At 67.2% G+C, this 47,304-nt stretch carries 46 protein-coding genes and 3 tRNA genes; 19 read left to right on the top strand and 30 right to left on the bottom strand.

All coding sequences use genetic code 11. The features are described from left to right. Together M7H45_RS07345 and M7H45_RS07340 are read right to left on the bottom strand one after the other, a co-directional pair. Window positions 1-711: AAA family ATPase (locus M7H45_RS07345; RefSeq protein WP_298215683.1), on the bottom strand; the 711-nt coding region annotated here is incomplete at its 3' end. A gap of 19 nt (window positions 712-730) precedes the next feature. Next, window positions 731-1,585, bottom strand: coding sequence for an outer membrane protein assembly factor BamD (locus M7H45_RS07340; protein ID WP_298215681.1), 855 nt, complete (start codon window positions 1,583-1,585; stop codon window positions 731-733). Window positions 1,586-1,820: 235 nt separating this feature from the next. Here M7H45_RS07340 and rpsA point away from each other — a divergent pair, with 235 nt between their 5' ends. Continuing rightward, window positions 1,821-3,554 (top strand): 30S ribosomal protein S1, encoded by a 1,734-nt coding sequence (gene rpsA / locus M7H45_RS07335; protein WP_298215680.1) that lies wholly within the window; start codon window positions 1,821-1,823, stop codon window positions 3,552-3,554. Between the two features lie 130 nt (window positions 3,555-3,684). Here rpsA and M7H45_RS07330 read toward each other — a convergent pair whose 3' ends face one another. The 3 genes from M7H45_RS07330 to M7H45_RS07320 all read right to left on the bottom strand — a co-directional run bounded on the left by M7H45_RS07330 (window position 3,685) and on the right by M7H45_RS07320 (window position 7,544). Beyond that, window positions 3,685-5,970 (bottom strand): adenosylcobalamin-dependent ribonucleoside-diphosphate reductase, encoded by a 2,286-nt coding sequence (locus M7H45_RS07330; protein ID WP_298215678.1) that lies wholly within the window; start codon window positions 5,968-5,970, stop codon window positions 3,685-3,687. Window positions 5,971-6,408: 438 nt separating this feature from the next. Continuing rightward, window positions 6,409-6,888: a hypothetical protein gene (locus M7H45_RS07325; protein WP_298215677.1), complete on the bottom strand. Its 480-nt coding sequence runs from the start codon at window positions 6,886-6,888 to the stop codon at window positions 6,409-6,411. A gap of 579 nt (window positions 6,889-7,467) precedes the next feature. After that, a tRNA-Pro gene (locus M7H45_RS07320) sits at window positions 7,468-7,544 on the bottom strand. A 112-nt stretch (window positions 7,545-7,656) separates the two neighbouring features. Here M7H45_RS07320 and dapB point away from each other — a divergent pair. The 3 genes from dapB (at window position 7,657) to M7H45_RS07305 (ending at window position 10,384) form a co-directional block, all read left to right on the top strand. After that, window positions 7,657-8,427, top strand: a complete 771-nt coding sequence (dapB, locus tag M7H45_RS07315; protein ID WP_298215685.1) for a 4-hydroxy-tetrahydrodipicolinate reductase — start codon at window positions 7,657-7,659, stop codon at window positions 8,425-8,427. Window positions 8,428-8,520: 93 nt separating this feature from the next. Next, window positions 8,521-9,708 carry a methionine adenosyltransferase gene (metK, locus tag M7H45_RS07310; protein ID WP_298215675.1) on the top strand — a complete coding sequence of 396 codons (1,188 nt, stop codon included), beginning with the start codon at window positions 8,521-8,523 and terminating at the stop codon, window positions 9,706-9,708. A 7-nt stretch (window positions 9,709-9,715) separates the two neighbouring features. Further along, window positions 9,716-10,384, top strand: coding sequence for a tRNA (guanosine(46)-N(7))-methyltransferase TrmB (locus tag M7H45_RS07305; RefSeq protein ID WP_298215673.1), 669 nt, complete (start codon window positions 9,716-9,718; stop codon window positions 10,382-10,384). Window positions 10,385-10,391: 7 nt separating this feature from the next. On the opposite strand, the gene dps is transcribed toward M7H45_RS07305, so the two are convergent. Further along, a complete protein-coding gene (dps, locus tag M7H45_RS07300; protein WP_298215671.1) occupies window positions 10,392-10,871 on the bottom strand; it encodes a DNA starvation/stationary phase protection protein Dps in 480 nt (159 codons plus the stop codon). A 251-nt stretch (window positions 10,872-11,122) separates the two neighbouring features. Between dps and M7H45_RS07295 the strand changes: the two genes are divergently transcribed. Then, a complete protein-coding gene (locus M7H45_RS07295) occupies window positions 11,123-12,328 on the top strand; it encodes an aromatic ring-hydroxylating dioxygenase subunit alpha (RefSeq protein ID WP_298215669.1) in 1,206 nt (401 codons plus the stop codon). Between the two features lies 1 nt (window position 12,329). Continuing rightward, on the top strand, window positions 12,330-12,818 hold the full coding sequence (locus M7H45_RS07290; protein ID WP_298215668.1) for an aromatic-ring-hydroxylating dioxygenase subunit beta: 489 nt from the start codon (window positions 12,330-12,332) through the stop codon (window positions 12,816-12,818). A 170-nt stretch (window positions 12,819-12,988) separates the two neighbouring features. On the opposite strand, the gene M7H45_RS07285 is transcribed toward M7H45_RS07290, so the two are convergent. Further along, window positions 12,989-13,064, bottom strand: a tRNA-Asn gene (locus tag M7H45_RS07285). Window positions 13,065-13,117: 53 nt separating this feature from the next. Beyond that, on the bottom strand, window positions 13,118-14,419 hold the full coding sequence (locus tag M7H45_RS07280; RefSeq protein ID WP_298215667.1) for an amidohydrolase family protein: 1,302 nt from the start codon (window positions 14,417-14,419) through the stop codon (window positions 13,118-13,120). Between M7H45_RS07280 and M7H45_RS07275 the strand changes: the two genes are divergently transcribed. The 5 genes from M7H45_RS07275 to M7H45_RS07255 all read left to right on the top strand — a co-directional run bounded on the left by M7H45_RS07275 (window position 14,418) and on the right by M7H45_RS07255 (window position 19,221). Then, a complete protein-coding gene (locus M7H45_RS07275; RefSeq protein WP_298215665.1) occupies window positions 14,418-14,897 on the top strand; it encodes a hypothetical protein in 480 nt (159 codons plus the stop codon). The genes M7H45_RS07280 and M7H45_RS07275 overlap by 2 nt on opposite strands. A gap of 10 nt (window positions 14,898-14,907) precedes the next feature. Continuing rightward, window positions 14,908-15,939 (top strand): quinone-dependent dihydroorotate dehydrogenase, encoded by a 1,032-nt coding sequence (locus tag M7H45_RS07270; protein WP_298215663.1) that lies wholly within the window; start codon window positions 14,908-14,910, stop codon window positions 15,937-15,939. Continuing rightward, on the top strand, window positions 15,936-16,763 hold the full coding sequence (locus M7H45_RS07265) for a TIGR01459 family HAD-type hydrolase (RefSeq protein WP_298215661.1): 828 nt from the start codon (window positions 15,936-15,938) through the stop codon (window positions 16,761-16,763). The genes M7H45_RS07270 and M7H45_RS07265 overlap by 4 nt, the downstream gene beginning before the upstream one ends. 31 nt (window positions 16,764-16,794) lie before the next feature. Continuing rightward, window positions 16,795-17,547, top strand: coding sequence for an SDR family NAD(P)-dependent oxidoreductase (locus M7H45_RS07260; RefSeq protein WP_298215659.1), 753 nt, complete (start codon window positions 16,795-16,797; stop codon window positions 17,545-17,547). Between the two features lie 66 nt (window positions 17,548-17,613). Next, window positions 17,614-19,221: a YifB family Mg chelatase-like AAA ATPase gene (locus M7H45_RS07255; protein WP_298215657.1), complete on the top strand. Its 1,608-nt coding sequence runs from the start codon at window positions 17,614-17,616 to the stop codon at window positions 19,219-19,221. Here the strand turns inward: M7H45_RS07255 and M7H45_RS07250 are convergent. Genes M7H45_RS07250 through M7H45_RS07240 form a run of 3 tightly spaced genes read right to left on the bottom strand, consistent with a single transcriptional unit; the run spans window position 19,154 to window position 22,451 of the window. After that, window positions 19,154-20,362, bottom strand: coding sequence for an acyltransferase (locus M7H45_RS07250; protein ID WP_298215655.1), 1,209 nt, complete (start codon window positions 20,360-20,362; stop codon window positions 19,154-19,156). The two genes, M7H45_RS07255 and M7H45_RS07250, sit on opposite strands and share 68 nt — an antisense overlap. A 57-nt stretch (window positions 20,363-20,419) precedes the next feature. Further along, complete coding sequence (gene murJ / locus M7H45_RS07245; protein ID WP_298215653.1) at window positions 20,420-21,973, bottom strand: murein biosynthesis integral membrane protein MurJ; 1,554 nt, start codon at window positions 21,971-21,973, stop codon at window positions 20,420-20,422. 13 nt (window positions 21,974-21,986) lie between these two features. Beyond that, entirely contained in the window at window positions 21,987-22,451 is a 465-nt protein-coding gene (locus tag M7H45_RS07240) for a CHAP domain-containing protein (protein WP_298215650.1), read from the bottom strand. A 93-nt stretch (window positions 22,452-22,544) separates the two neighbouring features. Between M7H45_RS07240 and M7H45_RS07235 the strand changes: the two genes are divergently transcribed. Genes M7H45_RS07235 through M7H45_RS07220 form a run of 4 tightly spaced genes read left to right on the top strand, consistent with a single transcriptional unit; the run spans window position 22,545 to window position 25,840 of the window. After that, a complete protein-coding gene (locus M7H45_RS07235; protein ID WP_298215648.1) occupies window positions 22,545-23,015 on the top strand; it encodes a methylated-DNA--[protein]-cysteine S-methyltransferase in 471 nt (156 codons plus the stop codon). Further along, complete coding sequence (locus tag M7H45_RS07230; RefSeq protein WP_298215646.1) at window positions 23,012-23,983, top strand: quinone oxidoreductase; 972 nt, start codon at window positions 23,012-23,014, stop codon at window positions 23,981-23,983. Before M7H45_RS07235 ends, M7H45_RS07230 begins: the two co-directional genes overlap by 4 nt. Window positions 23,984-23,985: 2 nt before the next feature. Beyond that, window positions 23,986-24,597: a phosphatase PAP2 family protein gene (locus M7H45_RS07225; protein WP_298215644.1), complete on the top strand. Its 612-nt coding sequence runs from the start codon at window positions 23,986-23,988 to the stop codon at window positions 24,595-24,597. Further along, a complete protein-coding gene (locus M7H45_RS07220; protein ID WP_298215642.1) occupies window positions 24,590-25,840 on the top strand; it encodes an MFS transporter in 1,251 nt (416 codons plus the stop codon). The genes M7H45_RS07225 and M7H45_RS07220 overlap by 8 nt, the downstream gene beginning before the upstream one ends. Here M7H45_RS07220 and M7H45_RS07215 read toward each other — a convergent pair. Both M7H45_RS07215 and M7H45_RS07210 read right to left on the bottom strand, forming a co-directional pair. Continuing rightward, on the bottom strand, window positions 25,837-27,009 hold the full coding sequence (locus M7H45_RS07215; protein ID WP_298215641.1) for an acetyl-CoA C-acetyltransferase: 1,173 nt from the start codon (window positions 27,007-27,009) through the stop codon (window positions 25,837-25,839). The genes M7H45_RS07220 and M7H45_RS07215 overlap by 4 nt on opposite strands. A 34-nt stretch (window positions 27,010-27,043) precedes the next feature. Continuing rightward, complete coding sequence (locus M7H45_RS07210; protein WP_298215639.1) at window positions 27,044-28,219, bottom strand: alpha/beta fold hydrolase; 1,176 nt, start codon at window positions 28,217-28,219, stop codon at window positions 27,044-27,046. Window positions 28,220-28,542: 323 nt separating this feature from the next. Between M7H45_RS07210 and phaR the strand changes: the two genes are divergently transcribed. From phaR to M7H45_RS07195, 3 genes are all read left to right on the top strand, one after another. Next, window positions 28,543-29,133, top strand: coding sequence for a polyhydroxyalkanoate synthesis repressor PhaR (gene phaR / locus M7H45_RS07205; protein ID WP_298215637.1), 591 nt, complete (start codon window positions 28,543-28,545; stop codon window positions 29,131-29,133). A 46-nt stretch (window positions 29,134-29,179) separates the two neighbouring features. Beyond that, window positions 29,180-29,788 (top strand): ankyrin repeat domain-containing protein, encoded by a 609-nt coding sequence (locus M7H45_RS07200; RefSeq protein ID WP_298215635.1) that lies wholly within the window; start codon window positions 29,180-29,182, stop codon window positions 29,786-29,788. 46 nt (window positions 29,789-29,834) lie between these two features. After that, window positions 29,835-29,921 (top strand) — tRNA-Leu (locus tag M7H45_RS07195). 3 nt (window positions 29,922-29,924) lie between these two features. On the opposite strand, the gene ureG is transcribed toward M7H45_RS07195, so the two are convergent. Next, complete coding sequence (gene ureG, locus M7H45_RS07190) at window positions 29,925-30,545, bottom strand: urease accessory protein UreG (protein WP_298215634.1); 621 nt, start codon at window positions 30,543-30,545, stop codon at window positions 29,925-29,927. A 67-nt stretch (window positions 30,546-30,612) separates the two neighbouring features. Further along, a complete protein-coding gene (locus M7H45_RS07185) occupies window positions 30,613-31,803 on the bottom strand; it encodes a glycosyltransferase (protein WP_298215633.1) in 1,191 nt (396 codons plus the stop codon). A 92-nt stretch (window positions 31,804-31,895) separates the two neighbouring features. Here M7H45_RS07185 and M7H45_RS07180 point away from each other — a divergent pair, with 92 nt between their 5' ends. Continuing rightward, the gene (locus M7H45_RS07180; RefSeq protein WP_298215631.1) at window positions 31,896-33,056 is read left to right on the top strand and encodes a glycosyltransferase; all 1,161 of its coding nucleotides are present in this window, start codon (window positions 31,896-31,898) and stop codon (window positions 33,054-33,056) included. Here the strand turns inward: M7H45_RS07180 and M7H45_RS07175 are convergent. The 15 genes from M7H45_RS07175 to tsf all read right to left on the bottom strand — a co-directional run bounded on the left by M7H45_RS07175 (window position 32,989) and on the right by tsf (window position 47,216). Beyond that, complete coding sequence (locus tag M7H45_RS07175; protein WP_298215629.1) at window positions 32,989-34,197, bottom strand: sulfotransferase; 1,209 nt, start codon at window positions 34,195-34,197, stop codon at window positions 32,989-32,991. The genes M7H45_RS07180 and M7H45_RS07175 overlap by 68 nt on opposite strands. Window position 34,198: 1 nt before the next feature. Beyond that, window positions 34,199-34,597, bottom strand: coding sequence for a lactoylglutathione lyase (gene gloA, locus M7H45_RS07170; RefSeq protein WP_298215627.1), 399 nt, complete (start codon window positions 34,595-34,597; stop codon window positions 34,199-34,201). Between the two features lie 28 nt (window positions 34,598-34,625). After that, window positions 34,626-35,441, bottom strand: a complete 816-nt coding sequence (locus tag M7H45_RS07165) for an LpxI family protein (protein WP_298215625.1) — start codon at window positions 35,439-35,441, stop codon at window positions 34,626-34,628. A 27-nt stretch (window positions 35,442-35,468) separates the two neighbouring features. Next, window positions 35,469-36,284, bottom strand: coding sequence for an acyl-ACP--UDP-N-acetylglucosamine O-acyltransferase (gene lpxA / locus M7H45_RS07160; protein WP_298215623.1), 816 nt, complete (start codon window positions 36,282-36,284; stop codon window positions 35,469-35,471). Window positions 36,285-36,374: 90 nt separating this feature from the next. Then, on the bottom strand, window positions 36,375-36,866 hold the full coding sequence (gene fabZ / locus M7H45_RS07155; protein ID WP_298215621.1) for a 3-hydroxyacyl-ACP dehydratase FabZ: 492 nt from the start codon (window positions 36,864-36,866) through the stop codon (window positions 36,375-36,377). Next, the gene (gene lpxD, locus M7H45_RS07150) at window positions 36,863-37,918 is read right to left on the bottom strand and encodes a UDP-3-O-(3-hydroxymyristoyl)glucosamine N-acyltransferase (RefSeq protein ID WP_298215619.1); all 1,056 of its coding nucleotides are present in this window, start codon (window positions 37,916-37,918) and stop codon (window positions 36,863-36,865) included. Before lpxD ends, fabZ begins: the two co-directional genes overlap by 4 nt. Window positions 37,919-37,921: 3 nt before the next feature. Then, window positions 37,922-38,710, bottom strand: coding sequence for an OmpH family outer membrane protein (locus M7H45_RS07145; protein ID WP_298215617.1), 789 nt, complete (start codon window positions 38,708-38,710; stop codon window positions 37,922-37,924). Beyond that, a complete protein-coding gene (gene bamA, locus M7H45_RS07140; protein ID WP_298215615.1) occupies window positions 38,711-41,092 on the bottom strand; it encodes an outer membrane protein assembly factor BamA in 2,382 nt (793 codons plus the stop codon). A 106-nt stretch (window positions 41,093-41,198) separates the two neighbouring features. Further along, window positions 41,199-42,278 carry an RIP metalloprotease RseP gene (rseP, locus tag M7H45_RS07135; RefSeq protein WP_298215614.1) on the bottom strand — a complete coding sequence of 360 codons (1,080 nt, stop codon included), beginning with the start codon at window positions 42,276-42,278 and terminating at the stop codon, window positions 41,199-41,201. Between the two features lie 2 nt (window positions 42,279-42,280). After that, entirely contained in the window at window positions 42,281-43,444 is a 1,164-nt protein-coding gene (locus M7H45_RS07130; protein WP_298215612.1) for a 1-deoxy-D-xylulose-5-phosphate reductoisomerase, read from the bottom strand. After that, a complete protein-coding gene (locus tag M7H45_RS07125) occupies window positions 43,444-44,244 on the bottom strand; it encodes a phosphatidate cytidylyltransferase (protein WP_298215610.1) in 801 nt (266 codons plus the stop codon). Before M7H45_RS07125 ends, M7H45_RS07130 begins: the two co-directional genes overlap by 1 nt. After that, the gene (gene uppS, locus M7H45_RS07120; protein WP_298215608.1) at window positions 44,228-44,938 is read right to left on the bottom strand and encodes a polyprenyl diphosphate synthase; all 711 of its coding nucleotides are present in this window, start codon (window positions 44,936-44,938) and stop codon (window positions 44,228-44,230) included. Before uppS ends, M7H45_RS07125 begins: the two co-directional genes overlap by 17 nt. Then, window positions 44,938-45,501 carry a ribosome recycling factor gene (gene frr, locus M7H45_RS07115; protein ID WP_298215607.1) on the bottom strand — a complete coding sequence of 188 codons (564 nt, stop codon included), beginning with the start codon at window positions 45,499-45,501 and terminating at the stop codon, window positions 44,938-44,940. Before frr ends, uppS begins: the two co-directional genes overlap by 1 nt. A 16-nt stretch (window positions 45,502-45,517) precedes the next feature. Then, window positions 45,518-46,240, bottom strand: coding sequence for a UMP kinase (gene pyrH / locus M7H45_RS07110; RefSeq protein ID WP_298215605.1), 723 nt, complete (start codon window positions 46,238-46,240; stop codon window positions 45,518-45,520). 73 nt (window positions 46,241-46,313) lie between these two features. After that, entirely contained in the window at window positions 46,314-47,216 is a 903-nt protein-coding gene (tsf, locus tag M7H45_RS07105) for a translation elongation factor Ts (RefSeq protein WP_298215604.1), read from the bottom strand. Window positions 47,217-47,304: the final 88 nt, after the last annotated feature.

Below are 47,304 nucleotides of genomic sequence, written 5' to 3'. Positions count from 1 at the left end.
GCGCGGGCGCAACTCGGCCATGGCGGCGGCCAGCGCCTCGGCCCGGCGCTCCCCGGCCTGCAGGCGCAGCCGCTCGGTGGCGAGCGTCTCCTCCTCCCCCGGCACGGGTTTCAGCGCGTCGAGCTCGGCGGCGGCGTGGCGGAGAAACTCCTCCTCGCGCGCGGCCTCGGCGATCCGGCGCTCCGCCTCCGCCAGCCGCTCCGCCGTCTCCCGCCAGGCGGCGTGGGCGGCGGCCACCCCGGCGCGCGCCGCCGCCGCCACGCCAAAGGCGTCAAGCAGCGCGAGATGCCGGGCGGAATCGGCCAGCCCGACCTGCTCATGCTGGCCCTGCACCTCGATAAGCTGGCCGGCGAGGCGGCGGAGAAACCCCACGCTCACCGGCTGGTCGTTGACCAGGGCGCGGGAGCGCCCGTCCCGGGCGAGGATGCGCCGCAGCAGCACGTCGCCGCCCGCCTCCAGCCCCTGCTCGGCCAGCACGGCGTGCACGCCATGGCCGGGGGGGACCGCGAAACTCGCCACCACCACCGCCTGCTCCGCCCCGGCGCGGATCAGCCCGGTATCGGCGCGCGCCCCCAAAGCGAGGCCGAGACTGTCCAGTAGAATGGATTTGCCCGCCCCGGTCTCGCCGGTCAGCGCCGTCAGCCCGGCGGAAAAATGAAGATCGAGCCGCTCGATCAGCACCACGTCGCGGATCGAGAGGCCGGTCAGCATCGCCGTGCCGGAGGGGCCATTATTGCGGCTTCGGCTGGGCCGGCGGGGCCACCGCGTCGCTATTGGCGGCGGCCTGGTCGGCCTGGGCCGTCAGCCCGTGCGATTTCAGCCGGCTGAAGGCGGCCTTGTACCAGGGGCTGCCGGGGTAATTATACCCCAGCACCGAGGCGGTGCGGATCGCCGCCTCCGGCAGGCCGAGATCGAGATACACCTCCACCATGCGCTCCAGGGCCTCCGGCGCCAGGGTGGTGGTCTGGTAGGTATTGGCCACGTCCTGATACCGGCCGATGGCGGCGGCATAGAGATGCTGCTTCTCGTAATAACGGCCGATCACCATGTCATGCCCGGCGAGGCGGTTATAGGCGAGGCGCAGCTTCATGCGGCAATCGCGGGCATAGGCGGTGTCGGGGAAGCGGGTGACCACATCCTGCAAGGCCTGGATCGCCTCGTAGGTGGAGGTCTGGTCGCGCTGCACATCCTCGATCTGCTCGTAATAACAGAGCGCCCGCAGATAATAGGCGTAGGCGACTTCCTCATTCTCGGGGTGGAGCTGGATGAAGCGGTTCAGCGTGCTGAGCGCGTCATCGTAATTCATCTGCTTATATTGGGAGTAGCCTTGCAGGATTTCCGCATGGGTGGACCAGGTGGAGTAGGGATAGGTCTCCTGGAGCGCCTCGAAATCCTTCACCGCCATGTCGTATTTGCCCTTCTGCATCTGGCTGACGGCGACGGCATAGGCCTGGTCCGGCGGCGGCACGGTGCCGTTGGCGAAGTCCCCCAGGGCGGTGTTTTTATGGGAGGATGAGCAGGCGCCCAGGGCGAGGCCGAGGGCGAGCGGCAGCAGGCGGGCGAGGCCGGGGCGCGAATGGATCATTGCGTCTGGCTTATAGCAGTTAATCCGCGAACATGAAGCCTGCGCGGCGGCGGAAGCAAGCGGCGGTTTTGCTTGACTTTGCCGCCGCCCGGCCTAAATGACCTCATCGCCAACCGGACATGCCCGGCCTCGCCCGGGCTGATCTAGCCGTTGCAGCCGCCGCGCCGTCGCGCCCGGCCTGCCGCGCCGACCCTCCGGGCCAGACGGCCCGTTTTTTAAGGACACACCCAGCCACATGGCTTCTCCCTCCCCTGCCCTGCGTCATTCCGACGCCCCCGCCTATACTGGCGGCGATGATTTCGCCGCCCTTCTTGATTCCTCCCTCGGCGGCGACGCCGGATTTGAAGGCTCCGTCGTCTCCGGCCGTGTGCTGCGCATCGACGATGATTACGTGATCGTCGATGTCGGCCTCAAATCAGAGGGCCGCGTGCCGCTGCGCGAATTCGCCCCCGTCGGCGCCAAGCCCGAGGTGCAGCCCGGCGATGTCTACGATCTGTTCATCGAGCGCTACGAGGACAAGGATGGCTCGATGGTCCTCTCCCGCGAGAAGGCGCGGCGCGAGGAAAGCTGGACCCAGCTGGAAAAGGCGTTCGAGGCCCAGGCCCGCGTCACCGGCGTCATCCATGGCCGCGTCAAGGGCGGCTTCACCGTGGATCTCGGCGGCGCCACCGCCTTCCTGCCCGGCTCGCAGGTGGATATCCGCCCGGTGCGCGACGTCGCCCCGTTGATGGGCGTGCCCCAGCCCTTCCAGATTCTCAAAATGGACCGCCAGCGCGGCAACATCGTCGTCTCCCGCCGCGCGGTGCTGGAGGAGACCCGCGCCGAGCAGCGCTCCGAGCTGATCACCGGGCTGAAGGAAGGCCAGATCCTCGACGGCGTGGTGAAGAACATCACCGATTACGGCGCCTTCGTGGATCTCGGCGGCGTGGACGGCCTGCTCCATGTCACCGACATCGCCTGGCGGCGCATCAACCACCCGGCGGAGGCTCTCACCATCGGCCAGCCGGTGAAGGTGCAGGTCATCCGCTTCAACGCCGACACGCAGCGCATCTCGCTGGGCATGAAGCAGCTCGAGGCCGACCCGTGGGAGGGCGTGGAGGTCAAATACCCGCCCGGCATCAAGGTCACCGGCCGCGTCACCAACATCACCGATTACGGCGCCTTCGTCGAGCTGGAGCCGGGGGTGGAGGGGCTGGTGCATGTCTCCGAGATGTCCTGGACCAAGAAGAACGCCCATCCCGGCAAGATCGTCTCCACCTCCCAGGAGGTCGAGGTTGTGGTGCTGGACGTGGACGCCTCCAAGCGCCGCATCTCGCTGGGGCTGAAACAGGTTCAGCGCAACCCCTGGGAGCAGTTCCAGGACGAGCACCCGATCGGCTCCATCGTCGAGGGCGAGATCCGCAACATCACCGAGTTCGGGCTGTTCATCGCCGTCGGCCCGGAGATCGACGGCATGATCCACATGTCCGACCTCTCCTGGGAAGAGACCGGCGAGCAAGCGATCGCCAAATACAGCAAGGGCGAGATCGTCAAGGCCAAGGTGCTGGATGTGGATGTCGAGAAGGAGCGCATCTCGCTGGGCATCAAGCAGCTCGAGGTCGATCCGGCGGCGGGCGTGCTCGACCGCATCCACAAGAACCAGATCGTGACCTGCGTGGTCACCGCCGTGCAGAGCAACGGCATCGAGGTGAAGGTGGACGACGTGCTGACCGGCTTCATCCGCCGGGCGGAGCTGGCGCGCGACAAGGCCGAGCAGCGGCCCGAGCGCTTCGCCGTGGGCGACAAGGTGGACGCCAAGATCACCGCCGTGGACCGGGCCGCCCGCAAGCTGAGCCTGACCATCAAGGGCAAGGAGATCGACGAGGACAAGCAGGCGATCTCCGATTACGGCTCCTCGGATTCGGGCGCCTCGCTGGGTGATATTCTCGGCGCGGCCATCCGCCGCCGCAACCAGCAGGTGGAGGAGTAATCCGCCTCCGCCGCGGGCGATCCCGGCACGAGAAAACCCGGCGGGGCGACCCGCCGGGTTTTTTATGGTTCTGATCGATCGAATCTTCTTATGAGAAGACCCGAACCAATAAATCGAGCTTAACGGTTCTTCAGTTGCATTTGGACCAGCCGCAATGCAGGCAGCTCAGGCACCCGGCCTCGCGCACCAGCCCGGGCTGGCTGCATTTGGGGCACAGGCTGGCGGCCAGCGGCGCGGCGGGCGGCGGGGTGACGCCGGGAGGCGGCGGCCGGTCCTCCGGCCAGGTGAGAAAACCCGTCTCGATCATATGGCGCTCGATCACATCGCCGATCGCCGCGACCAGGGAGGGCACGTAGCGCCCGCCGCTCCACTGGCCGCCGCGCGGGTCGAAGACCTGCTTCAGCTCCTCCGCGACGAAGGCGACCTCGCCGCCGCGGCGGAACACGGCGGAGATCATCCGCGTCAGCGCCACCACCCAGGCGTAATGCTCCAGGTTTTTGGAATTGACGAAGATCTCGAAGGGGCGGCGCACGCCATCCTGCTCGATATCGTTGATGGTGACGTACATGGCGTGCTCGCTATCCGGCCAGCGCAGCTTATAGGTGGCGCCCAGCAGCCGCTCGCCCCGGCTGAGCAACCCGCCTTGCGCCTCGCTGGCCGGCCTGGCGGGCGGGGCGGCGGGCGCGACCGAGAGGACCGAACCGGTGACCTCGTTGGGACGGTAGGTGGTGCAGCCCTTGCAGCCGCTGCGATAGGCGTCGAGATACACGGCCTGGAACGCCTCGAAGCTGATATCGGCGGGGACGTTGACGGTTTTGGAGATGGCGCTGTCGACATGGCGCTGCACCGCCGCCTGCATGCGCACATGCTCGGCCGGGGTCAGCTCCTGGGCGGTGACGAAATAATCCGGCAGGGCGACATCCGCGCCGAAGCGGGCGCGATAGAGGCGCAGGGCGTAATCCGTCACCTCCTCCTCGCGGCGGGTGCCGTCGCGCTGGAGCACCTTGCGGGTATAGGCGAGGGCGAAGACCGGCTCCACCCCGCTGGAAATATTATCCGCGAGCAAGGAGATGGTGCCGGTGGGGGCGATGGAGGTGAGCAGGGCGTTGCGGATGCCATGGCGGGCGATGGCGGCGCGCACATCCTCATCCAGCCCGGCCACCGTCTCCCCGGCCAGATATTTGTCGCGGTCGAAAAGCGGGAAGGCGCCCTTCTCGGCGGCGAGTTCCGTGGAGGCGAGATAGGCGGCGCGCTCGATCTGCCGCGCCCATTCCCCGGCCTGGGCGGCGGCCCTCTCGCTGCCATAGCGCAGCCCGCACATGATCAGCGCATCCGCCAGCCCGGTCATGCCGAGGCCGACGCGGCGCTTGGCCATCGCCTCCTGGCGCTGGCGCTCGAGCGGAAAGCCGGAGGCGTCGATGGTATCGTCCATCATGCGGATGGCGGTGGCGGCCAGGGCGGCCAGCTCCTCCGGGTCGATATGCGCGCCGGGCTCGAAGGGCTGGCGCACCAGCCGGGCGAGGTTGATGGAGCCGAGCAGGCAGGCCCCGTAAGGCGGCAGGGGCTGCTCGCCGCACGGGTTGGTGGCGTGGATGGTCTCGCAATAATAGAGGTTGTTGCGCTTGTTGATCCGGTCGATGAAGATCACCCCCGGCTCGGCATATTCATAGGTGGCGCGGGTGATTCTGTCCCATAAATCGCGGGCGGGCAGGGTGCGGTAGGTTTTGCCGCCGAAAACGAGATCCCAGGGCTGGTCCGCCTCCACCGCGCGCATGAAGGGGTCGGTGACCAGCACGGAGAGATTGAAGTTGCGCAGCCGCCCCTTCTCGCGCTTGGCGGCGATGAAGGCCTCGATATCGGGATGGTCGCAGCGCATCGTCGCCATCATCGCCCCGCGCCGCGCCCCCGCCGACATGATGGTGCGGCACATGGAATCCCACACATCCATGAAGGAGAGCGGGCCGGAGGCGTCCGCGCCGACGCCGCGCACCAGCGCCCCCTTCGGCCGCAGGGAGGAGAAATCATAGCCGATGCCGCCGCCCTGCTGCATGGTGAGCGCTGCCTCGCGCAGATGGGCGAAGATTTGGCCGAGATCATCCTCGATCTCGCCCATCACGAAGCAGTTGAACAACGTGACCCGGCGGGCGGTGCCCGCCCCGGAGAGAATCCGCCCGGCGGGGATGAAGCGGAACGCCTCCAGCGCCTCGTAGAAGCGCGGCTCCCAGCGGGAGGGCTCGGCCTCCACCTCCGCCAGGGCGCGGGCGACGCGGCGCCAACTATCCTCCAGGGTGAGGTCGAGGGGGAGCCCATTCTCGTCCTTCAGCCGATATTTGGCGTCCCAGATCTGGGCCGAGATCGGCGCCAGCCGCTCCAGCGCGGGGGAATGGGCGGCGGTGAAACCGGCGGGGAGGTCCATGGGCGATGCTCCGCTAGGGGGGACTCGGGGGAGAACGGCAGCATACCAAGCTCGCCTTGCCCACGCCACCGCGGCGTGAAACCGGGGTGATTTGCGGCCCTTTGGTCCGGCGCGGCCCGAATGCGCGCCATGTATGCCTCCCTTCTCCAAGACGAGGCGCTTTGATCAGGTGCTTCAAAATACAGTTAAACGCGTGCGCGTGACAATCAATACTGCCACGCTTCTTCCCGCTTGATAAACGCGTTTAATCGTCCACTTTTAGTGGCTTCCGATAAGATAAACGCTTAGATTCTTGACTGAATCGTTCATTTTATGCTACCCAGGTAAAGAAGCCGTGAGCTTGCGCCCACGGCCTTCCGAGCCGGATGATAGCATAGCTAGAGCATCAGCCCTAGTGAGTTAATAAGACGGCACGCATTGCGATCTCCTTGCAGCCTGTCAGGGCATTGGGGGTTGAAATTTGAGAAGGTCGGCGTTCGTGTCGCTTTCCTTCTCAGGATTCGAGGGCGCCTCATTGGCGCCCTCTTCTCGTTTAGGCGTATCCCACTTATCGTCAATTTTGACGATCAGGTTTTGCGCCTTGGTCCGGGTTAGAGTGCTGCTGACCGTTGCGAGCGTCAAATCAGCTCGCCAATTGTCTTGCAGCTTTTTCAAAATATCAGCGGTTGTCATCGCTCCCTCGGCTTCAAGCAACCCAACAATGCGACTTCCAATAGTGTCGCCTCTGTCCTGGGCTGGCTTGGCCTTGTTTTCTGGAGAGGTCACATCCTCATTCTCTTCGCATCCATCTGATGCGAGGCGATTCAACACTCGTTCAGCCACCCGCAGCTCATCAAGCTCCGCTTGAGCGGTTTTGATCATCTTCTCAAGCTCATTGATGCGGGCGCGCACACGAATCGGAAAGGGGGCCTTGGCCATGCCTACTTGAAACACAAACTGACGCGGGTTGTCAAATGCAATTTGATTGGCTGGTCTTGTTTAGTAAAATTGTTTTTTCTTACAACCGCAAACTATTCCTTGGTTCTCCTATTACCTGCGTCAAGGGGACACCGACCTAACGTAATTGGAACAGACGAGATAGCGTAACAGGGAAATTACCTATTATATCAGAAGTATGGTCAAGGCTGGTTTGGCTTAGCTCTCTAAATACGCTAAAGCATGTAGGGTAACACAGTCCCAAGACGTGACCTCTCCAGTGGACATGTCGGTTACGCTTACCTCGGCTTGGTTGTCTCCATCACAGTAACAAGCCAGCAGTGACCGCATCTTGTCCCACGCTCTACGTTCACTCGGAAACTGGAAAGGGAGTTCATCCGCGCCTTTGGCAACAACGTTTACGCAGTACATTGGTTACTTTTTGCCTTATTCTCATTATTAACCGCAAGTTTATGCTGCTTGATAAGCCGTTTTGTAGGACTAATGAAGGTCAAGTGGTATCTGGCTGGTATCCACCGCCGTTTGGGCTGGCCGCGAATGGCAATAACCTGTGGAAAAGGCTGGTCGGAGCGGCGGGATTTGAACCCACGACCCCCAGTCCCCCAGACTGATGCGCTACCAGGCTGCGCTACGCTCCGGCCGTGGCCGAGCCTGTAGCAGCAGCCGCCGCCGCCGCCAAGGGGGCGCGGCGCATCCTTGCCCCGCCGCCCCTCTGGCGGCGGCTTTTGCTTTCCGCGCGCAGCCATTATCCTGAACGCCATGACCATACGCATCGGCATTGCCGGAATTTCCGGCCGCATGGGGGTGTATCTGGCGGAGGAGGCCATGGCCGCCGCCATTCTGGCGGGGGGCACCAGCCGCTCCGGGGCGGCCCCCGCCGGCGCGCCGCATTACCCGGATATCCTGGCCCTCGCCCGGGATTCGGATGTGGTGATCGATTTCACCCATGCCAGCGCCGTGCGCGCCCACGCCCAGGCCCTGGCCGAGACCGAGACCCCCTGGGTGCTGGGCACCACCGGCTATGGCCCAGAGGAGGAGGAGGCGATCCGCGCGGCGGCGCGGGTCATCCCGGTCCTCGCCTCGCCCAATTTCTGCACCGGCGTGAATCTGCTGCTGCTGCTTGCCGAGAAACTCGGCGCGGCGCTGCCGCCGCGGCAATATGACGCGGAGATCGTCGAGATGCATCACCGCCAGAAGGTGGACGCGCCTTCCGGCACCGCGCTCGCCATTGGCCGGGCGGTGGCGGCGGGGCGGGGGGTGGCGCTGGAGGATGTCGTCGTCTCCGGCCGGGATGGCCATACCGGCCCGCGGCGGGATGGCGAGATCGGCGTCTCTGCCCTGCGCGGCGGGCAGATCATCGGCTCCCACACGCTCTTGTTCACGGCGGGGGATGAGCAGATCAGCCTCACCCACCACGCCTTCGACCGCCGGGTTTTCGCCTCCGGCGCGGTGCGCGCGGCGCTCTGGCTCCATGCCCAGCCCGCCGGGCTCTACGGCATGAGGGATTTTCTGAGGCTCTGAGCCGGTATTGACCCCCGCCCCCTAATGCGCCATCCGGACCCCGCCGGCTGCGGGTGAATCGGCCCGCGGCATGCCGTCACATGGGGGTTTTGCATGCGCGATCGTGGAGAGTTTCTGTTCACCTCCGAATCCGTCTCCGAGGGGCATCCCGACAAGGTGGCCGACCGGATCTCCGATACCGTGGTGGACGCCTATCTGGCGGCGGACCCTTACGCCCGCGTCGCCTGCGAGACGCTGGTGACGACCAACCGGATCATTCTCGCCGGCGAGGTGCGCGGGCCGGATACCCTCACCGCCGAGCATCTCGCCCATCTCGCCCGCATGGCGGTGCATGATATCGGCTATGATCAGGAGGGCTTCTCCTGGCGGGACGCGGAGGTCGCGGTCTATCTGCACGCCCAATCCGCCCATATCGCCGTGGGGGTGGATGCCGGGGCGGATAAGGAGGAGGGCGCGGGCGACCAGGGCATCATGTTCGGCTATGCCTGCACCGAGACCCCGGCGCTGATGCCCGCCCCCATCTATTATTCCCACCTCATCCTGCGCCGCATCTCGGAATTGCGCCGCGCCGCCGACAGCCAGGTGAAGGGGCTGCTGCCCGACGCCAAGAGCCAGGTGACGCTGAAATATGTGGATGGCAAGCCGGTGGCCGCCACCTCGGTGGTGGTCTCCATCCAGCACGACCCCGGTTTCAGCCCGGCCAAGGTGAAGGAGATGATCCGCCCCATCGTCACCGCCGCCCTGCCCGAGGGCTGGATGCCGGAGGACAAGGATTTCTACGTCAACCCCACCGGCATTTTCGAAATCGGCGGGCCGGATGGCGATTGCGGCCTGACCGGGCGCAAGATCATCGTGGATACCTATGGCGGCGCGGCCCCGCATGGCGGCGGCGCGTTTTCCGGCAAGGACCCCACCAAGGTGGACCGCTCCGCCGCCTATGTCTGCCGCTATCTGGCGAAGAACGTCGTCGCCGCCGGGCTGGCGGATCGCTGCACGCTGCAACTTTCCTATGCCATCGGGGTCAGCCAGCCGCTCTCGCTTTATGTGGAGCTGCATGGCACGGGCAAGGATGTGGATGAGGCCAGGCTGGAGAAGACGCTGCGCGAGCTGGTCAATCTCTCCCCGCGCGGCATTCGCGAGCATTTGCAGCTCAACCGCCCGATTTATGTGCCAACCTCATCCTTCGGCCATTTCGGCCGGACGCCGGATGAGGAGCTTGGCACCTTCACCTGGGAAAGAACCGATCTCGTCCCCGCGCTGAAGAGCGCCTTCAACCGCTGAGGGCGGCGTGGCGGCCGTGAAACCGCCGCCGGACCGGCTCTATGGCCGCTCCCGCGGCAAGACTCTGCGCGCCCGGCAGGAATGGCTGCTGGAGCGTTTCCTGCCGCAAATCCGCTGGCCGGACGTGCCCTTTGCCGTGACGCCGCGCGAATTATGGCTGGAGGTGGGGTTCGGCGGCGGCGAGCACGCGCATGAGCTGGCGCGGCGCCATCCGGATGTCGGCTATATCGCGGCGGAGGTGTTCGAGAACGGCATTTGCGCCCTGCTCTCCCGCCTCGCCCCGGAGGAGGCGGGCCCGCCCGCGCCGCCGCCCAATCTCCGCCTTTACCCCCAGGACGCCCGGCCGCTGCTGCGCGGGCTGGCGGAGGGCGCGCTCGGCAAGCTCTTCCTGATGTTTCCCGACCCCTGGCCCAAGGCCCGGCACGCCAAACGGCGCTTCGTGCATCCGCAAATCTTGGCGGAGGTGGCGCGGGCGCTGCGCCCCGGCGGGGAATGGCGCATCGCCTCCGACGACCCCACCTATCAGCGCTGGGTCGAGGAGGTGCTGGCGGAGCAGGATTTTTTCGCGGTGGAGCGGCGGGAGGCCCGCCCGGCGGGCTGGCCCGCCACCCGCTACGAGGCCAAGGCCCTCGCCGCCGGGCGCCATCCGGTCTACTGGTCGCTCACCCGGCGGTAGGCATGGCTCAGCCCTTATGGGCTTCGAGAAACCAGAGCGCCTTGTCGAGATCGCGCGAGCAGGCGGTGAAGATATCCGCCGTGTCGGCATCGCCCGCCTCGTCGGCCTCGTCGATGGCCTTGCGGACATTATTGGCGACCGCGCCGTAATGCTCGATCAGCGCGTCCAGATGGTCCTCGACCGCGTGGATATTGGTGGGATAAGGCGGGAGCTTGCTGGCCTTCGCCACCTCCTGCACCGTGCCCAGCGCCACCCCGCCCAGCTGCACCACCCGTTCGGCCATCGTATCCACATGCCCGTCGATCTGGGCGCGGAAGCCGTCCAGCATCTCATGCACGGCGATGAACTGCTTGCCCCGCAAATTCCAGTGCGCCTGCTTGGTCAAAAGCGCGAGATCGATGGCCTCCGCCACCCGGGCGTTGAGCAGGGCGATGGAGGCTTTTTTAGCGTTATCGGCCAGGTTGTTCTTGGTTTTCAGCAGCGCCATGGGCGGGACTCCTTGGGTTGAGGTCGAAACATCGCCCTTAAAATGGGATGAAGCCGCCGGGGCGCAAGCCGTGCGGCTTCGTTCCGCTCTCCCGGCTGGCCGGCCCGCGGGCAAATTGACAGCGCCAGGGTGCGGCGACTAGCCTCTTTCGCATCGGGCCAGCGGCGTGAGCGAAACCAAACCGGCGGGGCGGGCGCGCCAAAACCCCGCCGACCGAACAAGGCGGGCCGCGCGGCCAAAAGGAGGATGCGATGGATATGCCCGGCGATCAGAGCGTGGCGGCGAAGGCGGCGTGGCCGCTCATCTGGCCGCGCAAGCTCAACCAGATTCCCAAAGAGGTCTTCGTATCGCCCGGATTGTTCGAGGCGGAGCTGAAGACGATCTTCCATGGCGACATCTGGCATCCCGTGGCTCATGCCGCGGAGCTTCCCAACCCGGGCGATTTCAAGACCTTCTCGCTCGGCCGCACGCCGCTTTTGATCACGCGCGGAGCGGATGGGAAGATCAACGTGCTGGTGAATAGCTGCACCCATCGCGGCACGCAGGTGGAAATGTGCGCTGCCGGCAACCGCAAGGAATTCGAATGTCCCTATCACCGCTGGGCCTTCGAGATTTCCGGCGAATTGATCGGCTGCCCGGGCATGAGCGAATTTTCGCCGGATTTCGACAAATCCCGATACGGCCTGGCCAGGCTGCGCAGCGCCGAGTTTCTTGGCGTCGTTTTCGCCACGATGGGGGATAACACGCCCGCGCTCGCGCAATGGCTGGGCGAGGACATGATCCGCGCCATGAAGGTGATCCTGGGAGATGGCCGGCTCAAGCTGCTCGGCTATCAGAAGGTGCGGTACCAGGTGAACTGGAAAGCCTATAACGATAATGACGGCTATCATGCCGGCCTGCTTCACACCGCCTTCCGCCTGCTCAACTGGCAGGGAGGCAAAGGGGCGCAGTTCATGACCGAGAACGGCCATATGTCGATCATGGCGGAGCTTCAACCCTTGCGGAATGTGGGGTTTCTTAAGGACCCCTCGCTCATCACCTTCAAGGGCCAGGACCCGGCGAAGAGAGCCAGCGTGCTGGAACTGTTCCCGATCGGCGTGATGGTGAAGCATCTCGACACGATCAATATCCGTTTCGCCATCGCCCACAGCCATGATTGCACGGAGGTGCATTACGCTTATTTCGCTCACCAGGATGATGACGAGGAGATGCTCCGGCACCGCACGCGCCAGGCGTCGAACCTGCTGGGGCCATGCGGGATGATCAGCATGGAGGACGCCTCGATCTTCCAGCGCATCCATATCGGCAGCTTCTCGCCCGGCGTGGCGGAATTCCAGAAAGGCGTCAAGGATCCTTACGCGCTGCCCGTGGATGTCGCCCAAAACGACGAGACGGGGCAATTGCCCAAATGGGAATATTACCGGAGATTGATGAACTTTCAGCGGGCGGAGATTTGAAATGGCTGTTGCAGCGCACATCCTCGCCGCCGTCGATCATCTCAACCTGCGCTACATCCAGGCCCTGGATGATCTGAGCATGGAGGGCTGGCTGAATAGTTTTTCCCCGGCGGCGGACAGCGCCTATGTCTGTATTTCCGAGGAAAACGACCGGCGCGGGCTGCCGCTCGCCTTGATGCTGGATGATTGCCGGGCGCGTCTTGAGGACAGGGTCACCTTCGTGACCAAGATCTGGGCGGGAACGTTCCAGCCCTACCGGACACGGCATTTCGTCCAGCGTCTGGCCTGCGAGGCGAGGGAGGAGGGGCTTTGCCAGGCGGTTTCGAATTTTTCCGTCACCCTCATCCAGGAGGATGGAACCGCGCGGCTGCTGACCACGGGGGTTTATCAGGATGTCATCAGCCTCACGGAGGCCGGCGCCTTCATCAAGACCCGGCGGGCCGTATATGACGCCAACGTGCTGCCGCAATATTTCGTCTATCCGATTTAGAGTTTCTCTGGAGATTTCTCTTTTCCCTGGAGATTTTCTCTTTTCCCTGGAGATTTTCTCTATGGAGAGTTTCTCCTCGAACGAAAGACATTCTATCGAGAGATTTCAAGCATCTGGTTTGAGGCCGATGAGTCGGATCAGACGATCATCGCTCTGGATTTTTTGAAGGCTGGCTCCCGAAGTAGGACTCGAACCTACGACCGAGCGATTAACAGTCGCTTGCTCTACCAGCTGAGCTATTCGGGACCGGTGGGGCGGCTCTATAGCCAAACTCCTTTAGGCTGGCAAGGCCGCGCTCCTCAGCCGCCGGGTGGAATCCCATCCAGATTCGCGCGGGTGAAATCCAGCCGGTACGCGCCGCCGCCAAGCTCCACCACCGCCTCGCGCGGGGCCGCGCGCGCCAGAATTTCGCCGCGCCGGAGCACAAAGAGCCGCTCGGCCCGCAAGCGGATCGCCTCGATCTCGTCCGCCGCCTGGAGGATGACCAGATCGGCGTGGCAGCCCGGCTCCAGCCCGTAGCCCTCCAGATTCAGGATGCGGGCGGGGGTTTGCGTCACCGCGCCGAAACAGGCCGCCATGTCGTGGACGCCGGTCAGCTGGCCGACATGCAGCCCCATCCCCGCGACCTCCAGCATGTCGTGGCTGCCCAGCGGATACCAGGGGTCCATGACGCAATCATGGCCGAAGGCCACCGGCACGCCCGCCGCCATCAATTCCCGCACCCGGGTCATGCCGCGCCGCTTGGGATAGGTGTCGTGGCGGCCCTGCAGGGTGATGTTGATCAACGGGTTGGCGATGGCGGCGATGCCGGCCTCGGCCATCAGCGGGATCAACTTGCTGACGTAATAATTATCCATCGAATGCATGGAGGTGAGATGCGAGCCCGCCACGCGCCCGCCCATGCCATGGCGCTGCGTCTCCGCCGTCAGCGTCTCCACATGGCGGGAGAGCGGATCATCGGTCTCGTCGCAATGCATGTCCACCAGCCGGCCTTCCTCGGCGGCGAGGCGCATCAGCGCCCGCACCGAGAGCCGGCCATCCTCCATCGTCCGCTCGAAATGGGGGATGCCGCCCACCACCTCCAGCCCCAGGCGCAGCGCCCGGCGCAAATTCCCGGCCGCGCCGGCATGGCGGTAGAAACCATCCTGGGGGAAGGCGACCAGCTGCAGGTCGATCCAGGGGGCGATGTCGCGCTTGAGCCGCAGCAGGGCCTCCACCGCCAGCAGCCGGTCGTCGCACACATCCACATGGCTGCGGATGGCGAGCGTGCCCCGCGCCGCCGACCAGAGGCAGAGCTTGCGCGCCCGCTCGTAGATCGCCTCCTGGGTCAGGAGGGGCTTCAACTCCCCCCAGAGGGCGATGCCCTCCAGCAGCGTGCCGGATTCATTGAGACGCGGCAGGCCGAGCGAAAGCGTGGAATCGAGATGCACATGCGCATCGACAAAGGGCGGGGTGACCAGCCGGTTTGTGGCGTCGATCTCCCGCGCCGCCCCGGCCGGGAGCGCCGGCTCCACCGCCGCGATCCGCCCGGCGCGCACGCCGATATCGACCCCCTTGCGCCCCCCGGGCAGATTGGCATTGCGAATGACGAGATCGAGCATGCCGCAGCATCGCCCGCGGCTGGTTGCCGCGCAAGCGGGCGGCGGCTACATGCGGAGCATGCGCCGCCCCCTTTCCCTCGGTTTCGCCCTCGTTCTGGCTGCTTGCGCCCCGCCGGGCCGCCAGAGTTTCGCCCCCAGCCCCGCCGGGGCGGATACCCAGACCATCGCGGCGGCGGATGCGTTCAAGAACCGGGTGCCCCTGGTCTCGATCCTTCCCGGTACACAGGATTTCGCCGGGCCGCTCAGCGCCGCCGTGGCGCAGGCCCTGGCGATCAAGCCCGGCGCCGCCTTCCAGGTGCTGGCCGAGGCGCCGGGCACCGGCCACCCGGACCAGGACGCGCAAGCCCTGGCGGCGCTGGCGCCGGAGGCCAAGGCGGTGGCGGACGCCATCATCGCCGATGGCGTTCCGGCCGCGCGGGTCAGCCTGGGCGCCAAGACGGCGGGGCTCAACCCGGTCATCCTCGTCTATGTAAAATGACCCTGGCGACATGATCCTGGCGCCGCCCGTCCTCATGGCCGCGCTGCGGCGGCTGGAGCCGGAACGCGCCCATCATCTCGCCCTCACGGCGCTGCGCTGGGGGCTGGCAGGGCGGCAGGCGGGGCCGGACGATCCCATTCTCGCCACCGCCGCCTTCGGCCGGCAACTCGCTAATCCCATCGGCCTCGCCGCCGGATTCGACAAGAACGCCGCCGCCCTCGCCCCGCTCGGGCGGCTCGGCTTCGGCTTCGTCGAGGCCGGTACCGTCACCCCGCGCCCCCAGAACGGCAATCCCCGCCCGCGCCTGTTCCGCCTGGAGGAGGACCGGGCGATCATCAACCGCATGGGGTTCAACAATCAAGGCCTGGAGGTGTTTCTCGCCAATCTCCGCCGCGCCGCCCGGGCCGGACTCGTCCTGGGGGCGAATTTCGGCATCAACAAGGAGGGGGCGGAGCCGGAGCGCGACTACCCCGCCATGGCCAGCGCCCTCGCCCCGCATGCCGATTATCTCGCCATCAACGTCTCCTCCCCCAACACGCCGGGGCTGCGCGACCTGCAATCCGGCGAGCGGCTGGCCGGGATTCTCCGCCATATCGCCAGCCCCAAGCCGGTTTTCATCAAAATCGCCCCGGATCTGACGGAAGACGGGCTGGAGGCGGTGGTCGCCGCGGCGCTGGCGCATGATGCCGCCGGGCTCATCATCGCCAATACCACCCTCGCCCGGCCCGCCACCCTCAAAAACCCGCTGAAGCGCGAGAGCGGCGGCCTGTCCGGCGCGCCGCTCTTCGCCCCCTCCACCGCCATGCTGGCGCGGGCGGCCCGGCTGGCGGGCGGGAGGCTCGCCCTCATTGGCGCGGGCGGCGTGTTCACGCCCGAGGACGCGCTGGCCAAGCTTCTGGCCGGGGCCGCGCTGGTGCAGATCTATACCGGCTTCGTCTATCAAGGCCCGGCCATGCTCGCCCGCCTCAAGCCAGGCCTCGCCCGGCTGCTGCGCGAGCGGGGGTTTTCCTCGGTGGCGGAGGCGGTGGGAGCGGGATTATGAGCGGATTTGGCGAGGTGGCGGCGCGATATGAGGGGTTTATTCTCGACCTCTGGGGGGTAGTGCATGACGGCGTCGCCCTCTACCCCGGGGTGCTGGACACGCTGACCCGGCTGCGCGCGGCGGGCAAGCCGGTCGTTTTTCTCTCCAACGCGCCGCGCCGCCCGCCAGGCATCGCCCGGCTGCTGGCGAAGCTGGGCGTAGCGCCGGAGCTTTACGCGGGCATCATGTCGAGCGGCGAGGCGGTGCATCAGGGCTTGCGCGACCGGACGGGCGCGTTCGCCGGGCTGGGGCGGCGGCTTTATCATCTCGGCCCGCCGCGCGACCGCGACGTGTTCGCGACGCTCGGCTACCAGCAGGCGAGCGACCCGGCGGCGGCGGATTTCATCTTGAACACCGGCCCGGATGACGAGCTGGGGCCCCATGACGCTGAGCCTTACCGGCCCGTGCTGGAGGCCGGGCTGCGCGCGGGCCTGCCGATGGTCTGCGCCAACCCTGACCTGGAGGTGATCCGGGGGGGCGAGCGGATCATCTGCGCGGGCTGGCTGGCGCGGATCTACGAGGCGGAGGGCGGCCGGGTGATTCTGCGCGGCAAGCCGGACGCGGCGATCTATCCGCCCACTCTCGCCTTGCTGGGCACGCCGCCGGACCATACATTGGCGGTGGGCGATTCCCTGCGCACCGACATCGCCGGCGCGAAAAACGCCGGCCTCGCCAGCTGCTGGGTTCTGTCCGGCATCCACGCGCTGCATCCGGCGCAGGCCCCGGCGGAAGCCGCCGCCGCCGGGCTCTCGCCCGTCGCCATTCTGCCGGGCCTCGCCTGGTGACACCACGCCCAAGCCAAGGGAGAGACAACACATGAAGACGATACTGGTCACCGGCGCCACCGCCGGATTCGGCGCGGCTTTCGCGCGGCGCTTCGTCAAGGATGGCCACCGCGTCATCGCCACCGGGCGCCGGGTGGAGCGGCTGGAGGCCCTGAAGGGCGAGCTGGGGGAGGCGCTGCACACCGCCCGGCTGGATGTGAGGGATAAAGACGCCATCGCCGGATTCGTGCCCGGCCTGCCGCCCGCCTGGCAGCGCATCGACGTGCTCGTCAATAATGCCGGGCTCGCCCTCGGCCTCGGCCCGGCCTGGGAGGCCGATCTCGATGAGTGGGACACGATGGTCGCCACCAACGTCACCGGGCTGATCCACATGACCCGCGCCATCCTGCCGCAAATGGTGGAGCGCGATGACGGGGTGATTCTCAATCTCGGCTCGGTGGCGGGCGAGTACCCCTATCCCGGCGGGCATGTCTATGGCGGCACCAAGGCCTTCGTCCGCCAATTCTCGCTCAATCTCCGCGCCGATCTCGTGGGCCGCAACATCCGTGTCACCGATATCGAGCCCGGCCTGGTCGGCGGCTCCGAATTCTCGCAAGTGCGCTTCCATGGGGACGAAGCCAGGGCCCAGGCCGTTTATAAAGGCACCACCCCGCTCAACCCGGATGACATCGCCGAGGCCGCGTCCTGGCTGGTGTCGCTGCCGCCGCACATGAACATCAACCGGATCGAGATGATGCCCACCTGCCAGGCCAGCTCCGGCTTCACCATCAAGCGGCAAGGCTAGATCCGATATAGACAATTTAAGGTCGCGCCGCTAGCCTCGCCACAACCATTGGTAGTGGGTGAGGCTATGTCCATAGCTCGGGTCAATTCCTTCGCGTTTTCGGGGATCGAGGCGCAGCGCGTCGAGGTCGAGGTGCAGATCTCGGCCGGCCTGCCCGCCTTTCTCATGGTCGGCCTGCCGGACAAGGCGGTGGGGGAAGCGCGGGAGCGGGTCCGCGCCGCCTTGACCTCGATGGGTCTCTGCCTGCCGCCCAAACGCATCCTCATCAACCTCGCCCCGGCGGACATGCTGAAGGAAGGCAGCCATTTCGACCTGCCGGTGGCGCTCGCCGTGCTGGCGGCGATGGAGGTGGTGCCGGCCGAGGAACTGGCGGAATACGCGGCGCTGGGGGAGCTTTCCCTCGACGGCCGGCTGAACCCCGCCGCCGGGGTGCTGCCCGCCGCCATCGCCGCGCAGCAACGCGGCTGGGGGTTGATCTGCCCCGCCGCCCAGGGCGCGGAGGCGGGCTGGGCCGGGGAGCTGAACATTCTCGCCACGCCCGATCTGCTTTGCCTCATCAATCATTTCCGGGGCACCCAGCTCCTCTCCGCGCCGCCCGCCGGGGTGCTGGGCGGCGGCGCGCCCAGCCTCGACCTCGCCGAGGTGAAAGGGATGGAAACCCCCCGCCGCGCCCTGGAGATCGCGGCCGCGGGCGGCCACAACCTGCTGCTCATCGGCCCCCCTGGCGGGGGCAAATCCATGCTCGCCGCCCGGCTGCCCGGCCTGCTGCCCGACCTCACCCCGCGCCAGGCCCTTGAGGTGAGCATGGTTCATTCGGTGGCGGGCATGTTACTGGATGGCCGGCTCATCACCCGGCCCCCTTTCCGCGACCCCCACCATTCCGCCAGCCCCGCCGCCATCGCGGGCGGCGGCGCCCGCGCCAAGCCCGGGGAAATATCGCTCGCGCATCGCGGCGTGCTGTTCCTGGACGAAATGCCGGAATTTCCCCGCGCCACGCTGGAAGCCCTGCGCGCCCCGCTGGAGACCGGCCAGACCACGGTGAGCCGCGCCCAGGCCCATGTTACCTATCCGGCGCGGTTTCAGCTCGTCGCCGCCATGAACCCCTGCCGCTGCGGCTATCTGGGCGAGGGCTCCCGCGAATGCGGGCGCGCCCCGCGCTGCGGCGAGGATTACCAGAACCGCCTCTCTGGCCCGCTGCTCGACCGCATGGATCTCGTCATCCACATCGCGCCGCTCTCACCCGCGGAATTCGCCTGGGCCCCCGCCGGGGAAAGCTCAGCCAGCGTGGCGGCGCGGGTGGCGCTGGCCCGGGCGCGCGCCCTGCACCGCTTTGGCGCCGAGGGGCCGGACCGCAATGCCGAGGCCTCGCCCGAGACCCTGGCCGCCACGGCGGAGACGATGGCGCTGCTGGAGAAGGCGGCGGCGAAGTTTCAGCTTTCCACCCGCGGCCAGATCCGCGCCCTGCGCGTGGCCCGCACCATCGCCGACCTGGCCGGGCAAAGCGAGATTCAAAAGCCCCATCTCGCCGAGGCGCTCGCCTACCGCCACCGGGCGCCCCGCCAGGCGGCGCTGCCAGCCGCAACGGAGGGCCGGGCAGGCGCCGGGCCTAGCCTTGGCCCCGCGCCAGCCCCATACCGAACGGCGCGGCACGGGGGCGCATCAATGGCCGGGTGAGCGCGCCGAGCAGCCGTGTCCACAACCGGTCCATCCAGGCGAGCGGCATGGCGCATAAAAGGGTGAGGGCCAGGGAGCAAAACGCGGCCAGCAGCGCCGCCACGGGCAGGCCCAGCACGCCCACGCCCTGCATGAAGGCCGAGGAGCCGGCGGAGAGCATCAACGGCCCGTGCAGGACGTAAATGGGAAAGGACAGAAAGCCGAGCCAGATGGCCCAGCCGCCTGAAAACCAGCGGCGCATCGCGGGGTTGCCCAGCAGCACGAGAATGATCAGCGCTGCACCCGCATCCCAGATGTAATGGCTGTCCTCGCCGGGGATGAGCCGCTTGAGCGGCGCGTGGATCAGCAGCGCCTGCTCATAGGTGAAGCTGAACAGATAAAGCCCGAGGAGCCCGAGCCCCGCCGCGCGCAGATTGCCGAGCTCCGGCAGCCGCCGTTCCGCGTAGAGCATGGCGAGCACCGTGCCGGTGAGAAAATCTGCGAAATAGGTATAGGGATAGCCCAGCCCGGTGAGAAGGAAGGCCGCCGCCACCAGCCCCAGCCGCACGCCCCAGCCGCGAATGGCGAAGAGGATGGGGGCGGCGAGAAACACGGCGAAGGAGCCGAACAGCTCGATCCGCATCGTCCAGAGCGGCGAATCGAAATTCACCTCGCCCTGGGTGAAGACATTTATCAGCCCCTCGCGCAGCGCTGCCTGCCAGGTGAGATCCGCCAGGCTGATCGGCGCGTTGCCGTGGGTGGCGAGCCATTTCGCCCCGATGATCCGCGCGGCGGCCTGATAGTCCTGGCCGGACCAGCTGATCAGCGCGAAGGCGAACAGGCAGCCAATGGCGGTAAGCCCGGCGAGGCGCGGCCAGCGTTTGAGCGCGCCGACCAGGATGCGGGAGAGCCGCCGGTCCTGGGCGAAGGGCAGGCTGAGAATGAAGCCGGAGAGGACGAAGAATACCGCCACCGCCGCGCCGCCATTGAGCATGCCGAGGAGGAACTGGATGATGAGATCGAGCACGCCATGCCCGTGCGGCACCACGCCGACCCCCTTGGGGGTGAACGCCAGAACCAGGTGGTACAGCACCACGATGGCGGCGGCGATGCCGCGCAATCCCTCCAGCGGGATTAGTTTCCGCCCATCATGTTCAGCCATGCCGGCTATTTGGCCTGATTCGGCGCGGGATTCAGCTTTCCTGCCAATGGCGAATTTTTAATGCCCGCCAGGCGGCCGCGGCGCCGGCTTGCGGCGGCGCAGCAGGCGCAGCACCTCCCCAGGCTCGAACGCGCGCAGCGCCGCGCCCGGCCCGAAATAAAATGCCGCCCCCACGAGGACGAGGACGAGGAATTCCGGAATGGTCGTCACGCCAGGAGGCAGGAGGCGCTGGGTGACCTCCAGCGCCGCCGCCATGAGAATGCCCGCCAGCAGGATGCGCGGCACCCGCCGGCGGCAAAGCGCGTCGAAGCTGAAATGCCCGCGCCGCCGCAGCAAACCCCACAGCAGCGCGGCGTTGAAGGTGGATGAGAGCGAGGTGGCGAGGGCCGGCCCCACCGCCTTCAGCGGATGCATGAACAGCAGGTTGAGACCGAGATTGAGCGCCACCGCCGCCATGCCGATCTTGAGCGGCGTCACCGTATCGCCCCGGGCGTAAAATCCGGGGGTGAAGATCTTGATGAGGGCGAACATCGGCAGGCCGAGCGCGAAGGCCGCCAGGGAATGCCCGGCCAGCACCGCGTTATGGGGCGTGAAGGCCCCGCGCACGAAGGCCACGTCCATCACCGCCCGCGCCGCGACGGACAGGCCGATGGCGGCTGGCAAGGTCAGCATTAGCACGGATTCCAGGGCGCGGTTCAGCGCGGTATTCGCCGCCGCCTCCTCCCCCAGGGCGATATGCCGGGTGATCGCGGGCAGGAGCGCCGTGCCCGCGGCGGTGGCGATGACGCCCAGGGGCAACTGGTTCACGCGGTCGGCGTAGTAAAGAATGGAGACCGAGCCGGCGGGCAGCAGCGTGCCGATGATGATATCGATGGAGACGTTGAGCTGGGTGACCCCCGCCCCCACCAGCGCCGGGGCCATGCGGCGGAACATGAGCCGGATGCGCGGCGAGAACCGCAGGCGCGGCCAGGTGAAGCGCATACCCGCCCGGCGGATGGCCCAGAGCACCAGCCCCAGCTGGGCGATGCCGGAGCCGGTGACGCCCCAGGCCAGGGCGAAGCCGGGATTGCGGGTATAGGGGGCGAGCCAGAGCATCGCCGCGATCATGAACAGGTTGAACAGCACGGGCGCCGCCGCCGCCGCCGCGAAGCGGCCCATGGCGTTGAGCACGCCGGAAAACAGAGCCGTCAGGCAGATGAAAAACAAATAGGGAAACATCACCCGCGAGAGCGCCACGGCCATGGCGAATTTGCCGCCATGGCCGGCGAAGCCGGGGGCGAGCACATAAAGCAGCCAGGGCATGAAGATCTCGCCGAAGATGGTGAGCCCGCCGAGCCAGAAGGCCATCACCGCCGTCGCCTCCTCCGCGAAGCCGGTGGCCGCCGCCAGCCCCTCCCGGTGGAGGATGGTGGAAATGGCGGGCACGAAGGCGGCGTTGAACGCGCCCTCCCCGAACAGGCGGCGGAACAGGTTGGGCAGGCGCAGGGCCACGAAAAACGCATCCGCCACCGGCCCCGTGCCGAGCACGGCGGCGATGAGAATGTCCCGGGCGAATCCGAGGACGCGGCTCGCCATCGTCCAGGCTCCCACCGTGAAGGCGCCGCGTATCATGCGGTGCTCTTACTTACTCGGGGAGGATGAAGCCATAGGCGGGGTAGCGCGTGACCCCCAGCGCGTGGGCGGGCTCGTACCACACCCGCACCAGGGACCAGTCATTGCCGGGGGAGACATCCACCACCGGCTGATCATGCTCGATCCGCCCGGGCAGCCAGTTGGACTGGGTGACGAGAATTTCGCGCGGCGATTGGACAGAGGTCACCACGGCCAGATGTCCGTCACTCATGGCGCCGTGGCGTTTGAACACCAGCACCGCCCCCGGGCTGGGGTGATGCGCGCGGGGATACATGCCCGCCGCCCGGTCCCACCATTGATAAGCCTCGCCGCTGAGCCGCACGCCGGAGACGGCGCGGGCATAGGGCACGCAGGTGAGGTTGGTCGCCGTGCCGAAATGAGAGGGCGATTCCAGCCGCGGCCCGCCAGCGCAGGCCGCCAGGGCGAGACAAAAACCCATGATCCAGCCCCGCTTCATTCTCCCGCCCTCCTGCCGGGCAATTTGCCGGATTCGCGCCGCGCGCCGCAAGCCGCTTGATCCGGCGGGGCGCTCCGGTCTAGCTTCCCGGCCATGGCCTCGCTCTCCATGCATTCGCCGGTCGGCGACCTGACGCTTTTCGCGGATGAGGAGGGCATCGTCGCTCTCGAATGGGGCTGGGGCAGCGGCGAGGCGCCCTCTCCACCATCGCCGCTGCTGGAGCGCGCCAAGGCGGCGCTGGACACGTATTTTGACGGCGCCGCCCTCCTGCCCGACTCCCTGCCCTTGCACCCGGCGGGCACGCCCTATCAACGCCGGGTCTGGGCCGCGCTCCAGGCCATCCCGCCGGGAGAGACGCGCTCCTACGCCCAGATCGCGGCGCTGGCCGGGGGCTCAGCCCGGGCGGTGGGCGGAGCCAACGCCGCCAACCCCCTCCCCATTTTCATTCCCTGCCACCGCGTGGTGGGCAGCGCCGGGCTGGGCGGCTATTCCGGCGGCGAGGGGCTGGAAACCAAGCGCTGGCTGCTTGCCCTGGAAAGCCGGATGAGAGCGCCGCGGGCATGACCAAGGCCATTCGCATCCACGCCCATGGCGGTCCGGATGTGCTGAAATGGGAACAGGTTCCCACCCCGCAACCCGGCCCGAACGAGGCGCTGATCCGCCATGAGGCGATCGGGCTGAATTTCATCGACATCTATTTCCGCACCGGGCTGTATAAAACGCCGCTGCCCGTGACCCTGGGCATGGAGGGGGCGGGGGTGGTGCTGGCTGTGGGCGAGAACGTGCGGGACCTCCAGCCGGGAGACCGCGTCGCCTATGCGGGCGGGCCGCTCGGCGCCTACGCCACCGAGCGCGTCATCAACGCCGACCGGCTGGTCCGGCTGCCGGATGACATCGATTTCAAAACCGCCGCGGCGATGATGCTGCAGGGCCTCACCGCCTGGTTCCTGCTCCATCGCACCTTCAAGGTGCAGCCGGGCCAGAGCATTCTCGTCCTCGCGGCGGCGGGCGGGGTGGGGCTGATGCTCTGCCAATGGGCCAAGCATCTGGGCGCCACGGTGATCGGCGTCGTTTCATCCGAGGCCAAGGCCGAACTCGCCCGGGATAACGGGGCCGCTCATGTCGTGGTCGGCTATGCCCATCTTCCCGCCGAGGTCCGGCAATTCACCGGCGGCGCCATGGTGCCGGTGGTGTATGACGGCGTCGGCAAGGATACGTTCCACACCAGCCTGGATTGTCTGGCGCCGCTCGGCCTCATGGTGAGCTACGGCAATGCCTCCGGCCCGGTGCCGCCCTTCGACATCAATCTGCTCAACGCCAAGGGCAGCCTGTTTCTCACCCGCCCCGGATTTTCCACCTATATGGCGAGCCGCCAGGATCTGGTGGCCGGGGCGGAGGCGCTCTTTGCCGCGGTGCGCTCCGGCGCGGTGAAAATTCAGGTGAATCAAACCTTTCCGCTGGAACAGGCCGCCGCCGCGCAGGAAGCGCTGGAAAACCGCCGCACCACCGGCAGCACCGTTCTCCTTCCCTGAGCATGCCCGCCCGCCGCGCGGCCTCCCCGCTCTTCTACTGGGCCGGGGCGGCGGGGGTGGCCGCCGCCGCCCTGCTCTGCATGGCGACCAGCCTCGACCAGGATCTGGCGGCGTTCTGCCACGCTCATCAGCGCTGGCGGGGTGTCTACCAACTTGCCGCCGCGCCCTCGCTGCTCGCCCTGCCGGGGGCGGGGCTGATCCTGCTCTGGGCCCTGGCCCGGCGCCTGCGCGGCGGCCCGCCCCCCGCCCGGGTGTGGATGGCGGCCGCGCTCGCCACCCTGGCCGCCACCGCCGCCAAGGACGAGCTGAAATGGGCCTTTGGCCGCGCCTGGCCTGAAACCTGGCTGGCCTACGGGCTGGGCGGGTTCCACCCTTTCGCCGAGAGCGTGCTTTACGGCTCCTTTCCCTCCGGCCACACGGCCTATGCCGCCGCGCCGCTTGGCGTGTGCTGGGCGCTGCGCCCGCGCCTGCGCCCGCTTTGGGGCGGGACGCTGCTGCTGGTGATGGCGGGGCTGGTCGCCGCCGATTACCATTATCTCAGCGACGTGCTTGCCGGCCTGCTCACCGGCGGGGTTTGCGCCTGGGGCAGCCTCGTGCTCACGCGCCGTGGCTGAAACCGGCCTGGGCGGGCGGCGCTTCCTCCCCCTGTTCCTCACCCAGGCTCTGGGCGCGGTGAACGACAATCTCTTCAAGAACGCGCTGGTGGTGATGGCGCTGGCCCGGCTTCCCGCCCGGCAGGCGGCGGTGCTCTCCGCCCTCTCGGCCGGGTTGTTCCTGCTGCCCTATCTGCTCGTTTCCGCCCCAGCCGGCCAGCTGGCGGACGCGCATGACAAGGCCCGGCTCAGCCTGTGGACCAAATTCTGGGAGTTGGGGCTGATGCTGCTGGGCCTGGCCGGGTTTCTCAGCGGCGATTTCCGGCTCCTGCTCGCGGTGCTCACCGGGCTCGGTTTGCAGGCGGCGTTTTTCTCGCCGCTCAAATACGGCATGCTGCCGGAGCTTTTCTCCGGCCGCGCCCTGGCGCGCGCCAATGGCCTCATCGAGGCGGGAACCTTCGCCGGCATCGTGCTCGGCACGGCGGCGGGCGGGGCGCTCATCACCCTGCGCCATGGCGTGGTCTGGGCTCCGCTCGCGGCGGCCGCTCTTTCCCTCGCCGGCATCGCCAGCGCCTGGGCCATGCCGCCGCTGCGCCCCGCCGCGCCGGGCCTCAAGCCGGATTGGCGGCTCTGGCGCGCCAATCTCCAGCTGCTCCGCGCCGCCGCCGCCAACCCGCCGGTCTGGCACGCCTGCTGGGGCATCTCCTGGTTCTGGGCGCTGGGCGCCACCGTGCTCGCCGCCTTCCCCGTTCTCGCCAAAACCCGGCTGCACGCGGACGGCCAGGTAGTGACCTGGCTGCTCACGCTCTTCGCGGCGGGGGTTGGGCTGGGGGCGATGGCCGCCGCGCGGCTGGCGCGCCCACACCGGCTGGGGCTGGTTCTTACCCTTTCCGGCGCGGGGATGAGCCTGTTCATCGCCGATTTCGCCTGGGCGGGCACGCATCTGCGAGCGCCCGGGCTCGCCGCCTTGTTGAGCCAAAGCGGGGGGTGGCGCGCCTCGGCGGATCTCGTCCTCACCGCGTTTTGCGGCGGGGCGTTCTCGGTACCGCTTTATGTGCGGCTCCAGGCGCGCGCCGCCCCCCGGCAGCGGGCGCGGATGGTCGCCGCCAATAACGTGCTGAACGCCGCCGCCACCTTGGCGGCGGGCGGCGCGGAAGCGCTGGCCTATGCGCGAGGCGCGCCCTCCGCCGCGCTCCTATACCTCGCCGCCGCGCTCAATCTCGGCGTGACGGCGTGGCTCGCCCGGGCGGCCCGTCGGGATTAACGCTCCAGGCACATGGCGACACCCATGCCGCCGCCGATGCACAGCGTGGCGAGACCCTTCTTGGCGTCGCGGCGCTTCATCTCATAGAGCAAGGTGGTGAGGATCCGCGCGCCGGAGGCGCCGATGGGATGGCCTATGGCGATGGCCCCGCCATTGACGTTCACCTTGGCCGGGTCCAGCCCCAGCTCCTTATTGACGGCGAGGGCCTGGGCGGCGAAGGCCTCATTGGCCTCGACGAGGTCGAGATCCGCCACCTTCCAGCCCGCCCGTTCGAGCGCCTTGCGGGAAGCCGGGACTGGCCCCGTTCCCATCACCGCCGGATCGACCCCCGCCGTGGCGAAGCTGGCGATCCGCGCCAGCGGGGTCAGGCCGCGCCTGGCCGCCTCCTTGGCGCTCATCACCACCAGTGCCGCCGCGCCGTCATTGATGCCGGAGGCATTGCCCGCCGTCACCGTCCCGTCCTTGGTGAAGGCGGGCTTGAGCTTGGCCAGCGCCTCAAGCGTGGTGTCGGGGCGGATATATTCATCCGCCTCCACCACCACCTCGCCCTTGCGGGTGGTCAGCGTCACCGGGGCGATCTCGTCCTTGAACTTGCCCGCCTTCTGCGCGGCGCCCGCCTTCTGCTGGGAAGCGAGGGCGAATTTATCCTGCTCCTCGCGGGTGATCTGATACTGCTTGGCGACGTTCTCGGCGGTCACGCCCATGTGATAGCCATGAAACACATCCCACAACCCGTCCTTCAGCATGGTGTCGAGAAACTCGACGCCGCCCATCTTGTGCCCGGCGCGCAGCGGCGCGGCGTGGGGGGCGAGGCTCATGCTCTCCTGCCCGCCGGCGACCACGATCCCGCTCTGGCCGGAGAGCACCTGCTGGGCGGCCAGGGCCACGGCGCGCAGGCCGGAGCCGCAGACCTGGTTGATGCCGAAGGCGGTTTTGCTATCCGGCACACCGGCGGCGCGCGCGGTCTGGCGGGCGGGATTCATGCCCTGGGCGGCGGTGAGGATCTGGCCGAGGATCACCTCCTCCACATCCTCCGGAGCCAGCCCGGCCCGCTCCATCGCGGCCTTCACCGCCACGGTGCCGAGCATATGGGCGGGGGTGGAACCGAAAGACCCGTTGAAACTGCCAACAGGGGTACGCGCGGCGGAGACGATGACGATATCTTCCATGTCCTGGTTTCCTTTTGCCAGTCTCGTATTGGCCCTATGATAAACCGAGCACCCAATCCTTGAAAGGCTGCCAGAGCGCCGTCTCGGCATGGGTGCCCGCCACCATGCCGATATGCCCCGCTTTGGGCTCGATGACCGTGACATGGCGCAAATTCGCCGCCAAGGCGCGGGCGGAGGCGGCGGGCACCAGCCTGTCCCTGGCCGGGGTGGCGCAAAAGGCCGGGAGAGACAGCCGGGCGGGGTCCACCGCCAGCCCGGCCACCCGCCATTCCCCGCGCGCGGCGGTATTGGCGCCGTACCAGCCCGCCAGCGCCTCCCGCGCCACCGGGGCGGCCAGCGGCACCCCATCCGCGAGCCAATCCTCCATCGCCACGAAGCGCCGCGCGCGGGCGCTCGCTTTGTTCTGCCCCGCGAAATCGCGGTATTTATCGCCGATCCCGAAGGGATCGACCATGGCGAACATCGTGTTGAGCGCGTCGATGGGGAGCGTGCCGGAAAACCGCAACACCCCTTCCATCAGCGGCAGGGCTTCGGCGACGCGGCGGGCGGAGGCCGAATCCTCGGCATGGAAGTCCCACGGAGTCGCCAGCAGGGCCAGGGCGCGCACCCGCCCATGCCCCGCCGCCGCCGCCCGCAACGCCGCCGCCAGGGCTAGCATCCCCCCCATGCAATACCCGGCCAGCACCACCGGCTCCGGCAGCGCCGCCAGCGCCCGCTCCAGCCGCCCGGCGATATAGTCGGTGAGGGAAAAGCCGCGCTCGATCTGGCCCGGCCATCCCCAATCCAGCAGGTAAGGATGCACCCCCCGCGCCGCCAGCCAGCGGAGCATGGAGGCCTCCTCCATCAAATCGAGAATATAGGCGCGGTTGACGAGGCTGGGCACGAAGAGAACCGCCGGGCCGGCGCCGCCATAATCGAGCAGCCGGGATTCGCCTTCATCCCACAGGGCGGGAGGCTCGCGCAGCCGGCGGATATAGTCAGCCCGGCGGTAGGCCGCGATCCCCGCGATCAACGCCCGGTCCTGCCGCTGGATCTCCCGGAGCAGCGCCTCCAGCTCCTGCGGGGTCCGGGCGGGTTCCGCCTTCGCGCGCAAGAAGTCCGGCCAGACGCTGTTCCAGTTCAGCGACGCGGCGACCGAGCCGCTCGACTTCATCCAGGCCAGGCTGAGATGGAGCAGAAGCGGCCGCGGCCCCCGGCGGCTGAGCGGCACGGGCGCTTCCGGGCGCGGGCTCATGCGGCAGCAACGCGGCGGCGGCATTGGCCGCCTGCGCCCATAACCCCAGCATGGCCGCCCAGCTTTCCCGCAATTCGCGGTCGGCCGCCATCGCGGTGAATTCGCTCTGCCATATGGCCACGAAATCCCTGGCCAGTTCCTCGTCCATGATCCATCAAATCCCCGGCGCCGCCTCCTCCTAGCGCGGTCGCGGCCCCACCGCCACTTTCCTTGCCCTCATCCGGTCTGTGCATCGCACAAAATCCGTGTTTATGTTCCAATATCGAGCAGATTATCGCCCGGGAAGAAAGGCAAATCCCATGAGTGAACCGGCCCCCCCGCAGCCGCAACCCGTCATCATCAAGAAATACGCCAATCGCCGCCTCTATAATACCGAGAGTTCTAGTTATATCACGCTTGAGACATTGGCGAACATGGTGCGCCAGGACCGCGATTTTGCGGTATTCGACGCCAAGACCGGGGAGGATATCACCCGCTCGGTGCTGACGCAGATCATCGTCGAGGAGGAGGGCAAGGGCAATCCGCTCCTGCCCATTAATTTTCTGCGCCAGCTCATCGGCGTGTATGGCAGCGGCGTGCCGAGTCTGATGCCCCGCTATCTCGAACAGGCGATGACCAATTTCAGGCGCCAGCAGGAGGCGATGCGCGAGACGGTGAGCAAGACCTTCGGCCCATTCCTGCCGCCGGGCATGGAGGATATGGGGCGCAAGAACATGGCGATGATGGAACGGGCCATGACCTTGTTCTCGCCCTTCTATCGCGAGGGGACCGAAGCGAGACCCGAGGGGGGCGCCCCGCAGGATTATCAGGATGAAATCGCGAGCCTGCGCGCCGAGGTGGAGCGGCTGCAAGCCGAGCTCGAGGCGCTGAAAACCAAAGGCGGAAATTGACGCGGCGCATGGACGCTTCCCCGCCTTTCCGTTAAACTTAGCGATTATGAAATATTTTTTCCTTCTGCCCCTGGTGGCGCTGGCCGCCATGGCCGTTCCGGCCCAGGCCCAGATTCCCATGGGGGGCGGCATGGGCGGGCCGGGCGGCGCCCCCGCCCCCCAACCCAAACCCAACCAGCCGAACATCGCCCCCACCGGCCTGCCGGGCGTGGGCGCCGCCCCCGGCCCCGCCACCGTGCAAAAACAAAGGCCGATCGGCGGCGACCCGACCCAGGAGCTTTTCGCCGCCATCACCAAGAACGACTATGCCTCGGCCCAGGACGCCGTGAGCCGCGGCGCCGATTTGGGGGCCAAGGACCAGTTCGGCGAGACGCCGCTCGATCTTTCCATCGCCCTGAACCGCAACAACATCACCTTTTTGCTGCTCGGCACGCGCAACGAGCTGGCGATGCAGGATGGCGGCGGCACGATGGGCGCGCCCTGGACCCTCAACGGCGCGGACGGCGCTCCGGGCAAGGCCAAACCCGGCAAACCCCGCCCCAACCCGGCCATCCAGCCGGCCCGCGCCCCGGCCCTCGCCCCCCGCTACCCGGCGGGCGATACCGGCACGCCCGACCCGCAGGCGGGGTTTCTCGGCTTCGGCGCCACGCCGTAGCGGATGTTGTCAGGCGGGGATGGCCCCGCTATAGATCCCGGGCGTCGCGGGCGTGGTGGAACTGGTAGACGCGCTGGACTCAAAATCCAGTTCCGGCAACGGAGTGTCGGTTCGATTCCGACCGCCCGCACCAGCCTTATCCAGCCCTATCCTCCACGAATAAAACCGCGCGGCTGATCGCCTCCGCCAGCGCCTCGATCCCCGCGCCCTGGCGGGCAATGGTGGCAAGCACCGGCCTGCCCTCGCGCGCGGCGCGCGCCTCCTCCAGCATGCGCTCCAGATCCACCCCGACATGGGGGGCAAGGTCGGTCTTGTTCACCACCAGCAGGTCGCAGCGCAGCACGCCGGGACCGCCCTTGCGGGGAATGTCGTCCCCCCCGGCCACGTCGATGACGAACATCCACCAATCCACGAGATCGAGCGAAAAGGTCGAGGCGAGATTGTCGCCGCCCGATTCGTAGATGATCAGGTCGAGGCCGGGAATGGCGGCCTCCATGCGGTCCCCCGCCAATATATTGAGGGTCGGGTCCTCGCGGATGACCGTGTGCGGGCAGGCCCCGGCCTCCACCGCCCCCACCCGCTCGGGTTCGATCAGCCCGGAGCGGCGCAACCGCTCCGCATCCTCGATGGTGACGAGGTCGTTGGTGATGACGGCGAGATTGACCCCCCGGCGGCGCAGCACCGGGATCAACGCCTCGATCAACGCCGTCTTGCCCGAGCCGACCGGCCCGCCGATCCCGATCCGCGCCGCTGTCATCCTTGCCTCCCAATCCGGAGCGCTCAGCAAACCATGCCGGGCGGCGCCGCGTCCACCCGCCCTGCCCTCACAGCGGAGCCACGCCATGCGCGGCCAGCGCGGCGCGCATCGCCCCGCCGCCCAGGCAGGCGCTGGCATGGGCCCGCCCGCGCCCCCCCAGCGCCGCGCGCAACGCCGCGTCATCGCCGAGCCGCCGCAACCATTCCGCCATATGGCCGATATCCGGCTCCGCCCAGCGCGCCCCGCGCAGGGGCGGATAAAGCCCGCTCGCATCCGCCACCGGCACCAGCTCATAGCCGATCAACGCGGCGCTCGCCTGGTCCATGAAGGTGAGATTGCCCGACCAGCCGGTGGCCACCACCGGTTTGCCCCGCAGCATCGCCTCGGCCAGCACCAGCCCGAACCCCTCGGCGCGGTGGGGACTCAAGACGATATCCGCCCGCTCCATCAGCGCCGCCATCCGCTCCTCCGGCCATGCCCCGCTGAACACCGCGATATTCGGCCCCGCCTCGGCGGCGAGTTGCGCCGCCGCGCGCGGATCGGCGGCGGCGCCGGAGAGCTTGATCACCAAAAGCTGGTCGTCGCGGCGGCCAAAGGCGCGGCGGAAGGCGGCGATGCCGGCCGCCGGGTTCTTGCGCGCCACGCTGGAGCCGAGGGACAGCGCCATCAGCGTCACCACCTTGCCCTCCGGCACATCCGCGCAAGGCGGCGCGGGCGAAGGGGGGAGAAGGGCGAGCGGGTAGGGAACCACCCGCACCCGCCGCGGCGCCACCGCCTCCAGCGCCTGCGCGGCGAAGGGCGAGGGCGCCCAGACCTCATGCACGTAGCGCCGGCCCGCCGCCCAGCCCGGCGGGACCACGGGCAATTCCCACACCCAGGCGCCGATGACCAGCCGGCCGCGCAGCAGATCCCGCTCCGCCCGCGCCAGCATCAATGGCAGGCTGGGGGCGTTGATCGCGAGCAGCAGGGCCGCGCCCGGGGGTGGAGCCGGACCGCGCGGCTTGCGGCCCACGCCGCAACTCACCTCGCCACCGCCATAGCCCAGCAGCCTCGCCCCCATGGCCAGGCTGCGCGCCGCCTGGCCGAGCCCGGTGCCCCACCCCATCTCGCCCGCCACCACCACCCCGCGCGAGCGGGCCGGGAGGGTGGCATCCGCCCGCGGCGCCATGGCCGCCGCCAGCCGCCGCAGCGTTGCCCGGCGAGGCCCGGCGGGCAAAACGCGCCATAGCGCATGGGCTGGAGAGAGGAGATCGCTCATGAAGAATGAATGTGGTGTATGCGCTGAAATTTCGGTTTCAATATGCAACTTTTGATTTAGATTTTATCGCGAATCCAGCCTATGTTGAGGCTATGTCTGAAAAGCTGCGTTTTACCTGTCCCGACCCGCCCGCGCCCCGGGCGGCGGCGGTATCCGGCAGCCTGTTATGCGCCACCCGTTACGGCGCGCTCGGCGCCTCATCCCGCCTGCGCCTCGCCCAATACATCCCCCATCTCAGCCAGGCCATCCAGATCGAGCACCGGCCTTTTTTGCAGGATGATTATCTGCGGGCCCTTTATGGCGGCCGCTTTCGCGCCCTGCCGGCGGCGCGGGCCTATCTGCGCGTGGCGGGGTTGCGCGCCGCCATCCGTCGGCACGATCTGCTCTGGATCGAAAAAGAGCTGCTCCCCTGGCTGCCCCACCAGGCGGAACGTATTTTGATGGGCGGCACGCCCTATATCCTCGATTTCGACGATGCCTGGGCCCTGCGCTACGCCGATTCGCCCTCGCGCCTGGTAAGGGCGGCGCTGGGCCATAAGTTCACCCATCTGCTGCGCGGGTCAGCGCTTACCATCGTCGCCAACGAGACCCTCTATCATTGGGCCAGCGCGGAGGGCGCGCGCAATATCCTGCTGCTGCCGACCGTGGTTGATCTTGCCCGCTATCCTCTCCTGCCGGCGCCGGACGGCCCCTTCACCATCGGCTGGATCGGCACGCCGCTCACCGCCGCCTATCTCGACGCGTTGGCAGCGCCCCTGCGCCAGCTGGCCGCGGAGGCGCCGCTGAAATTGCTGGTCATCGGCGCGCCCGGCTATACCCTGCCCGGCGTGGAAGTCGAATCCCAGCCCTGGAGCGAGGCGAACGAATCCGCGCTGATCGCGCGCTGTCATGCCGGCATCATGCCCCTGCCCGATTCGGAATGGGCGAATGGCAAATCCGGCTACAAGCTCATCCAGTATATGGCGATGGCGCGCCCCGCCATTGCCAGCCCCGTCGGCGCCAATAACCGCATCGTCAATTCTGGCGAGACCGGCTTTCTCGCCGCCGATGCCTTGGCCTGGTTGCAAAATTTGCGCGCGCTGCGGGACTCGCCGGATTTGCGCGCCCGGATGGGCGCGGCGGCGCGGCGGCGCGCCGAGCGGCATTACAGCCTCGGCGTGACCGCCCCGGTATTGCTCGAAACCCTTACCGAGCTGCTTGGCAATATTGCTGAACGTAGGGCGAAAACGCCTTTTGCAAGGCTGGCACGCTGAGCTTGAACGCCTCCAGCCGGTAAGGGGCATGCCGGCCATAGCCGCCGCGCGGCTTCGCCTCCGCCATCCGCCGCATCGCCTGCAGGCCCGGCTCGGTCAGCTCCTCGCCGAAATGCGCGTAGATCCGCTCCACCGCCAGCACCGGATCCGCGGTGAATTCCTCATATTGCATGTGGAACTTGGCGGCGGCGGGCACATCCGTGCGCCGGTCGAACTCCAGCAACAGATTCGCTCCCTGGGTCCAGCGCGCCGCCACCTGGGCGCCGATTTCGCCGGCATCGATCTCGCGCAGGAAGGGCTGGCGCAGCACCTGGGTGAGATGGGCGACGGAACCGAGCACGGCGATCGGGTCGCGGTGGAGGATGACGAAACGCGCATCGGGATATACCCGCAATATGGCGCTCAGCGTGAACGTATGGTCCGGGCATTTCAGCACCCAGCGGGCCGGCTCCCCGGCCTGGAGATATTGCAGGAATTTTTTGTGGAAGCGGAAGGCGTCATCATGCCCGTGCGCCTCCAGCCAGTCGAAATAGGAAGGCACCCGGTGGGTGGAATCGAAGCGCAGGCTCTGAAAGACATGCGCGGTGATCTCGCTGCATTCCTGCGGACTATCAGCGGTGATGGGATGCAACTCGCGAAAGCCGGGCGCGAGCCCGTTGAACAATTCCAGCTGCTTATCCACCTTCCCCACCCGCTTGTCAGCGCGCGGGGAGAAACCGGGCGGGCGCGGCGCGGGATAGATCATCTGCCAGTTGCGCGGCACCTGGTTCGCGGGATCCTCGGCCAGCAGCGAATGGAGAAAACTCGTGCCGGAGCGGGGCAGGCCGAGAATGAAAAGCGGCGCCTTGACCGGCGTGGCGGAGAGGGCCGGGTTGGAGGCATGGGCCGCCTCGATGAGGCTGGCATTGCGCAACAGCCGCAAAAAATCCCAATGCAGCGACACCCGGCCGAACAGGCTGAGGGCGGATTCCGCCCGGATCGAATCGAGCAGCCGTTCCAGCCCGGCCAGCGCGTCCGGAGAGGGAGCCACCCCCGCCGCCCGCACCAGCTGCTCAGCACTTTCCACCGGAAACGCGGACTCGGGCAGCAGCCGGTCCGCGAGCCGGAAGCCCTGGCTCAGCAGGGTCGCCAGCGCGGGCATCTCAGCGGGGTTTCCGCTCGATCAGCTCGATCTTGTACCCGTCCGGGTCCTCGATAAAGGCGATCACGGTGGTGCCGAATTTAACGGGGCCGGGCTCCCGCGTGATCTTGACGCCGGCGGCGCGCAACGTCTCGCATGTGGCCTGGACATCCGGCACCCCCAGAGCGAGATGACCGAAGGCCGTGCCCATCTCATAACTCTCCACGCCCCAATTATAGGTGAGTTCCAGCACGGTATGGGTGGTTTCGTCGCCATAGCCCACGAAGACGAGGGTATATTTGCCTTCCGGCACCTCGGTGCGGCGGAGCTCCCGCATCCCTAATTGCTTGGTGTAGAACGCCACGCTGCGTTCGAGATCCCCCACCCGCAGCATCGTGTGCAGATACCTAAACTCGCTCATCCCAGACCTCGTCTTTCCTTGACCGCTCTTATACAGAAACGCCGATCAGAAACAGATTTCCGTTATCCGCCATTTCAATAAGTTGCGCCTTCGCTATCAAAATGGTCGCGCCAGCCTCGAATGCCATACCCGCTAGGCCTGTTTTTAACGCATGGCTTACCGTATCCGGCCCGATCGTCGGCAGATCCGCGCGGCGTTCCTGGCCCGGCTTGGCCAGCTTGACCAGCACGGGGGCGGGGCCGGGGCGGCGCACCGCCGCGATGCGGGAGAGCATCGCATCCGTCCCCTCCACCGTCTCCAGCGCCAGCACCAGGCCCTGCTGCACGACGCAAGCCTGGCCGATATCCGCCGCGCCGGTGATTTTCAGCACCTCTATCCCCCGGCTGATATCCGCCAGCGCCTGGGCGTCCGGGGTCGCGCGCGTCAGCGCCCCCGCCGGGGCCAGCGCGTCCGCGAGAATTTCATGCGCGCCCAGGATCCGGAAACCCTCCTCCGAGAGCACCCGCACGATCGCCGCGAGCAGCCCGTCATCACCGAGAAACGCCGCTTTGCCGATACGGGCGAGCAGCCGCGCGCCCTCGGCATCCGGACGCAAGGAAAGAAAGGAGGGCCGCTTTACCGGCCCGATCATCACCAGCTCCGTGCAGCCCTGCTCGCGGAAGGCGCGCATCATCGCGCCGATGGCGCCCAGCCGGTAGAATTTATGGGGAAAGGGCCGCAACACCTCCGGCTCGGCATAATGCGCGATGCCGGCGATGAAGACGGGCCGCCCGGCGGCGAGGGCCGCCTCCGCCACCTGGCCAGGCAAGGGCCCGCCGCCAGCGATGATGCCAAGCGGCGTCATACGCGGGAAAGACGCGCCGCGCCCGGCCTAATCCTCATGCGCGGCGACATTGGTGAGAATGCCATGCCGCGAGGGGGTGGCGATGAAGTCGAGAATCTCCCGCACATAGGGGTTGGCCCCGTATAATTCCGCCACCCGCCGCACCCGCTCGACAAACACCCCCGGCCCCGTGAACAGAAATTTATACGCCGCGTTGATCTCGGCCAGCTCCGCCTTCTCGACCCCCCGGCGCTTCAGGCCGATGAGATTGAGGCCGAGCAGCTCGGCCCGCGTGCCAAAAACCCGCCCATAGGGGATCACGTCCCGTGTCACCCCGGTGAGGCCGCCGACCATGGCCCCGGCCCCCACCCGGGTAAATTGCAGCAGGGCCGCGTTGCCGCCGATCACCGCGCGCTCGCCCACCTCGACATGGCCGCCCAGCGCCACGTTGTTGGAAATGATGACGCCATCGCCCACCACGCAATCATGCGCGACATGGACGGTCGCCATCAGCAGGCAATCCGCGCCGATACGGGTGACGCCGCTGCCGGTGACGGTGCCGCGGTGAATGGAGGCGTGCTCGCGGATCTGGGTGCGCGGGCCGATGACCGTCTCCGTATCCTCGCCTTTATATTTGAGATCCTGCGGCTCGAGCCCCACCGTGCAGAAGGGAAAAAGTTTCGCTCCCGCTCCCACTTGCGTGCGCCCGGCGATCGCGACATGCGAAACGAGCTGGACCCCCTCGCCCAGCACCACATCCTTGCCGACCGTGCAATACGGGCCAATTCGCACATCCGGGGCAAAACGGGCGCCAGGTTCGACGATGGCGGTGGGATGGATCATGCGCTCTACCGTATCCAGCATTTTTTCTTCCGCTACCCTGCCTGGTCCCGGCTGTACGCGAGGCGGGGGGCAGGGGCCAATCACATTCGGTTTCGGCTCGTATCGCCGCTGTCAGACCGGCTTCACCCCGTCCATGATCATCGCCGTGATAATCGCCTCCGCCACTACGCCGCCCTCCACCCGCGCCACGCAGTCGAAGCGCCAGATCTGGCCGCGCCGCCGCTCCTTGGTCACGGTCAGGCGAAGCTGGTCGCCAGGGGTGACCGGCTTGCGGAATTTGGCCCCGTCGATCGACATGAAATAGACGATGGGGATGCCGGCCTCCGGCCCCAGCGTGGCGATGACGAGACCCGCCGCCGTCTGCGCCATGCTCTCGATGATCAGCACGCCCGGCATGACCGGGTGACCGGGAAAATGGCCCTGGAAAAAAGGTTCGTTGACCGAGACGTTCTTGATCCCGGTGGCGGAATGGTCCTTGCGGACCTCCACCAGCCGGTCCAGCAGCAGAAACGGATAGCGATGGGGAATCATCGCCAGGATCTGCTTGATGTCGATCACCGCCATATCCACGGGCGGCAGGGTTGGCTCCGGCGCGTCAGTCATGTCTCATTCCCGGTTTTTTGGCCTTTGCGCCCGGATTGGGCGAGTTTGCGCAAGGTGACCACCTCGCGGAAAAAACTCCTGGCGTTCTGCGCCGGCGCGCCCAGCACCTCCTCGCCGGCGGGCACATCCTGCATCACCCCGGATTGCGCGCCGATGCGCGCGCCATCGCCGATGGTGAGATGGCCCGTCAGCCCCGCCTGGGCGGCGATCATCACCCCCGCGCCGATCCGGGTGGAGCCGGACACCCCGGCCTGGGCCACCACCACCGAATGGGCGCCGATGCGCACATTATGGCCGATCTGCACGAGATTATCGATATGAACACCCGGACCGATCACCGTGTCCTGGGCGGAACCGCGGTCGATGGTGGTATTGGCGCCGACCTCCGCGCCCTCGCCGATCAACACCCGGCCGAGCTGGGGGACGGGGTAGAAGCCGGTTTTTGACATGGCGAAACCGAACCCATCCTGGCCGATGCGCGCCCCCGGATAGATCACCACCCGGTCGCCGAGAATGGCGTGACTGAGCGTCACCTGGGCGTGAATACGGCATTGCCGCCCTACCACCACGCCCGGCCCGAGCACCGCGAGCGCGCCGATAGAGGTCTCGGCGCCGATTTCAGCCCCGGCGCCGATCACCGCTCCGGGGCCGATCTCGGCGCTGGGGTGGATCACCGCCGAGGGCGCGATGACGGCGCTGGGATGCACGCCCGGCTCCGGCGCGGGAAACGGATAGAACAACGCCGCCACCTTGGCCCAGCCGACATAGGGCTCGGCCACCGCCAGCGGGATACAGCCGGGAGGCACCCTATCCGCGAAATCCGGATGCAGGATGACGGCCCCCGCCCGCGTCTCCGTCAGGAGGCCGGCATAACGGCGATTATCGAGAAAGCTGATATCCTCCGGCCCGGCGGTTTGCAGCGGGGCGACACCGGAGATGACGCGCCCCGAGGCCGGCGGCGCGATGCCAAGCCGCGCCGCCAATTCCGCGATGGAAAACGGCCCCGCGCGGCGGAAAAACCGCTCATCGCCGGGTTTGGCGGAGGCTTCCATGGGTCAGGGGCCGATCCCCTCGCCCGAATCATCCGGCGGGTTGACCGGCATGCCCGGCGTCACCACGCTGGGCGGCACCTTCACGCTCGGCAGCAATTTGTTCAGCGAGGTGATGGTCTCGGCCGTGATGTCGAAGCCGGCGACGTTCAGCACCGCCTGCTCGCGATGCAGCACGAGGTTCATGCCGTGGGCCTGCGCCTCCTGTTTGACGATTCCCGCCAGCATGGCCTCGATCTGGCGCAGGGCGGCCTGCCCGGCGTTCTGGATCGCCTGGTTGCGTTGCTCGAACTTGGTCTGGGTGGCGGCCACCTCGTTTTGCAAATTCTGCTCTTTTTGCTCGAGCTGGGCATCGCTCAGCTTGCCGCGCTGCGCCATGATCGCCTGCTGCTCGGCCTGGATTTTCTGGCGGGCCGCCTGCGCGTCCTTCGCCAAAGCCGCCTGCCGTTTCTGGATCTCGGCCTGCACGCCCTGGGCGGCGGTGGATTTTTGCAGGACCTCCGGCACGGACAGCACGCCGATGACGGCGGTGGGCGGCGGCGGCTCGGGCGGCAAGGGCGGCAGATCCGGCACCTTGATCTCCGTGCCCTGCGCGTTCTGGGCTGTGCTGGAGGATGGCGCGGCGGGGGCGGGTTTGGGCCGGGGCGCGGCGGCGGGCGCCTGGCCTTGCGCGGCGCTGGGCGGCATGAAGTAGCCGGCTCCGCCGCCGGAGGAGGAGGATTGGGCATGCGCCGCCGGCACGGTGCCCCCTATCAGCAAAGGCAGGACAAACGCGTAACGGGAAAGAGCAGCCACTTAGAACCTCGTACCGAAAGAAACGTTGAATTGCTGGGTCTGGTCGCCCTTCTGCTTGACCACCGGCTGCGCCAGAGACAGGTTGACCAGGCCGAACGGCGTGTTCCAGGAAACGCCGACACCGGCCCCCACGCGCGGGGCGGAACTGTCGTAAATTTTGGATGTGCCGAGCGTGGGCGCGCCCCAAAGCGAGCCGACATCCACGAAGGCGAAACCGGAGATGCCGATATCCGGCGAAAGGGGCAGCGGAAAATGCAACTCCGTGGATTCGCTCCACATATAGCGGCCGCCGATCTGGCCGCCGCTGCTGGTCTGCTGGCCGGCGCTGTTATAGACCGGCTCGGCATAGGGGCCGACGCCGCCGCTGGCGAAACCGCGCAGATTATCGCCGCCCAGGAAGAAGCGGTCCTCGATCTTGTCCTGGTAATTGCGCATATCGAGAAGCGCCCCCGCCGAGCCGCTGAATTTCAGCACCCAGCTTTTATTCCCGAACAGGTGCTCGAGCGGGATATAATAAGAAACATCCGGGCTGAGGCGGAAATATTTGGCGTCCCCGCCCAGCCCGGCGAGATCGGTGGTGAAATCGAGAAGCAGACCGGAATGGGGATTCTGGTCGTCATCGAGATAATCGAAGGTGAGGGTCTGGCTGATCTGCGAGAGCGAGGATTTGCCCGCCTCGTTCTCGATGTAAATATTGGCGCTGCTGCCGCTCGGTATATCGTAAATATTCCGTTCGCTGACCGTGTAGGTGAAGGTCTGCCGCACATTCTGGTTGAAGCGGTAGCCCATCCGCAAATCCCCGCCGAGATCGCTTTCAGAGTAGGAGTAGGATTGCCCGCTGGACGTGTAGGAGTTGGTGACCGTGCGGAACAGATCCCAGCCGGCGATGAGATTGCGGTCCAAGAAATACGGGTTGGTCATACCAATATTGATCTGGGTGCCGTGCTGGGCGACCATCGCGTTGATCGAGGCGTTCACGCCCGTGCCGACGAAATTATTCTGGCTGAGGCCGGTATTCACCAGCGCGCCCAGCGAGGTGGAGTAGCCGCCGCCCAGCGAGAACTGGCCCGTCGCCTGCTCGGTCACCGCCGTGTTGAGAATCACCTGCTGCTGGGTGGAGCCCGGCGAGGTAGTGATCTTTTCATCCTTGAAGAAGCCGAGATTCTTCAAATTCTGGGTGGAGCGGTCGACCTGGCTCTGATTATAGGCATCGCCTTCCGCCACCGTCAGTTCCCGGCGGATCACCTTATCCTCGGTGCGGGTGTTGCCGGTGATATCGATCCGCTGAATCCAGACCCGCGGGCCATTGATGACATTCAGCACGATATTGAGCGTGTGCGTCTTGGGATCGGTCGTGACTTGCGGGTTGACCGTGGCGAACGCGTAACCGAGATCCGTGGCGCGCTTGGTGAGAGCGTCCACCCCTTCCTGCAACGCATCGCCGTCGAACCAATCCCCCTTGGAGAGGGGCACCAGGCCGCGCAATTCCTCCGATGAGAGATGGGGAATGCCGGAAACGACCTTGATCGAGCCGACCTTGTAGCGGGCGCCCTCGTTCAGCGTGTAGATCAGATAGAAGGATTTGCGGTCCGGGCTGAGGACGGCATTGGCGCTCACCACCTGGAAATCGGCGTATCCCTCATGAAAATAGAATTTATGAAGCAGATATTCGTCATAGGCGACGCGGTCCGAGTTGAACTGGTCCGCGCTGGAGAGAAAGCGCCACCAGGCCGATTCCCGGCTTGAGACGACATCCTTGAGCTTGCCCTGGGAGAAATGCTTGTTGCCGACGAAGACGATGCGGCTGATGAGCATTTTATGGCCCTCATCGCACTGGAACACGACATTGACCCGGTTGCCGGGCAGCTTGACGATATTCACCTCCACATCGGCGTTGTAATAGCCTTTCTTGGCATAGGCATCGAGAAGGGCGCGGCGGTCCGCCTCCGCGGCGGCCGGAGTATAGACCGAGCGCGGTTTCAGGCTGATGGCCGCCTGCGCGTCCTTATCCGAGAGCGCCTTGTTGCCGGAGAACAGCACCTGATCCACGATCGGGTTTTCCACCACGGCGACATTGAGATTATTGCCCTGCCGGGTGATCCGCACGCTGCTGAACAGACCCGTGGCGTATAAGGTCTTGACGGATTGGTTGATCTTGTCCGGGTCGAACGGGTCGCCCGGCTGCACCACCATATAGGCGATCACGGTCCCGCTCTCGATGCGCTGATTGCCGGTGACCTGGATCGCCGCGATCCGGCCGCCAGCCGGGACGGGCGCCGGGCTCGTATCGGCGGCCTGCGCGGCGCCTCCGAGGCCGGGGGCCGCCAGTATGGCCGGCAGCAGGCAAACGGACGCCAGAAAAACGGAGCGCGGTTTTAGCAATCGAACTCTCCCAACCTAGACTCCCCGGCAGACCGGCGGCCTCCCGGCGCGTTTGGCACGCGCCAGCCCGCCGGGCAAGCGCCTTGCGCCTGTCATCCTCCAAAACTTACAGCAAATGGGTGAACCATGAGACGGCTCCCAGCCGCGCGAGATCGTTGAAGGTGACCAGCACGACCAGAGAGAGAATGAGGGCCACCCCCACCCGCAGCCCCGCCTCGCGCGCCTGCTCGGGCACGGGCCGGCGGATCAGCGCCTCCACCGCGTAGAACAGCAAATGGCCGCCATCGAGAACAGGGATGGGAATGAGGTTGACGAGTCCGAGATTGATGGAGAGCAAGGCGATGAGACTGATGAGCGGCACCAGCCCCATCGCCGCGGCCTGGCCCGAGATCTCGGCGATGCCGAGGGGCCCGGCGAGATCCCGCAGCCCCTTATGCTGCATGATCAGCGTGCCCAGGCCGGAAAACCAGGCGGAGATCTGCCGTCCGGTCTCTTGAAACGCGGCGGCGATGGCCTGGCCCGGCGGCAGCCGCCGCAGGGTGGATTGGGTGCCGATGACGCCGAGATGGCCGATCTTCTCGCCATCCAGCATGGCGTCGCCCACCGTGACCGGCAGGGAGAGCGTGGTCCCGCCCCGCTCGATGGTGAAATCCAGCACCGTGTCCGGGTGGCCGGCCACGATCTGCTGCAGATCGGAGAAATTGGCGATGGCCGTGCCGCCAATGGCGAGCACCCGGTCGCCGGGGAGCAGGTGCGACGCGGCCGCCGGCGAGCCGGGCTGAATCTGGCTGACCACCGGCTGGGTCGTGATCTGCCCGGCCCCCATGAACAACCCGGCATAGATCACCACCGCCAGGAGCAGGTTGGCGAGCGGCCCGGCCGCGACGATGACCGCCTTGGAGCGGAGCGGCGCGGCGGCGAAGGAGCCGGGGCGCGCCGGCGCCGTCGAGCTCTCCTCGCCCCAGCCCTGCATCTTCACATACCCGCCGAGGGGCAAGGCCGAGATCTGCCAGACCGTGCCGGATTTCGCCTTGAACCGCGCCAGGGCCGGGCCGAAGCCGACCGAGAACACCTCGACCGTGACCCCCTGGCTGCGCGCCGCGAGGTAATGGCCAAGCTCATGGATGAAAATCAGCACGCCGATATCGATGATGAAAGCGGCGATGGTGCGCAGCAGGTCCAGCATGGTCAGGCCGCCCGCGCCCCGGCCAGGGCCTGCGCGGCATCGCGGGCGGCGGCATCCACCGCCAGCACCGTTTCCAGGTCTGGCAGAGCGGGCGCGCCCATCTTGTCCATCACCGTCTCGACGATCCCGGCGATATCGAGAAACCCGATCCGGCGCTCGAGGAAAGCGGCGACGGCGACTTCATTGGCCGCGTTCAGCACCGCTGGCGCGCCCCCCCCGGCGAGCAGCGCCAGCCGCGCCAGCCGCAGGGCGGGAAAACGGACCTCGTCCGGGGCATGGAAATCGAGCCGCGCCACCTGTGTCAGGTCCAAACGCGGCGCCTGGGTGGCCAGCCGCTCCGGCCAGGCCAGGGCATGGGCGATGGGAATGCGCATATCCGGCGTGCCCAGCTGCGCCAGCACCGAGCCGTCGGTATAACAGACCATGCCATGAATGACGGATTGGGGGTGGACGAGCACCTCGATCCGCGCCGAGGGCAAGTTGAAGAGCCGCGCCGCCTCGATCACCTCCAGCCCCTTGTTGAACATGGTCGCGCTGTCCACCGAGATTTTCGCGCCCATGGACCAGACGGGGTGGCGCAGGGCCGCCTCGCGGGTGATGCCGCGCATCTCCTCCAGCGAATGATTGCGGAACGGACCGCCCGAGGCGGTGAGGATGATCTTCTCGACCTGTTTGCCGTTGCCATCCGCCATGGCCTGCAAAATGGCATTATGCTCGGAATCCACCGGCAACAGCGTCGCCCCCGCCGCCGCCACCGCGCGCAGAAACACATCCCCGGCGGAGACCAGCGACTCCTTGCAGGCGAAGGCGATGGTGCCGCCCTGTCCCACCGCGGCGAGGGTGGGCTCCAACCCGGCCACGCCGGTGATCGCGCTCATCGTCCACTCGGCCTCGCGCGCGGCGGCTTCCAGCACCGCGGCGCGCCCGCCCGCCACCTCCAGCTCCTCCCCGGCCAGCGCCTCGCGGAGAGCGGGCAGCAGAGCCTCATCGGAGATCACGGTGATCTCCGGGCGGAACCGGCGGGCCTGCTCGGCCAGAAGCGCGACATTGCGCCCGCCCACCAGGGCGCAGATTTGGTAAGCCCCCGGAGTCTCGCCTATGAGATCCAGGGTTTGCGTGCCGACGCTGCCCGTTGAACCCAGGATGGTCAGCCGCTTCACCGTCATCAACCCAAACCTCCCTGCATGGCCAGCGTGAGCAAGGCCGCGACCGGCGCCGCGGTCAAGAATCCATCCAGCCGGTCGAACAGACCGCCATGGCCGGGGATCGTCCGCCCCGAATCCTTGACGCCCAGTTTGCGCTTGATCGCGCTTTCCAGCAAATCCCCCGCCTGGGCGACCATGCTGAGCAGCAGCCCCGTGCAGAACGCCGCGACCGGGGCCGCCTGCGCCGCCAGCGCCGCGGCCGCCCCGCAGCCGGCGCCGATGCCAAGCCCGCCCAGCGCGCCGCTCCAGGTCTTGCCGGGAGAGATGCGCGGCGCCAGCTTGGCGCCGCCCAGCAGGCGCCCCACCGCATAGGCGCCGATATCCGTCCCCCAGATGACCAGGATCAGATACCCCGTTTCAGCCAGCCCATATTCCGGCCGCGCCCGCAGCCAGAGCATCGCCAGCCCCGCCAGCCCGGCATAAGGCAGGCCGAGCGCGGCGAAGCCTCCATAAACCGGCCAGGCGGCGAGGGTGAGCGCCAGCAAAGCGAGCAACCCGGCGGGCGGCCCGGCCCATATTGCCGCCGCCCAGGCGATGAGGAGACACAGCGGCAGCGCCCAGCCCTGACGCAGCCCGGCGAGCCGCCCCCATTCATGGCCCAGCCCGGCCAGCGCCGCCGCCAGAAACAGCTCCCAGGCCAGCCCGCCGCGCCATAGGCAAAACAGCGCGAGCGGCGCCAGGACCAGGGCCGAGGCGGCGCGCAAGGAAAGGTCGGACCAGCGCCCCTTCGGCGCGCGCAGCGGCTCAGACAGGGCGGGCACCGAACCGCCGCTCCCTGCCCGCGTATTCATCGAGCGCCAGGGCGAAATCCCCGGGGGAAAAATCCGGCCAGAGCACCTTGGTGAACAAGATCTCGGCATAGGCCAGCTGCCAGAGAAGAAAATTACTCACCCGCTGCTCGCCGGAGGTGCGAATGACGAGGTCGGGATCAGGGATGCCCGCGGTGAACAGAAACCCGGCGAAGCGCTGCTCCGTCAATTCCTCCGGTTTCAGCCCCGACGCCATAACCCGGCGCGCCGCCGCCACGATCTCCGCCCGCCCGCCATAGGATAAAGCGAGGACCAGGGTGAGACGGCAATTGCCAGCGGTCTGGGCCTCGGCCTCCGCCAGCTCCCGCCCCAAAACCGGACCAAAGCGCTCGCGTTCACCGATCACGCGCAGTTGCACGCCCTCCGCGTGCAGCTCCGTCAGCTCCGAGCGTAGATAATGCTTGAGCAGGAAGGTGAGATCCTGAACCTCCTCGGCCGGGCGCTGCCAGTTCTCGGAGGAGAAGGCGAAGAGGGTGAGATAGCGCACCCCATGCGTCACCGCCGCCTCGATCACCCGGCGCACGGCCCTCGCCCCCTCGCGATGCCCCGCCGCGCGGGGCAGCCCCCGGGCCGCGGCCCAGCGTCCATTGCCATCCATGATGATGGCGACATGCAGCGGCACGGGGTGGGAGGAGGCGTCAGCCATCAGACCTGCCGGATGTCCTTTTCCTTGTCGGCCAGGGCGTCATCCACCCGCTTGATATAGGCATCGGTCAGTTTCTGCACCTGTTCGGACCAGTCGCGCTCCTCATCTTCCGAAATTTCGGACTTCTTGTGCAAGGATTTGATCTGCTCCATGCCGTCGCGGCGGACACCGCGCACCGCCACGCGCGCCGCCTCGGCGTATTTACCGGCCGCCTTCACCAATTCCAGGCGCCGCTCCTCCGTCAGCACCGGCAAAGGCACGCGGATGATCTGCCCGTCGGGCTGCGGGTTCAGCCCCAGCCCGCAATCGCGGATGGCGGCCACCACGGCATTGACCATCGAACGGTCCCAGACCTGAACGGTGATCATGCGCGCTTCCGGCACGGCGATCGTCGCCACCTGGTTGAGCGGCATCAGCGAGCCATAAGCCTCGACCTTCACCGGCTCGAGCAAGGCGGGGCTCGCCCGCCCGGCGCGCAGGCCGGAAAATTCGCGCTTCAGCGCCTCCAGGGCGCCATCCATGCGCCGGGTGAGATCCGCCTTGAGGGTATCGAAATCAGCCATTTGCAAGCCTTGTTTTTTAGGTTTCGACGATGCGGGTGAACAGCCCCTCGCCGCGCAGAACCGCGGGGAAGGCGCCAGGGGCCTGGATGTTGAAGACGATGATGGGCAGCTTGTTCTCGCGCGAGAGCGAGATGGCGGAGGCGTCCATCACGTTGAGGTCGCGGGAGAGCACTTCGAGATAGGTGAGCTCCTCATAACGCTCGGCGTCGCGCACCTTGCGCGGATCGGCGGAATAGACGCCGTCCACCTGAGTGCCCTTGAGCAGCACGCTGCAATTCATCTCCGTGGCGCGCAGCGCGGCGGCGGTGTCGGTGGTGAAGAACGGATTGCCGGTGCCGGCGGCGAAGATCACCACCCGCCCCTTTTCCATGTGGCGGATGGCGCGGCGGCGGATATAGGGCTCGCACACCGATTCCATGCTGATCGCGCTCTGCACCCGGGTCGGCACGTCGATCTTCTCCAGGGCCGATTGCATGGCGAGCGCGTTCATCACCGTGGCCAGCATGCCCATATAATCGGCCTGGGCCCGCTCCATCCCCGCCGAGGCCCCGGCGATGCCGCGAAAGATATTGCCGCCGCCGATCACCAGGCAGACCTCGATCCCCATCGCCAGCACGTCGCGCACATCGGAGGCGATGGCGTTCACCGTCTCGGTATCCAGCCCGTATTCGCGCTTGCCCATCAGGGCCTCACCGGAAACCTTCAGCAATACGCGTTTATAGCGGGGGGTGTCGGTCATGATCGTCCTGTAAATGAAGGGCGGCCAGGCGACAGGCCCGGACCGCCCTTGCGTAGCCCAAAGACCGGGTTTGTTAAACCCCGGCGGCGGCGGCCACCTCGGCGGCGAAATCGGAATTTTCCTTCTCGATCCCCTCGCCCAGGGTGAAGCGGACAAAGCGGGTGACGCCCCCCCCGGCTTTCTTCACCACATCCTTCACCCGGCTTTCGCCGTCATGCACCCATATCTGCTCGAGCAGGACCACGTCCTCATAATATTTCTTGACCCGCCCCTCGACCATCTTCTCGATGATGGCCTCCGGCTTGCCGGAGGCGCGGGCCTGCTCCATCAGCACGTTTTTCTCGCGCTCGAGCGCCGCCGGGTCCACATCGGCGATGGAAAGGGCCTCGGGCCGCGTGGCGGCGACATGCATGCCGATCTGCCGCCCCAGCCGGTCGAGCCCCTCGCCAGCTCCCTCCAGCCCGACGATCACGCCAATCTTGCCCAAGCCCGGCTTCAGCGCCCCGTGCACATAGGCGGCGACGGTCCCGTTCGGCACGGAAACCACCGCGGCGCGGCGGACATTCATATTCTCGCCGATCGCGGCGACGAGATGCACCATCTCCTCCGCCACGGTGCGGCCCGTGCCGGGAAAGGGCGCCGCTTTCAGCGCCTCGACATCCTCACCCGCATCCAGCGCCAGCCGGGCGACGGTCTCTACAAAATTCTGGAACGCCTCGTTGCGGGCGACGAAATCGGTCTCGGCATTCACCTCCACCATCGCCGCCTTGCCGGGGGCGAGGGCCACGCCCACCAGCCCCTCGGCGGCGACGCGCCCCGATTTTTTGGCGGCGGCGGCCAGCCCCTTCTTGCGCAGCCAATCGACCGCGGCTTCCTTGTCGCCATTCGTCTCGGTCAGCGCCTTTTTGCAATCCATCATGCCCGCGCCCGTGCTCTCGCGCAGATCCTTCACCATTGATGCTGTGATGTCAGCCATTGGTTTTCTCCTTAGGTTGTTCGGTTAGAAGAGTTGTGAACAAGGGGCCAGGATTCAGGATCCAGGGGCCAGGGGGTCGGCAATTGCC

Origin of the sequence: Acidocella sp. (genome assembly GCF_027352905.1) — a bacterium.
Lineage (GTDB): Bacteria > Pseudomonadota > Alphaproteobacteria > Acetobacterales > Acetobacteraceae > Acidocella.
Note: the sequence above shows the minus strand (reverse complement) of the source record. Positions and strands in the feature narration are given on the sequence as shown.

Coding starts and splice junctions, on each gene's coding strand:
- M7H45_RS07340 (WP_298215681.1), bottom strand. CDS start 1,585: ATGATCCATTCGCGCCCCGGCCTCGCCCGCCTGCTGCCGCTCGCCCTC.
- pyrH (WP_298215605.1), bottom strand. CDS start 46,240: ATGACCGACACCCCCCGCTATAAACGCGTATTGCTGAAGGTTTCCGGT.
- rseP (WP_298215614.1), bottom strand. CDS start 42,278: ATGCTGGACCTGCTGCGCACCATCGCCGCTTTCATCATCGATATCGGC.
- tsf (WP_298215604.1), bottom strand. CDS start 47,216: ATGGCTGACATCACAGCATCAATGGTGAAGGATCTGCGCGAGAGCACG.
- M7H45_RS07235 (WP_298215648.1), top strand. CDS start 22,545: ATGGCCTCGCTCTCCATGCATTCGCCGGTCGGCGACCTGACGCTTTTC.
- ureG (WP_298215634.1), bottom strand. CDS start 30,545: ATGACAGCGGCGCGGATCGGGATCGGCGGGCCGGTCGGCTCGGGCAAG.
- M7H45_RS07295 (WP_298215669.1), top strand. CDS start 11,123: ATGGATATGCCCGGCGATCAGAGCGTGGCGGCGAAGGCGGCGTGGCCG.
- M7H45_RS07255 (WP_298215657.1), top strand. CDS start 17,614: ATGTCCATAGCTCGGGTCAATTCCTTCGCGTTTTCGGGGATCGAGGCG.
- M7H45_RS07230 (WP_298215646.1), top strand. CDS start 23,012: ATGACCAAGGCCATTCGCATCCACGCCCATGGCGGTCCGGATGTGCTG.
- fabZ (WP_298215621.1), bottom strand. CDS start 36,866: ATGACTGACGCGCCGGAGCCAACCCTGCCGCCCGTGGATATGGCGGTG.
- M7H45_RS07185 (WP_298215633.1), bottom strand. CDS start 31,803: ATGAGCGATCTCCTCTCTCCAGCCCATGCGCTATGGCGCGTTTTGCCC.
- lpxD (WP_298215619.1), bottom strand. CDS start 37,918: ATGGAAGCCTCCGCCAAACCCGGCGATGAGCGGTTTTTCCGCCGCGCG.
- M7H45_RS07175 (WP_298215629.1), bottom strand. CDS start 34,197: ATGCCCGCGCTGGCGACCCTGCTGAGCCAGGGCTTCCGGCTCGCGGAC.
- M7H45_RS07200 (WP_298215635.1), top strand. CDS start 29,180: ATGAAATATTTTTTCCTTCTGCCCCTGGTGGCGCTGGCCGCCATGGCC.
- metK (WP_298215675.1), top strand. CDS start 8,521: ATGCGCGATCGTGGAGAGTTTCTGTTCACCTCCGAATCCGTCTCCGAG.
- M7H45_RS07280 (WP_298215667.1), bottom strand. CDS start 14,419: ATGCTCGATCTCGTCATTCGCAATGCCAATCTGCCCGGGGGGCGCAAG.
- M7H45_RS07180 (WP_298215631.1), top strand. CDS start 31,896: ATGTCTGAAAAGCTGCGTTTTACCTGTCCCGACCCGCCCGCGCCCCGG.
- lpxA (WP_298215623.1), bottom strand. CDS start 36,284: ATGCTGGATACGGTAGAGCGCATGATCCATCCCACCGCCATCGTCGAA.
- M7H45_RS07330 (WP_298215678.1), bottom strand. CDS start 5,970: ATGGACCTCCCCGCCGGTTTCACCGCCGCCCATTCCCCCGCGCTGGAG.
- M7H45_RS07290 (WP_298215668.1), top strand. CDS start 12,330: ATGGCTGTTGCAGCGCACATCCTCGCCGCCGTCGATCATCTCAACCTG.
- M7H45_RS07265 (WP_298215661.1), top strand. CDS start 15,936: ATGAGCGGATTTGGCGAGGTGGCGGCGCGATATGAGGGGTTTATTCTC.
- uppS (WP_298215608.1), bottom strand. CDS start 44,938: ATGGCTGACGCCTCCTCCCACCCCGTGCCGCTGCATGTCGCCATCATC.
- murJ (WP_298215653.1), bottom strand. CDS start 21,973: ATGATACGCGGCGCCTTCACGGTGGGAGCCTGGACGATGGCGAGCCGC.
- M7H45_RS07225 (WP_298215644.1), top strand. CDS start 23,986: ATGCCCGCCCGCCGCGCGGCCTCCCCGCTCTTCTACTGGGCCGGGGCG.
- M7H45_RS07165 (WP_298215625.1), bottom strand. CDS start 35,441: ATGACGCCGCTTGGCATCATCGCTGGCGGCGGGCCCTTGCCTGGCCAG.
- M7H45_RS07275 (WP_298215665.1), top strand. CDS start 14,418: ATGCCGCAGCATCGCCCGCGGCTGGTTGCCGCGCAAGCGGGCGGCGGC.
- M7H45_RS07260 (WP_298215659.1), top strand. CDS start 16,795: ATGAAGACGATACTGGTCACCGGCGCCACCGCCGGATTCGGCGCGGCT.
- M7H45_RS07250 (WP_298215655.1), bottom strand. CDS start 20,362: ATGGCTGAACATGATGGGCGGAAACTAATCCCGCTGGAGGGATTGCGC.
- M7H45_RS07240 (WP_298215650.1), bottom strand. CDS start 22,451: ATGAAGCGGGGCTGGATCATGGGTTTTTGTCTCGCCCTGGCGGCCTGC.
- M7H45_RS07215 (WP_298215641.1), bottom strand. CDS start 27,009: ATGGAAGATATCGTCATCGTCTCCGCCGCGCGTACCCCTGTTGGCAGT.
- phaR (WP_298215637.1), top strand. CDS start 28,543: ATGAGTGAACCGGCCCCCCCGCAGCCGCAACCCGTCATCATCAAGAAA.
- dps (WP_298215671.1), bottom strand. CDS start 10,871: ATGGCGCTGCTGAAAACCAAGAACAACCTGGCCGATAACGCTAAAAAA.
- gloA (WP_298215627.1), bottom strand. CDS start 34,597: ATGAGCGAGTTTAGGTATCTGCACACGATGCTGCGGGTGGGGGATCTC.
- M7H45_RS07325 (WP_298215677.1), bottom strand. CDS start 6,888: ATGGCCAAGGCCCCCTTTCCGATTCGTGTGCGCGCCCGCATCAATGAG.
- frr (WP_298215607.1), bottom strand. CDS start 45,501: ATGGCTGATTTCGATACCCTCAAGGCGGATCTCACCCGGCGCATGGAT.
- M7H45_RS07270 (WP_298215663.1), top strand. CDS start 14,908: ATGATCCTGGCGCCGCCCGTCCTCATGGCCGCGCTGCGGCGGCTGGAG.
- M7H45_RS07130 (WP_298215612.1), bottom strand. CDS start 43,444: ATGACGGTGAAGCGGCTGACCATCCTGGGTTCAACGGGCAGCGTCGGC.
- rpsA (WP_298215680.1), top strand. CDS start 1,821: ATGGCTTCTCCCTCCCCTGCCCTGCGTCATTCCGACGCCCCCGCCTAT.